Here is a 55,038-nt window from a genome sequence, read left to right on the forward strand (position 1 = left end):
ATGGACGACGAGCAGAACGTGTTGGCCACGGTGTGGCCCGAGGTAGTTGCCGAGCTGACCACCGGCTCACCGGACGGTGCCATTCCGCCGGTGACCAGAGCGCAGCAGGCCTGGCTGAAACTGGTCAAGCCGCTGACGGTGGCGCAGGGGTTCGCCCTGCTCTCGGTGCCTTCCTCGTTGGCCCAGGAGGCCATCGAACGCGATCTGCGCGAACCGATCCTGCGGTCGCTGGCCCGGCGCCTCGGCCCCCAGGTGGAAGGGCTCGGCGTGCGGATCGCCGCGCCCGCTACCCCGGCCACTGAGCGGCCCGGCAGCAATCCCAGGCATGCCAGGATGACGAGCACGCCCGAACGTTCCAGGGACAACGGACCCCGTGACAACGGACCCCGTGACAACGGACCCCGTGACAACGGACCCCGTGACAACGGACATCGTGACAACCGCACCCGAGATAGTGGCCCTCGCGACACCGGACGCGGCCAGGCCGGTTACCCAGGCGGCGAATATCAGGGGCGCGACGACTACCAGCAACCGCGTTATGCCCAGTCCAACGAGTACGACCAGGCTCCCAGCTACAACAGTGGATCCGGATACGCCGACAACGAGTACGCGCCGGAATACGGGTCCGCAGGCGAGTACGACCGGCAGGACTACGCGCGCGACGAGTACGCGGGCCACGACGAATACGCCCCCCAAACCGAGCTGCAGTCCGCCCCCAGGCACGAACCCACGCCTGCGCAGCGCCGCGAACAAGGCCTACCGCCGCGCCGCGAATCGATCCCGCCCGGCCAGGAGTCCTTGTTCACACCCGATCCAGGGCCCGCCGCTGTGCGCGGTCCGGTCCGCGCGCCCGTGCGCGAGGCGGCGGAATCCGACGCCCCCGATCTGGCAGCCGCGCACGAGTCGGTCCGTGAGTCCGAGAGCCCGCGCGCCGACCGCGACGACGAGCCGGTGGTCAACGCCCGCAATTCCTGGCCGACCTACTTCACCAAGTCGCAGGAGAGCTCGGCCCCGTCGAGTTCCTCGGCCAGCCTGAACGCGAAGTACACCTTCGAAACCTTCGTAATCGGCGCGTCCAACCGGTTCGCACACGCCGCCGCAGTCGCCATCGCGGAGGCCCCCGCCCGCGCGTACAACCCGCTATTCGTCTGGGGTGCTTCGGGTTTGGGCAAGACGCACCTACTACACGCGGCCGGCCACTACGCCCAGCGCCTGTTTCCCGGCATGCGGGTGAAGTACGTCTCGACCGAGGAATTCACCAACGACTTCATCAACAGCCTGCGTGACGACCGGAAGGTGGCGTTCAAACGCCGCTACCGCGAGACCGACATCCTGCTCGTCGACGACATCCAGTTCATCGAGGGCAAGGAAGGTATCCAGGAGGAGTTCTTCCACACCTTCAATACCCTGCACAACGCCAACAAGCAGATCGTCGTCTCCTCGGACCGCCCGCCCAAGCAGCTGGCCACGCTGGAGGAACGGCTGCGGACCCGGTTCGAGTGGGGCCTGATCACCGACGTGCAGCCGCCCGAGCTGGAGACCCGCATCGCCATCCTGCGCAAGAAGGCGCGGATGGACCGCCTCGACGTGCCGCACGACGTGATGGAACTGATCGCCACCCGGGTCGAACGCAATATTCGCGAGCTGGAGGGCGCGCTGATCCGGGTGACCGCGTTCGCGTCGCTGAACGGGCAGCCGCTGGATCTCCCCCTGGCCGAGGTGGTGCTGCGCGATCTGATGCCGGATACCGCGGCGCTGGAGATCAACGCGGCGACGATCATGGCCGTCACCGCCGAGTACTTCAACACCACGCTCGAGGAACTGACCGGCCCTGGCAAGGCGCGCCCGCTGGCGCAGGCGCGGCAGATCGCCATGTATCTGTGCCGTGAGCTGACCGATCTGTCCCTGCCGAAGATCGGTCAGGCGTTCGGCCGAGACCACACCACGGTCATGTACGCGGAGAAAAAGATCCGCAAGGAGATGACCGAACGGCGCCGGGTGTACGACCAGGTGCAAGAACTAACAGCCCGAATCAAGCAACGCTCGCGCTGAGTTTCGCTAACACCCCCGCACCGCCCCTGACCTGGGGCGGTGCTTTTTTGTGGCCTGTGGATTCCTCGAGGAATCCTTGTGGAGTCCTCGAGTAAACACCGAGTTGTGCACGGGATCGCTAACAGGTGTGGGGATGGACCGCGCGGCGTCCGCTAACAGGCCTTCATCCACAGCTTCCCCCGCAGATCTTGCGCACAGGCAGTGACCAGCACGGCAGTCGGTCAAGGGGTTGGGGAATCCTCGAGGAGTCCGTGTGGAGTCCTCGAGGATTCCTCGAGTTGTCCACGAATCGGTACACACGTGTGAACAACCGGGTGAATTCGGTGGAACAACTCGAGGAGCACTCGAGGATGAATGTGGGACAACTTCGGAACTCCACAGACGCCCCTCGTTCATCCTCGAGACACGCTCCGGTCATCCCCACGGCACCACGCCCGCCGACCAGCGGTTTCGGCCGCAGTACACAGATTCCACAGTGCCTACTACTACTTCAGTTCTTCTCCTAGAAGAACTCTCTTGAAAACAGGTTGTGTGGAAAGTCGGTCGAAGAGGGTCACGGCCCGAACCACTCCCGTCCCCAGGCAAGGAGACGAGCCGAACTCGGATCCGCGATCGGCGCTCAGCTCCCCGGACCGTCCGATCCCGTCCTCGCACGGATAGCTCGCCGACTCGAACTCGAACCCACCCGCGCCGACTGATCCACACCTGCGCGCACTCCCCGGAGGGTCGGGCTAGGCCACAGCTCCACTCGCGGGTACGGTTTGGTGTCGGTCGCCTGTGCCACACTTTTGATGGCGGCCGATCCAGCACCCTTCGCGAATCAACGTTGACGAGCCGACAGGCTTGGAGGACGAATGTCCGGCCACCGCACAACAGCTCACGGAACTGGGAGAGGACAGATCGGGCGATGGAGCTTGCAAGCATGAAGTTTCGGGTCGCCCGAGAGGACTTCGCGGAATCGGTTGCCTGGGTGGCACGTAGCCTCCCGTCCCGGCCTCCCGTGCCGGTACTCGGCGGTGTGCTGCTCGTGGCCGACGACAGCGGGCTGACCGTCTCCGGCTTCGACTACGAGGTCTCCGCGCAGATGCGCGTCGCCGCCGAGGTCGCCGGTCCCGGCGAGGTACTCGTCTCCGGCCGGCTGCTCGCCGACATCACCAAGGCGCTGTCGAACAAGCCGGTCGACGTGTCGGTCGACGGCACTCGCGTACTGATCAGCTGTGGCAGCGCGAAGTTCTCGCTGCCGACCATGCCGGTCGAGGACTATCCCCAGCTTCCCGAGGTGCCGCAGCAGTCCGGCGAACTGAGCGTCGACGTGTTCGCCAATGCGGTCGGCCAGGTCGCCGTCGCGGCGGGCCGGGACGACACGCTGCCGATGCTCACCGGCATTCGCGTCGAGATCGAGGGCTCGCATGTCGTGCTCGCGGCCACCGACCGGTTCCGGCTCGCGGTCCGTCACATCGAATGGTCGCCCGCCAACGCCGATATCGAGACCGCGGTGCTCATTCCGGCCAGGACGCTGTCCGAGGCCGCCAAGACGCTCGGTACGTCCGACGCCCCCGTGCAGCTGTCGCTGGGCACCGGTGCGGGCTCGGACGGCCTACTCGGCATCGTGAACGCGGGCAGGCGCACCACCACCCGGCTGCTCGACGCCGAATTCCCCAAGTTCCGTCAGCTGCTGCCGAAGGAACACACCTCCATCGCCACCCTCCAGGTGTCGGTGCTGACCGAGGCGATCAAGCGTGTCGCGCTGGTCGCCGAGCGCGGCGCCCAGGTGCGGCTGGAGTTCTCCACCGAGGGCCTGCTGCTGTCCGCGGGCGGTGACGACGCCGGTCGCGCCGAGGAATGGCTGGAGGCCGACTTCCGCGGTGAATCGCTGACCATCGCGTTCAACCCCGGCTACCTGATCGACGGCCTGTCCGCGCTGCACGCCGAGCGGGTCACCTTCGGGTTCACCACACCGAGTCGTCCCGCGGTGCTGCTGCCCGCCGTCGAGGACGAGCCGAAGGTGCTCGAGTCGGGTGCGTTCGCGGCGCTGGACAGCCCGTACACCTACCTGCTGATGCCGGTCCGGCTCCCGGGCTGAGCGCCTGTGCATGATCGCGATCCGAGTTCGGTCACTGCCTCGGGCACTGCGAAATCGATAGCGACGCTGCGCGATTCCGCTACGAGACGGTCGACGCGGGCGCAGTTCATCAACAGGTCTTCCACAGACTGTGGGTGGGCGGCAACGCCTTTGGTGCGCAGCGCGCAGGTCGGCATGGCGGAACTCGGGCAGGCAGAGGTCCGGTAGCGGATGTTCATCCGAACACTGTCACTGCGTGACTTCCGCTCCTGGGACCACGCGGAGCTCGAATTATCCCCAGGGCGAACCGTTTTCCTCGGCTCGAACGGCAACGGCAAGACGAACCTGCTCGAGGCGATCGGTTACCTGGCCACGCTCGGTTCCCATCGTGTCGCCGCCGATGCCCCGCTGATCAGGATGGGTGCCGACCGGGCGCGGATCGGTGCGTCCGTCGTCAACAGTGGGCGCGAACTACGCATCGACATCGAGCTGAACCAAGGCGCCGCCAACCGCGCGCAGATCAATCGGTCACCGGCCCGTCGGCCGCGGGAGATCCTCGGCATCCTGCAGACCGTGCTGTTCGCCCCAGAGGACCTGGCCCTGGTTCGCGGCGACCCGGGTGAGCGGCGCAGGTTCATGGACGAGTTGTGCACAGCCCGCCTGCCCAGGCTCGCCGCGGTCCGCAGCGATTACGACCGGGTGCTGCGCCAGCGCTCGGCATTGCTGAAATCCGCTGGGCGGCAAGCCCGATCGAAGACGGAGCTGGGCACCCTCGACGTATGGGACGGCCACCTGGCCACCCACGCCTCGGTGTTGCTGACGTACCGGCTGCGACTGGTACACGACCTGTATCCGTATCTGGCCCAGTCGTACGCCGCGATCGCCCCCGAATCACGGCCCGCCGCAATCGCTTACCGCAGCGCCCACTTGCCGCCCGAATTCCTCGACCCCGCAAGGGAACCCCAGCCGGACGACACCGAGGCGCTGGAGGCCATCATGCTGCGCGAACTCGCCGCAGCCCGGCCGAAGGAACTGGAACGCGGCGTATGCCTGGTCGGCCCGCACCGCGACGAGCTCGAGCTGAACCTCGGCGACGCGCCGGCCAAGGGTTTCGCCAGTCACGGCGAATCATGGTCCTTCGCACTGGCTCTGCGGCTCGGCGCGTTCGAGTTGTTGCGCGCCACCGGATCCGAGCCGGTCTTATTGCTCGACGATGTCTTCGCCGAACTCGACCGCCGCCGTCGCACCGCTCTTGCCGCGGTGGCAGCGGGCGCGGAACAGGTGTTGATCACCGCGGCCGTGCCGGAGGACGTCCCGGCCGAGCTCGCCGCGGTGCCGATGCGGGTGGAGACCACCGGCGGACCGGACGGTCGGACCTCACGGATCGCCGAGGCCGCCACACCATCACCGTGACAGTCGCATTCGTGCGCTGACCGGGTCCCGCTACGCCTTCTTATGCACAGAAGAGCATGCTTATCAACAGGTCCTGTGGAGAACTCGATCGTCGTCCGGCCCGCCCGAGGCGACTGTTTCGTCGGTGCCCTGTCGTAGAGTGACCCTCTGGCCGCGCGAGACGAGAGGAAGCCCGGGTGACCGATCAGCAGCCGCAGGGTGGCGAACCGGCAGGGCAGGAGCCGGAACTGCGCGGTATCGATTTGGCCAGGCGGGCGCTCGAGGAGGCCCGCGCGGCGGCTAAGGCCAGCGGCAAGTCGGTCGGCCAGGGCCGATCCTCACCACAGCGGAAGCTCCGGACCGGGGCGCGGCGGCGCAGCGGTTGGTCGGGTGCCGGTCCGGACCAACGTGATCCCCAACCCTTCGGAAAGCTGACCGGCTCGCTCGCCAAGAACCGCGGCTGGTCCACCAAGGTCGCCGAAGGAATGGTGTTCGGCCGCTGGGCCGGTGTCGTCGGCGAGGACATCGCCTCGCATGCCACCCCGTTGACCTTGAAGGACAATGTGTTGAGCATTGCCGCCGAATCCACCGCGTGGGCAACCCAATTGCGCATGTTGCAGAGCCAGATTCTGGCGAAGATCAATGCCGCGGTCGGCCCCGGAATCGTCACGTCGCTGAAGATCACCGGTCCCGCGGCACCCAGTTGGCGCAAGGGTGACCGTCACGTGAAGGGACGCGGGCCCCGTGATACCTACGGATAGCCGCAGCGGCGTTCCACGTGAAACGCTCCGCGATATCGCCCGACGCCACAAGCGATTTCGGTGGAACTGGGGCGGCCGACCGGCTCCGCCAGCACCGGCACAGCGTCTGGACCTCGACTGATGCCGTGCCTACGGCTGAGGACGGTCGACTTCCAACCAGAACGCGCCGCCAGCCGTGAGCTCATCTCCCGAAGCGAATGAGTAATCCGTCGGCTACCGCGACTGGCCCGGAAATACGGGCATTCCGCCCCTCCGTCGCACGCTTCTCCGACCGCCCCGAAGGGCACCGTCCGATTCCTCCCAGGGGCGAGCCAGAGGGCCGAAGGGCGGAACAGACTCGCGGCAATCCGATTTCTCGCATTCACGGAGCTGTCAGGGGTGTCGTAGGTGCACTGTAGGTTGGCTGTACCAGTAGGATGGTGACGTAACTAGCGGCGATCACCTTCGGCGCGTTCCGTACCGCCCGCGCGGCCCCGTATTTCTCGACATACAGACCAGGGGCCAACGCGTGCTGTGCAGTGCCCCGCCAGGAGGATCAGCAAGTAAGGAGAGCTACCGACCAGTGGCTGCCAACGACTCCAATGCATCGGGCTCGACCAACGCTACCTCGGGCAAGGCGGACTACGGCGCCTCGTCCATTACGGTCCTCGAGGGGCTCGAGGCGGTCCGTAAGCGTCCCGGCATGTACATCGGTTCCACCGGTGAGCGTGGTCTGCACCACCTGATCTGGGAGGTCGTCGACAACTCCGTCGACGAGGCGATGGCCGGGTACGCGTCCAAGGTCGAGGTCACTCTGCTCGCCGACGGCGGCGTCGAGGTGGTCGACGACGGCCGTGGCATCCCGGTGGCCATGCACGCGCAGGGCGTACCGACCATCGAGGTGGTCATGACGCAGCTGCACGCGGGCGGCAAGTTCGACTCCGACTCCTATGCGGTGTCCGGTGGTCTGCACGGCGTCGGTATCTCCGTGGTGAACGCGCTGTCCTCTCAGCTGGAGGCGGAGATCGACCGCGACGGCTACCACTGGAGCCAGACCTACAAGGACTCGATTCCGGGCAAGTTGATCAAGGGTGAGCCGTCGAAGCGGACCGGCACCACGATCCGGTTCTGGGCCGATCCGAACATCTTCGAGACCACCACCTACAACTTCGAGACCGTGGCTCGTCGGTTGCAGGAGATGGCGTTCCTGAACAAGGGCCTGACCATCACCTTGACCGATGAGCGGGTCACCGATGCCGAGGTCACCGATGATGTGGTCAGTGAGACCGCGGAGGCGCCCAAGCACGCCGAGGACGGCAATGCCGCTCCGGTCGAGCACAAGGTCAAGACCCGGACTTACCACTATCCCGGTGGTCTGGAGGATTTTGTGCGTCATATCAATCGGACCAAGCAGCCGATTCATAATTCGGTGGTCGGGTTCACCGGTAAGGGCACCGGGCATGAGCTCGAGGTGGCGATGCAGTGGAACTCGGGGTATTCGGAGTCGGTGCATACCTTCGCCAACACGATCAACACTCATGAGGGTGGCACGCATGAGGAGGGGTTCCGGGCGGCGTTGACCACGGTGGTCAACAAGTACGCCAAGGACAAGAAGCTGCTCAAGGAAAAAGACGGCAACCTCACCGGTGATGATATCCGGGAGGGTTTGGCCGCGATTGTGAGTGTGAAGGTTTCCGAGCCGCAGTTCGAGGGCCAGACCAAGACCAAGTTGGGTAATACCGAGGTCAAGTCGTTTGTGCAGAAGGCGTGTAACGAGCATCTGTCGCATTGGTTCGAGGCCAATCCCGCTGATGCCAAGACGATCGTGAACAAGGCGGTGTCCTCGGCGCAGGCGCGGGTGGCCGCGCGTAAGGCGCGGGAGTTGGTGCGGCGTAAGTCGGCGACGGATCTGGGTGGGTTGCCGGGTAAGTTGGCTGATTGCCGGTCCAAGGATCCGAGTCGGTCCGAGATCTATATCGTCGAGGGTGATTCGGCTGGTGGGTCGGCCAAGTCCGGGCGTGATTCGATGTATCAGGCGATCTTGCCGTTGCGGGGAAAGATCATCAATGTCGAGAAGGCCCGTATCGACCGGGTGTTGAAGAACAACGAGGTGCAGTCGATCATCACCGCGTTCGGTACCGGTATCCATGACGAGTTCGATATCGCGAAGTTGCGGTATCACAAGATCGTGTTGATGGCCGATGCCGATGTCGATGGTCAGCACATCGCGACGTTGTTGTTGACGTTGTTGTTCCGGTTCATGCGCCCGCTGGTCGAACAGGGTCATGTGTATCTGGCTCAGCCGCCGTTGTACAAGCTCAAGTGGCAGCGCAGTGATCCGGAGTTCGCCTACTCCGACCGTGAACGCGATGGTCTGCTCGAAGCCGGTCTGGCGGCGGGCAAGAAGATCAACAAAGACGACGGTGTCCAGCGCTACAAGGGCCTGGGTGAGATGAACGCCAAGGAACTGTGGGAGACCACCATGGACCCGTCCGCGCGTGTGCTCAAGCTGGTCACCTTGGACGATGCCGCCGCGGCCGACGAGTTGTTCAGCGTGCTGATGGGCGAGGACGTGGAAGCACGCCGCAGCTTCATCACCCGCAATGCCAAGGACGTTCGCTTCCTCGACGTATAAGCCGGTGCGCCAGTTCCCGGGCGTGAGCCCGAACCGCAACCGCACCGCCCGCTAAGGAGACTTCATGACCGACACGACGCTGCCTCCGTACGGAGGCGCCGGCGGCGACCGGATCGACCCGGTCGACATCCAGCAGGAAATGCAGAACAGCTACATCGATTACGCGATGAGCGTGATCGTCGGCCGCGCGCTGCCCGAGGTGCGCGACGGCCTCAAGCCGGTGCACCGGCGCGTGCTGTACGCGATGTACGACAACGGGTATCGGCCCGACCGCGGCTATGTGAAGTCCGCGCGCCCGGTCGCCGAGACCATGGGTAACTACCACCCGCACGGTGACGCGTCGATCTACGACACCCTCGTGCGCATGGCGCAGCCGTGGTCGCTGCGCTACCCGCTGGTCGACGGACAGGGCAACTTCGGTTCCCGCGGCAACGACGGCGCCGCCGCCATGCGGTACACCGAGTGCAGGCTCACCCCGCTCGCGATGGAGATGCTGCGCGAGATCGACCACGAGACCGTCGATTTCATCCCGAACTACGACGGTCGCTCGCAGGAGCCGACCGTGCTGCCGAGCCGGGTGCCCGCGCTGCTGATGAACGGCAGCAACGGCATCGCGGTCGGCATGGCGACGAACATTCCGCCGCACAATTTGCGTGAGCTGGCCGAGGCGATCTACTGGGCGCTGGACAATTTCGACGCCGACGAAGAGTCGACGTTGGCTGCCTGCATGGAACGGGTCAAAGGCCCGGACTTCCCGACCTATGGTCTGATCGTCGGCAGTCAGGGCATCCACGATGCCTACTCCACCGGCCGCGGGTCTGTCCGGATGCGCGGTGTTGTCGAGATCGAAGAAGACAACAAGGGCCGGACCACCCTGGTCATCACCGAGCTGCCGTACCAGGTCAACACCGACAACTTCATCAACTCGATCGCCGAGCAGGTGCGCGACGGCAAGATCGCGGGCATCTCCGACATCCACGACGAGTCCTCGGACCGCGCGGGCATGCGAATCGTCGTCACCGTCAAGCGGGACGCCGTCGCCAAGGTCGTGCTGAACAACCTCTACAAGCACACCCAGCTGCAGACCAGTTTCGGCTGCAACATGCTGTCGATCGTCGACGGCGTGCCGCGCACGCTGCGGCTCGACCAGATGATCCGGCTCTACGTCAAGCACCAGTTGGACGTCATCGTCCGGCGCACCAAGTACTTGCTGCGCAAGGCCGAGGAGCGGGCCCACATCCTGCGCGGCCTGGTCAAGGCGCTCGACGCGCTCGATGAGGTCATCGCGCTGATCCGGCGCTCGGCCAACACCGACACCGCGCGCACCGGCCTGATGCAGTTGCTCGACATCGACGAGATCCAGGCAACCGCCATCCTCGACATGCAGCTGCGCCGACTCTCGGCGTTGGAGCGGCAGAAGATCGTCGACGAGTTGGCGAAGATCGAACTCGAAATCGCCGATTTGAAGGACATTCTCGCCAAGCCGGAGCGCCAGCGCGCCATCGTGCGCGACGAACTGGCCGAGATCGTCGACAAGTACGGCGACGATCGGCGCACCAAGATCATCGCCGCTGACGGCGACGTGGCCGACGAGGACCTGATCGCCCGCGAGGACGTGGTCGTCACCATCACCGAGACCGGCTACGCCAAACGCACCAAGACCGACCTCTACCGCAGCCAGAAGCGCGGCGGCAAGGGCGTGCAGGGCGCGGGCCTCAAGCAGGACGACCTGGTCCGGCACTTCTTCATCTCGTCGACGCACGACTGGCTGCTGTTCTTCACCAACAAGGGCCGGGTCTACCGCGCCAAGGCGTACGAGCTGCCCGAGGCCAACCGCACCGCGCGCGGTCAGCACGTGGCGAACCTGCTCGCCTTCCAGCCGGACGAGAAGATCGCCCAGATCATCCAGATCAAAAACTACGAAGTCGCTCCCTATCTGGTGCTCGCCACCAAGAATGGCCTCGTGAAGAAGTCGAAGCTGTCGGACTTCGATTCCAACCGCACCGGCGGCATCGTCGCGGTGAACCTGCGCGACGAGGACGAACTGGTCGGCGCCGTGCTCTGCTCGTCCGACGACGACCTGCTGCTGGTGTCGGCGCTCGGCCAGTCGATCCGGTTCTCCGCGACCGACGAGGCGCTGCGTCCGATGGGCCGCGCCACCTCCGGTGTGCAAGGCATGCGGTTCAACGCCTCCGATGAACTCTTGTCGCTGAACGTTGTGCGACCGGATACATATCTGCTGGTGGCCACCGCCGGCGGTTACGCTAAGCGCACCGCGATCGAGGAGTACACGGCACAGGGTCGCGGTGGTAAAGGCGTATTGACCATCCAGTACGACCCCAAGCGTGGCACCCTTGTCGGTGCGCTCATCGTCGAAGACGAGGATGAGTTGTACGCGATCACATCCGGTGGTGGTGTCATCCGGACGGTGGCCAAGCAGGTTCGCAAGGCTGGACGACAGACCAAGGGCGTGCGATTGATGAACCTCGGCGAGGGCGATACGTTGCTTGCTATCGCGCGCAATGCCGACGAGCCCGATCCCGATCTGCTCGCAGGCGAAGACAGCGACACCGGTTCCTCTGAGTAGTAACCCAACAGCGGCGGCAACGAACGGATCTAAGGATTCCCATTGACCACTCCGAATCAGCCGAATGACGAGCGGCACCAGACGAACGGTGTGACCGAACGGATCGCACCGTCACCGATTCCGCCGCGGCCGATTCCGCGGCCGGCCTCGTCGGCCGAGAACGGTCAGCCGGGCGGCGGGCAGCCAGGTGCCGGTCAGCCGAACGGCGGCCAACAGGGTGGTGGCCAGTCCGCCGGTGGCCAGCAGGGCGGACAGCAGCACGGTGGCCAGCAACAGCACGGTGGCCAGCAACAGCACGGTGGCCAGCAACAGCACGGTGGCCAGCAACAGCACGGCGGTCAGCAACAGCACGGCGGTCAGCCGGGCGGTGGCCAGCAGCAGCACGGTGCGCAAACCGCGTCCGCCCAGCACGGGCAGCAACGCGAAATGCAAGACAAGCAAGGCGATTTCGCGGGCAGGCAGTCCGCACCGGAGCAGGCTCCCGGTCAAGGCGGGCCGGAGTCGGTCGACCAGACTGTCCGGATGAACAACTCTGAGCCCGGCGCACCCGAGTCGGGGGATCAGTCCGGCGGCAACGGCGGCGGCCAATCGCCGTTCCAGGACGGCTGGGCGCAACTGCCGCAGCGGGAGCCGCAGTCCAACCTGTACCGCCCCGGCCAGGCGCCGGTCACCGGACGCCCGAGCGGCTCCGGCGGCTCCGGCGGCCCGGGTGGTGGCGGCGGTGGCGGTCTCGGTGGTGGCGTGACCAACGCGCGCACCACCGTCGACCTCGCCGCCAAGGCGGCCCGCAAGGAAGCGGCGATGGTGAAGTCCGTCGGCATCGACGGACCCACCCGCAGCATCGCGCGTCCCGAGCTGATCAAGGACATGCCGGATCTGTCGGAGATCCGGCACCCGCTGCCGCCGTCCGCCGAACACACCGGTCCGCAGACACCGATCTCGCCCGCCGTGCCGGTCGCCGTCGCCGCGGCCGTCGCCACCGGCGAGCCGCTGCGGGCCACCGTGCAGATCCGCCGGATCGACCCGTGGTCGACCCTGAAGATCTCGCTGGTGATCAGCGTCGCCATGTTCTTCGTCTGGATGCTCGCGGTCGGCCTGCTCTACATCGTGCTCGAGGGCATGGGCGTGTGGGAACGGTTGAACAACACCTTCACCGACATGGTGTCCCAGGACAGCGGGTCGGTCGGGCTCATCGACGCCGGCACGGTCTTCGGCTACGCGGGCGTCATCGGCCTGATCAATGTGGTGCTGTTCACCGCGCTCGGCACCGTCGGCACGTTCATCTACAACCAGTGCTGTGATCTGGTCGGCGGCATCCAGGTGACACTCGCCGATCCCGACTAGAACTCTGGCCTCCAGACGGCCGGTACTCGCCCCTGCCCGGGGTTGTACCGGCCGTTTCGGTTTCCGGATGAAGCGGGGTACGCACGGCGGCGCGAGCCCGATGCGACGCCACTACCAGCCGTTTTGGTTGTCCGATGACCAGTCGGGTAGTCTCTACTCTCGGCTCAGGTGCTACCCGCACAAGGGCCGTACGGGCCTATAGCTCAGGCGGTTAGAGCGCTTCGCTGATAACGAAGAGGTCGGAGGTTCAAGTCCTCCTAGGCCCACTCCCGAACACGACAGTAGGGTGGGAACCATGAAGTTTTTAATCACGGCAGGCGCCGTGATCGCGGTTCTCATCGGCATCTCCAAGCTGCGCCAGCGCAACGACGCGGACCTGTGGCACGAGGTCACCACCCGCTGACACGGGGCCTTAGCTCAATTGGCAGAGCACTGCCTTTGCAAGGCAGGGGTTAGGGGTTCGATTCCCCTAGGCTCCACGGATGACCAGCGGAAACGCTGGTCATTTTCTTTTGGATTCCCCCCGGGTGACACGGAATCGACACGGATTCAGCTGGCGAGCCGGTCCAGAGCCGGCGTGAAGTCGGGGGCTTCGTGGGGCTTGTCGATGTAGTGCTTGCGTGCAACCACCCCGTCATCGGCGTGGCCGAGCTGGCTGGCGGCCTGCTCCGGTCCGTACTCCGCTGCGATGAGCGTTGCGACGGTCTTGCGGAAGGTCTTTCCTGTGATCCACGCGAACTGGGGCCGCGTGCCTGCCGCCAAGTCCGGCGGAAGTTGTGCGGGTCGCGTACACCGCCCTTGCGGTCCGAAACACCAAGTCGAGTTTGTTGGACGTGGCTTCCACCTGAAGGCGCAGGAGCGTACCCACTGCGGAGCGCAGGCAACTTCACCGCGCGGTATCCGGAGTCGCTCTTGGTCCACTCCTGGCGGTGCAGCCCTTTGTCCGTGTTGCGAACAACCGTTCCAGTGATGGTACGTCGGTCGACCGGTCGAAGGCGAGCCGACCATCAACGAGGAGGCCGACGGTGTGACGTTCGTTCCTCCGGAAGACCTGGATCAGTACGACATCCACCCAAGCATGCGCCAGCAGATCGGCGACTATCTGTCCGGCAATTACCCCTTCCTCGGCTGAGCCGACAACGCACTGTCGATCCGGCCGGCCATCGCGAGAATGCTCGGCTCAGCACGCCGGATGAACCGCCCCACAATCGAATCGGGTCCATAGCGGCCCTCGATCTCGCCAATCCGTTCGGTCGGAGTTGTTGGTGCTCCGTCGGGCGTGGTGGTCATATCGCAGAAGGTCAGCGCGTCCGTCAGGAGTTCGTCATCGAGGACGGGAAACTCAGACGCCAGCTCGTCACCCAGCCCTCGTTCCTCCGCCTCGAGTAGGGCGCACGTGTGATTGGCGACCAGGCGCACCACTCTTTCGTCGGCCTGGTGCTCATCGCGCAGGAAACGAGCGCCGTCGAGTGGATGGAAGCCGGTGACCGCAATCCGCGGTGCGTAACCAACGTCGTGCAGAACGGCGGATGCGACCAACAAGTCACGGTCGCAGCTGAGCCTTTCGGCAAGAGCAGCTGCCGCGCGCGCAACTCCCTGGGTGTGCGCCCATCGTCGGGGTAGTGGTATCTCCAACTCGCTCTGAGCGAGACGCCACGCCCAGGCCGGTCCGCGATCCAGCATTGCCCAAAGCTACCGGCTTCGGAGTGCGGTCAGGTGACGAAATCAGAGAAGTTTCCTGGCATTCAGCCACGCATCCCAGTCCGCTACGGCGGTGTTTGCGAGAACCAATGCGTCGTAAACGTTGCCGTGGTCTGCAGTTACCGTCCAGGTGTGCTGGGTGCGTCCGCCTTCGCTCACCTCGTGGGTAATGGTGCCGTCGCCATGAATCGTCGCCTTCGCAGGTGGGGCAAAGATGGTCACGCCCTGCGATGAAATCTCCGCGTGCCGACTGCCGGCGCTGCGCGGGGAGCCATTCAGGTGCAAATGCTTGGCCCCGTTGGCGATGTCGGCGCACGCGGCCAGTGCAACCGAGCGACTAACCGCCCTCTCCACGGCACTCCCGAGATGGCAGGTCGCCGTGTCGACCTTGACCCAGTCCTTCAGCTTGTAAGCCTCTTCGAAGAATGCGTAGAGCGTGTCGCGGGCGTCGTCCGAACCAGCATCTTCGAGTGGACTACATGCGATTACGAGGCGGCGGTGTGCCCGCAGCATGCGCTCGTACTGGTCGCGCCATCCCTCATTCAGCATGACGAGCTCCTCGGTGTACTCCGCTCGGAGGCGAAGGGAGGAAAGTTATCCGAGTGCGTCCAATCGGTCAATGCCCGACCGTGCAAGAGAACTCGTGAGCAGGAACAACACACCCAGGGGGCCTGCGCCCCTCCCTAGCCTTGTGCGCCATCGTTCTGTATAGCAGCAGCGCCGTTGTACGGGTTTCGGGGTCGTGGCAGCTCAACTGTTCACGATTGTCAGGAACACCGTCATTCCCAGTGCTACCAGCGCGAGCACTTGGAGCACGAGGCCGATTCCAACCCATCGGACTTTGAAATTGGTGGTTTCACGCATGGTTCGCACGGTGCGCGCGGCCAGGGCGGAGACATTGTTTCGGGCGTCCACCTCATCGTCTGTCCATCGGGATTCCGAGACCAAGGCGTCAAGAGTGTCCGATTTTGCTACCTCATACTGCCCATTCCAGCCCGCGATGACACCGCAAATTGCGGCCCCGACGAACAACAGCAGTGTCACGATGCCCGCCACTAAGCCTTCTGTGGGCAACCGAGTCGTCGCGGGGGTCTTGACCAGAGCGGCTACGCCTGCGAACAGGGTGAAGAGGGCGCTTGAGGTGGTAACCAATGCCTGTCCACGCGCATCGAAGGTCGCTCTGCGCTCACGCTCGGTCTTCAGCTCAGCGGCAATGAACGCTGCATACGTAGTGCCCTGATCAGCCACGGCGACGCCCCCGATCGTGTGCCCGCTTCCCTCGGATCTTCTCAACCTCAAGCCCCTTTTTGTCGGTAGGTGGCGGCTTCGGTTTCGGCTGTTTTGACTGAGGTTTCGGCGGATCCTTCTCGCTTGAGCCTTTCGGTTCATGATCGTTCGACATACTGATCTATCGCCCGTCGCATGCCTGGTGTTATAGCTATTTCGCATTAGATAAAAAGCCCGTGGAATCCGTACGTGGGGAGAACAACAGAGTGGTGCGGTGACCGGATGAGGGCAGGGGGAGGGGTCCCCCGCCTCGTAGGGGGTCGAGTCTGGGCCAATTGGCGACCATCTTGGCCCGTGTAGTCGCCTTGATTCAGCACGTGTACGGCCTGTTGGGGCACTTGACCCGTGACACGTTAACGACACGCTTTCAGTGCGAATCGGCCGGAATCAATGAGTCTCGACGGGTTACGGAATTCAGCCTGCGCCCAGCTAGTACGCAAGAACGGGAACCAACGAAAGAGCTCGCTGGTTCCCGTCCGCAAGGCAGGGGTTAGGGGTTCGATTCCCCTAGGCTCCACTCGATAGCCGGCGAGTGCTCGCGTAGAGCGCTCGCTGGGTCTTGTTTCGCGTGTTTTGTGGGGGCGTAGCCCCCACGCCCCGCCCGGCGGGGCTTCGCCCCCCGGACCCCCCACCTGCGGTTTGCGGTCCTGGGATGTCCGCTCCACCGTGGTTCGGTTGCTGCTCTCGGTGCCTGCCCGGTCCTTATGAACCCCACTCAGGTTCGCCTTCTGCGATGCTTGCGCCGGACGACGCCGAGGTGTGCGCTGCTTTGAAGCCGCAGTTGACGCATTGGCGGGCTGTTACCTGCAGATGCGCCGGATTTCGGTCGCCCCGGATCGCCCGCCCGAGGTGCCGGTTGTGTAGCTTGCCCCAATTCGTCTCGCGAGGTGCTGCTGGTCAGCGGGAGACTGCGGCGGCCTCTAGTCGGGCGAGGGTTTCGGGGTTGGGCCAGTGGCGGATCTCGTAGCGGCGGGGGGACATGTCGGGAATTGGGGTCAGGCCGGTGATTTCGGCTACTGCGGGGAAGGGGGTTTCGAAGAGGGTGATCATTTCGCCGTTTCGTTCGGTGCAGAAGACTACGGAATCTGCTTCGGGGAGGAGGTATTCGACGTCTTCGCCCCAGACTGTGGCGGTGTAGGGGCCGTTGTCGCTGCCGACGTAGAGGACCGAACCTACGAAGGCGGGGGCGAGGTCTTCGTGGTGGGGGTAGGTGTAGTCGTTTTCCATGGCGTCGTTGAGGGCTTGGGTTTGGGCGTCGTATTCGGTTACGGCTAAACCACATCGGGCTCGTTGGACGAAGGGGAGGTGGCGGTGTCTTGGGGACTGGTCGAGAGGGATCACCGTGCCGTGGTCGTCGACCGTGTAGCCCTGTGGGGAGATGGGGCGGACGGCTTCTCGGTAGTGCTTCTCGACGTGTTCGAAAAGTGGGGCGAGGTCGCCGGTGTCGGGGGTGATGATCAAGGTGTCGACGTCGGGCATGAAGGCGATCGAGCGGTGCTGTCCGTCGCCGGAACCGGCGAGCCAGCCGGGGACCAATGGCCACGAGGTGCAGTAGCCGTCGCCGTTGTCGCCGAAATGAAGCAGGCCCGCCTGCTTGATGCCGCTGGAACCCACCATGGCCCTGAGGTTTTCGCGAGCCGCGTCGAATACCTCGTCGGCGCTGATGCCCCAGCGGTCGAGCGTCGCGGCCGAGACGATCGAGCGAGAGTTGGGGCGGTCGATCGCGACCAACTCGTCGACGAAAGGGAACGCGGGGCGGGTGATCGGCCGCATGTCCTCGGACGGCGAGTCGAGTCCGAACGCGTTGGGACGCAGGATGGGTCGTAGGGCGGACCGCGCCTCGGGCCAGGCGTCCGGCTCGTCGTTGTCGCGGACGGTGGCGACGAAGCGGGCGATCCGGGCGTCGCGTTCGGCGGCGGGCAGGCCGGTGGTCTCCCGGAAAATATTGCCCAGGTACAGATTCCAACTGCCGACGACGATCTGGAACTCGTCCGGGTCGTACTGCGCGTCCTGCTCGCCGATGTCGTTCAGCTGTTGCAGGACCAGCGCCGCGAACTGGTCGGCATCGACCCCGATATTCTCCACCACGCGGCCACCGTAACCGGACAAACCGACAAACGCACGGGGAGCTGTCGGGGTCAGCGGCCGGAGAGCGGGCCGTGCCGATCCAGATGCAGGTAGGTATAGCCGGTCACGATCAGGCAGACGACGGTCGCGGTGATGAGCATGGCCCATCCGGCGACGAGCATGCTCAGCAATCCACCGAGCAAGGCGCCCAGCGCGAAACTCAGGTACAGCAGGAAGTATCCGAGCCAGTCCGCGTAGTCCCCGCCGCTGATATGGCGTTCGATGCCCTGCGCCAGCTTGACCAGGGTGCCGGTGACGTAACTCAGCGGCACCGACACCTCGCCGTTCTTCACGAACGAGGTGTTGAGCGCGCCGACCCCGAACGCGACGAACAGGATCGGCACGAAGTCGATGGTGGCGGTGTCCGGGTCTTGAAACCGCACGCCGTCGATGAGCGACGCCGCCGCCAGGCTCAGCGTGGTCAGCAGCGTCGGCCCATGCGGATGCCCGGACCAGTAGTGCCTGCGGCACCAGGACGCCACCACGACGCCAGAAACGAACGACGCGAGCAGCGCCGCCGCCGCGACCGCGGTGTCCTTCTGGCCGCTGAAATGCCCGAGGATGGCGCGCTCGGTATTGCCGGTCATGAACGTGACGAAGTAGCCAGCGGTGTGCATGAATGCCGCCGCCCCGATCAAGCCCGCCAATCCGGCCAGCACCCAGGACAGTCTGGCCTCATTGTCGAAAAGTGCCCTCTTGCGTGCGTCGTCTGGTTTCGGCACAGGTCAGGCTCCTTCCGAAGCGAATGTGACTCCTCAGTGTTACTGCTCGACGGCAGAACGCGCATGTGCAGCGCCGCAGGTTGCTAGCCGGTCACCACCCGCGTGCGAGCGGTCGACCCCGTCGCCATAGGCGCACGAAGTCGGTATCCCCGCGGTAACCGAGTAACTCTGAAGTGCCGTCTTCCGTGGTCAGCGGCGGTGACTCATGATGCTGTCAGTTACTAGAAGTAACCGAGAGAACCAGTCGAGGAAAGAGGCGACGGATCGTGAACGGGACCGAAAGTAGGAAGGCCGTTGTGACAGGCGGCACGTACGGCATGGGCTCGGCCACCTTCATCACCGTCGAGCCGGCGGTCGACGGAGGCCGGGGTCAGCGGCTCGGCCTTACCGAGGCAGGGGCGGTGGCATGACCAGCAAGGTCGCCTCGTTCGCTGACATCGAGGGTGAATTCAACACGTTCGTCGGGCGGATCAACTACGCCACCATGGTGACCGTGGATCAGCGGAATCGGCCGCGGACGAGGGTGCTGATCCCGGTCTGGGAGAACGTCGACGGCAGCCCGCTCGGCTGGCTGGCGACCTATAAGACGCCGATCAAGGCGGCGCATATCGCGGCCAATCCGCATGTCAACTTCTCCTACTGGGCGCCGGGTAACCATTCGGTGGCGGTGGACGCCACCGCCGAGTGGGTCGACGCGCCCGAGATCAGGCAGCGGGTTTGGCAGCTCTATGGGCAGACCAGCCCGCCCGGCGCGGGATACGACCTCGGCCAGTTCTGGCACTCGCCGCAGGACCCGAAACTGCAGATCCTGCGGCTGGATCCGTGGCGGATCCAGGTGATTCGCGGCACGGATCTACGCAGCCGGATCTGGCAGGCACCGGCCGGTGCGGAACGCGTCGCGGTGTGACGCGGCGCCGCGGCCACCCACCGCCGGTTACCGTGCACGAGTGGATTCAGTGCTCGATTTTCTGCTGACCGAACCCCTCGCCACGACGCCGCTGGACGATGTCGGCGCGGCCTGGACGCGGCATCGGGTGGCCGCGAACCGATTCGGTAAGCCGGTCGATGTCGCCATCGCCGGCGGATTCGGCGCCGACCGGCTCGGTTTCGCGTTCCTCTCCGGCTATCAGGAGGCGCTGCGGACGCTGATTCCCGACCTGCCGGGTGACGAGCTGGTGGCGTTGTGTGCGACCGAGGCGGGCGGCGCCCACCCGTCGGCGATCCGCACGACGCTCACCGAGGAGTTGGACCGGTACCGGCTCAACGGGACCAAATCCTTTGCCACGCTGGGCATGCTGGCGCAGCGGCTGGTGGTGATCGCCGGTGTCGGCTTGGCCGAGGATGGCCGGAACCGGTTGCGCGCCACCATGGTCGATGTGGGTGCGCCGGGGGTGCACGTGACGAATCTGCCGGCGACGCCGTTTGCCCCGGAGATCCCGCACGCCACGGTCACGCTGACAGATGTTGCGGCGCTGGTGTTGCCGGGCGACGGCTACCTGGACTACCTCAAGCCGTTCCGTACGATCGAGGACATTCACGTGCTCGCGGCCACGCTGGGCTGGCTGGTTCGGGTGGCACGGGCGTCGGCGTGGCCGCGGGCCGTGCTGGAGCGACTGCTGACCGTGCTCGCGGCGGTGCGCGGGCTGGATATCGACGCACCGAGCTCGCCCGGCGTGCACATCGCGCTCGGTGGCGCGTTCGAATATTTCGGCCGGTTGCTGACGGAGTCGGATTCCCTGTGGGAGTCCGTGGATTCGGTCACCAGGCAACGGTGGGAGCGCGATCGTCCGTTGCTCGCGGTCGCCGGACGGGTGCGGGATCAGCGGCTGGCTACGGCCTGGCGATCGGTGCTGACCGGTGATGATCAGGTCGCCTGACCTGGTCCAGAAATGGGGAGCGGGCCTCGGCGAAGGGGGGGAGTTAGCCGAGGCCCGCGTAAGGTCGGCCCGGGGGGGAGGGGCCGACTTGAATGATCCTACGCGATGATCCCCGATTGTGTGCGCGTGGGGAGTGCCACTTTTCGAAGATTTTTTGGGTCGGCTTACGTTTTGATAGTCCGAGGTCGTTTCGGGTAGGTGAAGCGCCCTTCCGCGCCACTGTTCGATGGTGGCCTGGTGTTTGCCAAAAGGGCTGTTGCGCTGGTTGATACCTGGCCTTTTGGCGAAGCGGAGCCGGGGTCGGAACGTGCTGCGGAAACATGCCGACCGGTCGCTGTGTGGCGAGGATCGCTGTCGGTTATGCGCTATTCGGGCTTCGGTGGCGCTGCATAAGCGTCGTGTGTCGCCTAGTCGGCATGTCGGTGCCGTCTCGATGTGTCGTACCCGGTACGAACATTTGTTCGCACCGGTCGGGAGCGGTAAGTTGCGTGGACCGAGCGCTCAAGTCGCTCGGCTGTTTTCACGGCAACGCGAATCGGGCCCGAGTACCGCATGGTGTCGAATCGGGTAGTGCGCTACGCACGACTCGGCGGGGTGGCGCGCGGGACTATTTACTTGGTCGCACCTCGATCCGGCACCCCCGAGCACCGCCTGGATCGGGGTGCGGCCGCTCTTCGAGGCCATCGCGACGGCGGGGCGTCCTCGCGCGAGTCCCGGAATGGTAGACGCCCGGAGATAGCGAACAAAACGGATGAAATTGTCAGTGGGTGGCGCAATACTGACTCGAGTATCGCCCAGTCACCCCGATCCATCGAATTCGGTCGACACCAGATCACTGGCGTCGCGCAAATACATCCCACGAAAACTGACGAACTCAGGAGAATCATGCCCGACGCAATAGTCGCCGAGGGTCTGGTCAAACGATACGGCGATGTAATCGCCCTCGACGGACTCGACCTTTCGGTCCCCGAGGGGACCGTCACCGCGCTACTCGGACCCAATGGCGCAGGTAAGACCACCACGGTTCGGGTGCTCAGCACCCTCCTGGTGCCGGATGCCGGACGGGCCACGGTCGCGGGTGTCGACGTGTTGCGTGATCCGCGGACGCTGCGCTCCCGCATCGGCGCGTCCGGCCAGTACGCCGCGGTGGACGAATACCTGACCGGCTTCGAGAATTTGGAAATGGTGGGGCGGCTGTATCACCTGGGTGTGCAGCGCAGCAAGGAGCGAGCCCGCGAACTGCTCGACCGGTTCCGGCTCAGCGATGCCGCCGACCGTCCGGTGAAAACGTATTCCGGCGGTATGCGCAGGCGTCTCGACCTGGCGGGCGCGTTGGTGGCCAACCCGCCCGTGCTGTTTCTCGACGAGCCGACCACCGGCTTGGATCCCCGGGCCAGGCTGGGTCTCTGGGACGTCATCGAGGAGTTGGTGGCGGGCGGCACCACGCTGCTGCTCACCACGCAGTACATGGATGAGGCCGATCGGCTGGCCGACGCGATCGCGGTGATCGACCACGGCAAGGTCATCGCCCGCGGCACCGCCGACGAGCTCAAGACCATGGTCGGCGGCGACCGGATCGAGCTGACCGTCGACCATGCGGACAATCTCGGTGCCGCGATGGAGGCGCTGAAAGGTCTGGCCGACGGCGAGATTCACGTCGAGCCGGGGTTGCGCCGAATCACCGTTCCGGTATCCGACGGCTCGCAGGCACTGGTCGTGGCGATCGGCAAGCTCGCCGAGCACGACGTGATACTGCACGATGTCGGCCTGCGCAGGCCCTCGCTCGACGACGTCTTCCTCACGCTCACCGGACACGAGGCCGAAGAATTGCTCAACGACAACGGGCGTGGCGCGGGCGATCCACTCGAAAAGGCCCAAGAAAAGAGCCGGTGATCAGGTCAGCGCCCGTTCTCGGCGCTGGCGCCCGCCACGGGAGTCGGTGCCGAACCGTTGCGTGAGTAGCCGATGCGCGGCGGCGCCGGGGCGGGCGCGGGCGGCTGTGGCCGCTTGCTGCGGACCAGCCAGGCCACGCCACCCGCCAACGCGACGGCCGTCCCGACAATGAGCCGGTTACGAGTACGTGCGGATACATGTAGGCGCCCCAAGGTCATTGGCCTATGCTGGCACAACCGCGCCTTTCCCGCAGTAGCTCCAGCTCAGCGCCTCGCCGAGCCGTCGAGATCGACTACCCGGGCCGGCGCGGTCCAGGACGCGACACGAGTGGCACCGACCGGTGCGCTGAGGTTCCGCGGCGGCGGGACCGTAGCATTGCGGCGTGACCTCACCGAATCAAACCGCTGTGGCGACGCTGCACACGAATCGCGGCGACATCAAGATTTCGCTCTTCGGTAACCACGCTCCCAAGACGGTCCGGAATTTCATCGGCCTGGCCGACGGTTCGGCGCCGTACACCACCGCCAACGCGAGCGGTGGCAGCAGCGGCCCGTTCTACGACGGCGCGGTGTTCCACCGGGTGATGGACGGATTCATGATTCAGGGCGGGGATCCGACCGGCACCGGGCGCGGCGGACCGGGATACGAGTTCGGCGACGAATTCCACCCGGAACTGCGCTTCGACCGCGGCTACCTGTTGGCGATGGCCAATGCAGGACCGGGCACCAACGGGTCGCAGTTCTTCATCACGGTCGGCCCGCAGCCACACCTCAACCGCAAGCACAGCATCTTCGGCGAGGTCGTCGACCCGGAGTCCCGGAAGGTCGTCGACGCCATCGCCAAGACGGCGACCGATCGCAACGACCGCCCGCTGGAACCCGTCGAAATCACCAAGATCACGATCGAATGAGATTATGACCGCTCAGCCGCCTGCGCCGACGTGCGTTCGCCATCCCCAACGTCCGACCGGCCTGGCGTGCACGCGCTGCGGGCGGCCATCCTGCCCGGAATGCCTGCGTCCCGCGGCGGTCGGCCAGCACTGTGTCGACTGCCTGCGGCAGGAGCAGCGCACCGTCGCACCGGTGCGCACCGTCGCGGGCGCACCCGCGGCACGGGCCTCGCTGCCGTACGTCTCCTATGCGCTGATCGCCGTCAACGTCGCCATCTTCGCGATCACCGCGGCGCAGACGAAGAGCCTGCTGGAGAACCGCACCTCGGAGCTGTTCATCGACTGGGTGCTGTATCCGCCCGCAGTCGCCGACGGCCAGTGGTGGCGGGTGATCGGCTCCGGCTTCCTGCACTACGGTCCGATCCATCTGCTGCTGAACATGTTCGCGCTGTATGTGATCGGCCGTGATGCCGAGCTGGTGCTCGGGCGGCTGCGTTATCTCGCGGTCTATCTGGTGTCGCTGCTCGGCGGTTCCGCCGCCGTCATGGTGTTCGCGCAGGACAGCGCGACCGCCGGTGCCTCGGGAGCGGTATATGGCCTGTTCGGCGCGATTACCGTGATCCTGATCCGGTTGCGGCAGAACCCGAATCAGATGCTGATCCTGATCGGCATCAACGTGTTCATCAGCTTCTCGTTGCCGGGTATCTCGCTGTGGGGACATCTCGGTGGCTTGGCCGCGGGCACGCTCGCGACGCTGGGCATCCTGTTCCTGCCGCAGTGGCTGGGCGCGAAATCGCAAGAGACCGCTCGCCTGATCGGCTGGGTCTCGGTGGCGGTCGTCGCGGTCCTGTCGCTCGTGGTGGTCGGCGCTACCGCAATGTCGCTGGCCTGATCCGCATTCGGCGCGGCTCCTCGTGGAACACGATGATGAGCCGGATGGTGGCTCAGCGCGTGGTCTCGCCCGACAGCCGGAGGACGCGGACCAGTTCGTCGTATACGTCGTCGGGGCGCGTCCCCAGGTCCCAGCGGCCGAAGATCAGCAGTCGTTCGGTGCCGTGGCAGTCGACATCGATCTCCAGCATCGGCGTCTTGCGGCCGAGGCGGCGATAGCTGACCACCCGGGCTCGGGTGATCTGGTCGCGGGTGTACTCGTCGACGCCGAGCAGGTTGCGTACCACCATCCGCGGGTCGGCACCGGGGATGACGGAGAGTCGCGGCCGTTGCCGGAAGCCGAGGCCCGCCAGCACCAACAGGCCGACCGCGGCCAGCCCGATGAGTAAGCGGCTGGCGCCGTCGTCGGCGAGGATCGTGGCGACCGCCAGGATGATTCCACCGCCGGTGACCGCCACGAGAGCGGGGGTCGGCGTGGTCCAGGCGAGACGGGGATCGGCCGCGCGGGGCTGGGGATCGGGTGCCTGGGGATCAGGAGAATCCGGTGTCACGCGTCACTTTCCCCAATCGGTCCTCGAGTTGTCCACAGGTTCATCCACAGGTGTGCATGAATGACACGTCTGTAATCCAGATGTGGTGTCCGCGTTACCCGCGGCAACCCAGATGTGGTGTCAACGCCACCGCATGGTCATGATCAGGCCGACCACCATAAGGCCGAATCCGATCAGGAAGTTCCACGCGTTCAGGTCGCTCATCCAGCTGATGTGGTCGGCGGCGAGGTAGTAAACGAGCAGCCACAGCAATCCGGCCAGCATGAAGCCCAGCATGATGGTGACGTACCAGACCGGCGACGGCCCGGCCTTCACCTTCACCGGCGTGCGGCTGGCAGGGTTGATCGTGTAGTCGGTCTTCTTCCGGACCTTCGACTTGGGCATGACGTCCTCGTATTCGGCGTTCAGGTCGGTACCGGCGGGGCAGGCGCGGTGTGGGTTTGGCCGAGCTCGCTCGCCGCAGTGGACGAGGCTCTGGCGCCCTCCGGTGTGTCTCTAGGCTATCCCAACTGGTAATGGATGCGACGCGGTGCCGTGCGGGGACGTAATCTCGGACCATGCGTGTTCTGGTCGTCGACAATTACGACAGCTTCGTGTTCAACCTGGTTCAGTATCTCGGCCAGTTGGGAACCGAGGCTGTGGTGTGGCGCAACGACGACCCCAACCTGGCCGACGTGGACGCCGTGGTGGCCGAATTCGACGGCATTCTGATCAGTCCGGGACCCGGCACCCCCGACCGCGCGGGCGCCAGCATCGACCTGGTGCGCGCCTGCACCCGCCATACTGTTCCGCTGCTCGGCGTGTGCCTCGGCCACCAAGCCATCGGCGAGGCCTTCGGCGCGACGGTGACCCGCGCGCCCGAGCTACTGCACGGCAAGACCAGCTCGGTGTTCCACCTCGGCGCCGGCGTGCTGGCCGGCCTGCCCGACCCGTTCACCGCGACGCGGTATCACTCGCTCACCGTCCTGGAAGACACCTTGCCAGAGGAGATCGAGGTACTCGGCCGCACCGAGACCGGGATCGTGATGGCTATGCGGCACCGCACCCTGCCGATCCACGGCGTGCAGTTCCATCCCGAATCGGTCCTGACCCAAGGCGGACATCGGATGCTGGCCAACTGGCTCGGTGTCTGCGGTGCGCGCCCGGCCGAGGGGCTCGTGCGGACGCTGGAGGCGGAGGTCGCCGCGCTGGTGCTGCAGTGAGCGAATGCGGGCGCGCGTGCGCAGAGAGCCGTGCGGCGGAGTGCGGTGAGCCGGCTCCAGGTCTTCGGTCCCGCGCGCTTCCCAGCGTCGGCGAGGCGCAGCTGTGACGCGTCCGCATGTGCTGCTGTCGGTCGCGATGAGCGTCGACGGATACATCGATGACGCGAGCCCCGAGCGGCTGCGGTTGTCGGATGCGGCGGATTTCGATCGGGTCGACCAGGTGCGCGCGGATTCCGACGCGATCCTGATCGGCGCGCAAACCCTGCGCCGGGACAATCCTCGGTTGCTCGTCGACAGCGCCGACCGCAGGGCGGCGCGGATCGCGGCGGGCAAACCGGAGTTCCCGCTGAAGGTCACCGTCACGGCGAGCGGTGACTTGGACCCGAGCCTGCGGTTCTGGCATCACGGCGGCGGCAAACTCGTCTACACCACCGACGGGGGCGCGGCCCGGCTCGCCGACGGCTTGTCCGGCCTCGCCGAAGTCGTCTCGCTCGGGGCCGAACTCGACTTCGGCGTCCTCCTCGACGACCTCGGCAGCCGCGGCATCGCCCGCCTCATGGTGGAGGGCGGTACCCGCATCCACACCGCCTTCCTCGCCGCCGACCTCGCGGACGAACTACACCTGGCCGTCACCCCCCTCCTGGTCGGCGACCCCGAAGCCCCCCGGTTCCTCGACGCCGCAACCTATCCCGGTGCTCCCCATCGCAGAATGCACCTGGCCGACGTTGCCCAGTACGGTGACGTCGCGGTTCTGCGCTACCGCCCGCGAGGCAATCGGCCTGGTGCGGAACACGCGGACCAGGACACGGTTTTCCTGCGCCGGGCGATCGAACTTGCCCGGATGTGCCCGCCGAGCGAGACGGCGTTCTCTGTCGGTGCGGTGATCGTGTCCGACGGCGTGGAGATCGCCACCGGCTACTCGCGGGAAACCGACGCGAAGGTGCATGCCGAGGAGTCCGCGCTGGACAAGCTGGACGCGGATGATCCACGACTGGCCAGGGCAACGATCTACAGCACGCTCGAACCGTGCTCGCAGCGCGGCACCGCGACGCGGCTGCCGTGCACCGACCGGATCCTGCGGGCCGGAATTCCCCGGGTCGTCCTGGCCTGGCGTGAACCCGCGACCTTCGTGGCCGATTGCGTAGGCGTGGAGAAGCTACGGCAGCACGGCGTCGAGGTGCGCGAGCTGACCGAGTTGGCGGCGGAAGCGATGTCGATGAACCGCCACTTGAAGCTGACCTAAGGCCGTCCGTAGACCGCCGTGACGAACTCGCCGAGCTGATTGTCGTCGAGGTGCCTGGCCAGGTCGGCCTCGCTGATCATGCCGACCAGACGCTTGTTGTCGATCACCGGCATCCGCTTGATCCGATGGCTTTCCATCTGGTCCAGCACGTCCTCGACATCGGCGTCGGCCGCGACCCAGCGCGGCGTCGACTCGCAGAGTTCGGCGGCCCGGGTTTTGGCCGGGGACAGACCCTGCGCAATGCATTTCACGACGATGTCGCGGTCGGTGATGATCCCGCACATGCGATCGTTGTCGTCGGCGATGACCAGCGATCCGACGCCGAGCTCGGCCATCACCCGAGCGGCCTTCCCGACGGTCTCGTCCTTGGCGATCCACTGGGCACCGGGTTTCATGATGTCCCTGGCAGTGGTCATTGGGCTTCCTCCTCGTTACTCAGCGCTGCTGATTCGGATGGAGCAAGCCCAATTCTGCCGCTGACCACACCGACCGGTCGGTGTTTTGGCGAATCAGGCTCAGGGCGGGCCGAGCACCCCGACACCGACGGACACCGTCCCGTTCTTCGGGATCGTCCCGCCCGCCGACGGCTGCTGAGTGAGGATCCGGCCGACGCTGCTCGTGTCGAACGTGCCCTGTGGTGACTGGCTGATCTGGCTCTGCCCGCCGGTCCAGCCCTCCGCGCGCAGCTTGTCCGCCGCCTGGGCGACCGTGAGGCCGATCAGCGAAGGCATCTTGATCTGGTCACCCGCCACCTGAACGGTGATCGTCGACCCCTTTTCCGCCGTGGTGCCGCCCGCGGGACTGGTCGACAGCACCTCACCCTTGGGCTTGGCGGACGGGACCTCCTGGATTGTGATCTTGAATCCGGCGCTGTCCACCAGATTCGGCCGGGCCACATCAATGTCCTGCCCGATCACGTTCGGCACCCGAACCGATTCCGGACCGGTGCCGATGGTGACCACGATGGCCTTGTCGACGTCCACCCGGGAGCCCGCGGACGGATCTACCGCGATGACCTTGTCCTTCTCCTGGACGCTGGAGGGTTTGTGCTGGACGTTCGGATCCATCTGCAGGTTGTTGTTCTTCAACGCCACCTCGGCCTCCTGCAGCGTCAGGCCGTCCAGCTTCGGCACCTGGACCTGCGCCGGGCCGGTGGACACCTGCATGGTGACGACGCTGCCCTTGTCCGCCCGGGAACCGCCGAGCGGCGCGGTGGAGATGACATTGCCGGTCGCCACCTTGCTGTCCGGCTTCTGCTGGATGGAGACGTTGAATCCGGCCTTTTGCAGTGCCTCCTGCGCCTGCTGCGCGGGGCGGCCCGAAAGATCGGGCACGGCAACCTGTTCCGGCTTGCTGCCCGGACCGATCAGCACCCAGAACAACGCGAGCAGCACGGCGACACCGGCGGCCGCGGCGATGGCCAGATAGAGGGTTCGGCGCGGGCCGGACGGCTCCGCGGGCGCCTGCTCGGCGGTGTCGTCGCTACGCTCGACGGTCCGGTAGCTGCGTGGCGCGGGTTCGTCGGTGCCGAAGACGGTGGTGCGATCCTCGTCGGTCATCACCATCGGGGCGATCGGCTTCTGCCCGCCGAGCACCCGGATGAGGTCGGCGCGCATCTCGGCCGCGCTCTGATAGCGGTTGGCCGGGTTCTTGCTCATCGCCTTGAGAATCACCGAGTCGAGCTCGCGCGGCACCCCCGGATGCACATGCGAAGGCAGCCGCGGATCTTCCCGGACATGCTGGTAGGCCACCGCGACCGGCGAGTCACCGGTGAAAGGCGGCTCACCGGTGAGGATTTCGAACAGCACACAGCCGACGGAGTACACGTCCGATCGGGCGTCCACCGTCTCGCCGCGCGCCTGCTCGGGCGAAAGATATTGCGCGGTACCGATTACCGCGGCCGTCTGCGTCATCGGGTTGGAGCTGTCGGCGAGCGCCCGGGCGATGCCGAAGTCCATCACCTTCACCGCGCCGGCCCGGTTGATCATGATGTTGGCCGGCTTCATGTCGCGGTGCACGATGCCGGCCTTGTGACTGAAATCCAGTGCGGCACAGACATCCGCGACCACTTCCATGGCCCGGCGCGGCGGCAGCGGACCCTGGCCACGCACGATGTCGCGCAGCGTATCGCCCTCGACGTACTCCATCACGATGTAGGGCAGCGGGCCGTCGTCGACCTTCGCCTCGCCGGTGTCGTACACCGCGACGATGGCCGGATGGTTCAGCGCGGCGGCGTTCTGTGCCTCGCGCTTGAACCGCAGGTAGAAGGTGGGGTCGCGGGCCAGGTCGGCCCGCAGCACCTTGATCGCCACGTCCCGGCTCAGCCGTAGATCGCGCGCCTTGTGTACTTCGGACATCCCGCCGAACCCGATGATCTCGCCCAGCTCGTAGCGGGAGGAGAGATTCTTCGGGGTCGTCATTGTTGTCCTTGCGAAGGAGTACTGGGGGTGGCCGAGGGACCTCGGGCACCGGGAATCTCCGGAAATGGTAAGTCCATAGTCGGCACTCGGGGCCGAGTGGTGGTCGGTGCGGTGAGCGTCGGCTTGGTGGTGCTCGGCGACGTAGTGGAGCTCGGCGGCGGCGTGGTCGTCGTCGGTTCCGGTGTCGTGGTCGGCGGCTCGGTGGTGGTCGGCGCGCTGCTGGTCGGTGGCGGCGGCGGCGGAAGCGGTTTGGGCGTCGTCGTGCTGGTCACCGGCGGCGGTGGCGGTTTCGGAGCAGGCGTGGAGGTGCTGGTCGCGGGCGGTGTCGAATTGGGGTTCGTGTCACCACCGAACAGCAGGTACAGCGTCGTGGCGACCAACAGCACCGCACCGGCGCCGAGTCCGGCCAGCCACTTCTGCGTCGAGGTGAACCGTTTGTCGTCACCGGGCGGCGTCTGATGACCGCCGGTGCCGGTATTCAGCATCGTCGCGGGAGCCTGTCCGGTGGCCTGTCCCGCGGCGCCGAGCGCCGCACCGGCGGGCGCGGAGTAGTGCACCGTCGCACCGTCGAATTCCGATGGCGTGGAAGGCAGCACGACGGTCGGTCCGGGCGGGAGCACCCGGGTGGCGCCGGTCAGCGGCACCGCGGCATTGGTACCGCTCGGCGGCGGTGGCCTGCGGCCCGCGCGCACCGCGGCCACGGCATCGGCGAACTCGCCGCCGCGCGAGTAGCGCCCCTTCGGGTCCTTGCCCATGGTGATCTCGATCAGCTCGCGCACGTTGGCGGGCAGATCGGCCGGCATCGGCGGCGGCGTCTCGCGGACGTGCTTCATCGCGACGGTGATCGCGCCGTCGCCGCTGAACGGCCGCTGCCCGGCGAGCGCCTCGTAGCCGACAACGCCGAGTGAGTAGACATCACTGGCCGCGGTGGCGTCCTCGCCGATCGCCTGCTCCGGCGCGATGTATTGAGCGGTGCCCATCACCATGCCGGTCTTGGTCACCGGTGAGGCGTCGACCGCCTTGGCGATGCCGAAGTCGGTGATCTTCACCTGACCGGTCGGCGTCACCATGATGTTGCCCGGCTTCACATCCCGGTGCACCACACCGGCCCGATGCGCCACGTCCAGCGCCCGGCCGGTCTGCTCGAGCATGTCGAGGCCCTGCCCGACGGACAGCCTGCCGAGCCGGTTCAGCACCGTGTTCAGCGGCTCGCCCTGGACCAGTTCCATGACCAGGTAGGCGGTTTCGCTGCCTTGCGGGTCGGTGGTCTCGCCGTAGTCGTAGATTCCGGCGATGCCGGGGTGATTCAACTGGGCGGTGGTCTTGGCCTCGGTGCGGAACCGATGCCGAAACGTCGGGTCTGCGGAGAACTCCGCCTTGAGCACCTTGACCGCCACCCGGCGATCGAGCCGGGTGTCCAGCGCCTCCCAGACCTGGCCCATGCCGCCGGTCGCGATCAGGCGCTGCAGCCGGTACCGGTCGGCGATCATCGCACCGTTGTTCAGCATCCCCGTACCTTCACTCGCACATCCATATCGTTCAGCCCCCTCGCAGACCGGCGTCCAAGACCGCACGTGCGACCGGCGCGGCCACCTTGCCACCCGTCGCGCCCAATGCCCGGTCGCCGCCGTTCTCCACGATCACCGCGATGGCGATCTTCGGATTCTGCGCGGGTGCGAAGGCGATGTACCAGGCGTGCGGTGGGGTGTTGCGTGGATCGCTGCCGTGTTCGGCGGTACCGGTCTTGGACGCGATCTGATAACGGGAGGACTTGCCGCCGGGGGTGTTGCCCTCCGACGCGATCATCAGATTCGTCAGCGACGACGCTACCTGGGCGTTGAACGCTTGGCCGAGCGAGACCGGCTTTGTCTTGGACAACTCACTGAGGTCGGGGCCCTGCAGTTGGTCGATCAGGTAGGGCTGCATCCGGACACCGCCGTTGGCGACGGTCGCCGCGATCACCGCGTTGTCCAGCGGGGTCAACGCCACGTCACGCTGACCGATGCTGCTCTGCGCCAGCGCGGCGTTGTCCGAGATCGGGCCGACGGTGCTCTCGGCCACCGGGATCGGGATGCTGCGGCGCTCGCCGATGCCGAAGCCCGCCGCCTGGTCCTTGAGCCGGGCGGCACCCACCTTGACGCCGAGTTCGGCGAACGCGGTGTTGCAGGACAGCCGGAACGCCTCGTACAGCGAGGCGGTCTGGCCCGAGCCGCAGTTGGTGCCGTTGTAGTTCTCCAGCGGGGTCGCGGTGCCGGGCAGAGTGATGTTCGGCGCCGCGGTGAACTGATCTTCCGGGGTCGCGATGTTGTTCGCCAGCGCGGCCGCGGTGACCACCACCTTGAACGTGGAGCCGGGCGGATAGGTCTGCGAGACAGCACGATTGAGCATCGGCTGGCGCGGGTCCGCGCTGAGCGCCTCCCAGGCCTGGGTGCCGCGCGCGCCGTCGTGCCCGGACAGCTGGTTCGGGTCGTAGCTCGGCGTGGACACCATGGTGAGAATCTTGCCGGTGCTCGGCTCGATCGCCACCACCGAGCCGGTGTAGCCCTTGCTGGTCAGCTCGTCGTAGGCGACCTGCTGCATGGCCGGGTCGATGGTGGTGAGCACGTTGCCGCCGCGCGGATCGCGACCGGACACCATGTCGACCAGTCGCGAACCGAACAGGTGGCTATCGGAGCCGTTGAGCACCGAATCCTCGGCCCGTTCCAGTCCGTTGCTGCCGTACTGCATCGAATAGAAGCCGGTGACGGGCGAGTAGGCCTCGGGTGTGTTCGGGTAGGTGCGCAGGTACTTGTAGCGGTCTTCGGTGGCCACCGAGTTGGCCAGCACGGTGCCGCCCGCGGAGATCTGGCCACGCTGGCGCGAGTACTCGTCGAGCAGCACCCGGGAGTTGCGCGGATCGGTGCGGTAGTCGTCCGCCTTGATCACCTGGACGTAGGTGGCGTTCATCAGCAGCGCGACGATCATCAGCATCACGGCGATCGCGACTCGGCGTAGGGGAGTGTTCATGTGGCGGGACCCGCTTCCGGTCGGCCCGCGTCCGGCTTGCGCAACAGTTCGGTGGTCGCGTCCGCGATCGGGGCCGCGGGCGCACTCTTGCGGACCGGCGCGGGTGCGCGCGCCGCGTCGGAAACCTTGATGAGCAACGCGAGCAATGCGTAGTTGGCCAGCAGTGACGAGCCGCCGTAGGACATGAACGGCGTGGTCAGGCCGGTCAGTGGAATCAGTTTGGTGACACCGCCGACGACGACGAACAACTGGATCGCGACGGTGAACGCCAGCCCGGCCGCCAGCAGCTTGCCGAAGCTGTCGCGCACGGCGAGCGCGGTGCGCAGGCCACGCACGATGAGCACCAGGAACAGCACCAGCACCGCGGTTAGTCCGATCAGGCCGAGTTCCTCACCGATCGTGGTGATGATGAAGTCGGTCTTGGCGAACGGCACCTGGTTGGGGCGTCCGCTGCCGAGCCCGGTACCGGCGAGACCACCGGTGGCGAGCCCGAACAGCGACTGCGAGATCTGGTATCCGGTGTTGTTGTAGTCGTCGAACGGGTGCAACCAGGTCTGGGTCCGGATCTTGACGTGGCCGAAAGTCTGATAGGCGAAGAAGAACCCGAGACTGAGCAGCGCGCCGCCGATGATCAGCCAGCCGACCCGTTCGGTGGCGATGTAGAGCATCACCAGCACCGTGCTGAAGATCAACAGCGAAGTGCCGAGGTCCTTTTCGAAGACCAGCACGCCGACACAGACGATCCAGACCACCACGATCGGGCCGAGGTCGCGGGCCCGGGGGAACTCCATGCCGAGCAGGTGCCGTCCGGCGGCGGTGAACAGATCACGCTTGGCCACCAGCACCGACGCGAAGAAGATGATCAGCAGGATCTTCGAGAATTCGGCGGGCTGGATGCTGAATCCGGTGATCTTGATCCAGTTCTTGGAGCCGTTGATCTCGGAGAATCGGCTGGGCAGCACCGCGGGCAGGGCCAGCGCGATCAGCCCGACCAGACCGAGCGTGTAGCCGTAGCGGGCCAGCGTGCGGTAGTCCCGCAACACGATCAGCAGCCCGATGAACACGATCATGCCCAGTGCGGTCCACAGGATCTGCTGGTTGGCGTCGGGGGAGGGTACCGGCCACGAGTTGTATGCCGCGGTCTGCTCATCGGCCAGGTCGAGCCGGTGGATCAGCACCAGCCCGAGTCCGTTGAGCAGCGCGACGATCGGTAGCAGCAGCGGATCGGCGAACGGCGCGAACCGGCGCACCGCGAGGTGCGCTATCCCGAACAACGCCAGAAAGGCCAAGCCGTACTTGGCGATATCCCAGGTGACCGACTGCTCCTGACTGGCCTCGACCAGAAACAACGAAGCCGTCGTGATCACCGCCGCACCGGCCAGCAACAACAGTTCGGCATTGCGTCGGGTGCTCGGCGGTGGCGCGGGAGCGAAGCCGCCGGGGGGACTGGGAAAAGCCCCTGCGGACGGCGGTGCGGGTGCGGACATCAGTCCGTCACCCGGCAGTTCTCCCCCGCGATCTGGGGGTTCGGCGACGCGGACGATGGCGGAATCGGTGCCTCCGACTTCGTCGGCGTCTTGATCTCGGTGCCCCTGGTGTCACCATTGCCCGGCGGCGGCGCGGGCTCGGAGGTCGGCGGAACGGCGGTGCTCGGTGCGGGCGGGCCGGACGGCGGGGGCTCGGTCGGCGGCGGCAGCACACCCGGCTGCGGCACCGACTGCTTCGGCGGGCACGGCGGGAGCAGTTCGCCCTGCGCGATGGACCGCATCTGGTCTTTGGCTCGATCCAACGAGCCGGGCGGCAGTCCCTTGCCGACCTGTTCGCGGCCGGTCTGCTTGAGATCGGTGACCTTCAGCAGTCGGCACGACGACGGCAACTCGGCGCCGGGATCGACCAGGGACAGCTCACCGGTCTTGGTGACACAGCCGACCAGGTTCACGTCGTGGATCGAGTAACCGAGCACCGACCCGGGTAACCCGCGCAGGATCACCACCGAGCCGTTGTCGGCGCCGACGTAATAGTTGCTGCGAATCATCTTGTAGCCGACCAGCAGTCCGACACCGACGGCGACCACCAGCGCGAACGCGAGCACGAGCCAGCGCAATTTGCGCGATTTGCTCTCCGGCTCCGGCTCGGGTGTCGCGGCGGCACGGCGCGGGGCGGCCCGCGGCGGGCGCATGGCCGCGGCACGTCCGGCCGCGGTGTTCGGTGGCGGCGTGTCCTCGTCCACACCGGACGCGGCACCCGCCACGATCGGATGGCTCTGGCCGTAGTCGAGATCGATGACGTCGGCGACGACAACCGTCACATTGTCCGGTCCGCCGCTGCGCAACGCGAGCTCGATGAGCCGGTCGGCGCATTCGTCGGTGCTGCCCTCGCGCAGGGTGTTCGCGATGGTCTCGTCGCTCACCACATCGGAGAGGCCGTCGGAGCACAGCAGGTAGCGGTCACCGGCGCGGGCCTCGCGCATGATCAGCGTCGGCTCGATCTCGTTGCCGGTGAGCGCGCGCATGATCAGCGAGCGCTGCGGGTGCGTGTGCGCTTGCTCGGGGGTGATCCGGCCCTCGTCCACCAGTGACTGGACGAAGGTGTCGTCCCTGGTGATCTGGGCGAGTTCGCCGCCGCGCAGCAGATAGGCGCGGGAATCACCGATGTGCACCAGGCCGAGCTTCTTGCCGGCGAACAGGATCGCGGTGAGCGTGGTGCCCATCCCGTCGAGTTCGGGCTCCTCCTCGACTTGATCGGCGATGGCGGCGTTGCCCTCTCGGGTTGCCGCGTCGAGCTTGCCGAGCAGATCGTCGCCGGGCTCGTCGTCGTCCAGATGGGCCAGCGCGGCGATCATCAACTGGGACGCCACCTCGCCCGCGGCATGGCCACCCATGCCGTCGGCCAGCGCGAGTAATCGCGCACCGGCATAGACGGAGTCTTCGTTGTTGCCACGGACGAGACCGCGGTCGCTACGTGCTGCGTAGCGGAGAACGAGTGTCACGATCGCAGCTCGATCACTGTTTTGCCGACACGGACAGGGGTGCCGAGCGGAACCCGCACGGCGGTGGTGACTTTCGCGCGATCGAGGTAGGTGCCGTTCGTCGAACCGAGATCTTCGACGTACCAATCATCGCCACGCGGGGACAGTCGCGCATGTCTGGTCGAGGCGTAATCATCGGTGAGCACCAGCGTGGAGTCGTCCGCACGCCCGATCAGCACCGGTTGGGTGCCTAGCGAGATGCGGGTGCCGGCGAGTGAACCTTGAGTCACCACAAGAAATTTGGCGCCCTTCTGGCCCCGGCTGAAGGAGGGCAGCACCGCGGAACCGCGTGCGGCCCTGGGCTGTATCCGTATGCCGGATGCCGCGTAGATGTCGCTGCGCAAGGTGCGCAGCACCGCCCACACGAACAACCACAACAGCAGCAGGAACCCCGCCCGGGTCAATTGCAGGATCAGTCCCTGCACGGCGTTCCACCTCCTGTTCGACCGTGTATGTCGGTGCCGTAGGTGCGGTTCGACCACCCCCACCAGCATGCTGGTCTTGCCGACCCCGGTTCCGGTGCCGTGCGTGTGTTGGCAGCATCATAGGGCCGTAGGTCGAATTCGATCACGATACGACCGACGAATCCCTGATGGCCATGTCGTGACCTGCATCGCGAGCTTACGGGATCAGACGATACGGATCAGGATCTCGGAGTGCCCGGCGCGGATCACATCCCCGTCGGCGAGCTGCCAGTCTTGCACGGGGGAACCGTTGACCAGCGTGCCGTTGGTGGAACCCAGATCCGAGAGCATCGCGGTCTGGCCGTCCCAGCGGACCTCGATGTGCCTGCGCGAGACACCGGTATCGGGCAGCCGGAAGTGCGCGTCCTGGCCGCGGCCGATGATGTTGCTACCCTCGCGCAGCTGGTACGTGCGGCCGCTGCCGTCATCGAGCTGCAGGGTCGCGGAGTAGCCCGAACCGGCCTGCGGGGCAGCGCCGTACGCGGGCGCGGCGGGGTAGCCGGGTTGTCCGGCATAGCCGGGCTGCTGCGAGTACGCCTGGCCGTAACCGGCCTGCTCCTCCTGGGCGTAGCCGCTCTGGTCGGGGTAGCTCGGGTCCGCGTAGGCCGGGTCGGCGTAGCCCTGCTGGCCGTAGCCGGGCTGGGCATAGCTCTGGCCTTGCTGGCCGTAGGCCGGGTCCGCGTAAGCCTGATCGCCGTAGCCTTGCTGGGCATAGCCCGGTTGGCCGTACCCGGGTTCCTGGTAACCCGGCTGGCCGTATGCCGCGGGTTCCTGATAGCCCGGCTGACCGTAGGCAGGCGGCTCCTGGTAACCCGGCTGACCGTAGGCGCGATCGGCGTACCCCGGCTGCTGACCGTACCCCGGCTCCTGATACCCCGGCTGTCCGTAGGCCTGGCCGCCCTGCTGGTAGTCGTAGCCGTTCTGGTAGTCGCCGTAACCCTGCTGACCGTCCGGCGCCTGATAGTCGGCGGCATAGGGCGCCGCGCCGCGACCGTAGTCCTCGCGGTACGCGCCGTTCTGCGCACCGCCGCGACCGGCAGGCGGTGGGGCGTACCCGCGGTTGCGTGGATCGGACTCCGCGGGCTCACGACTCGGGTCGTAGCCTGAGTTCTGCGTCATGGGGCCAGCTCCTGGTTGCGGGTTATCAGGTCGTTGTGGCGGGGGTTCGGGGCTGTGAGCTGGTGTAGCTCGGCGACCGACGTCCGGGTCGACCCGGCCGCTTGCCCTGAACTGTCCGGTGTGCAGCGTAGGGGATGCCTCGAACGCCACGTGTACTTCGCCGTAGGTCTGCCAGCCTTGCTCGCGGATGTAATCCTGCAGGTGTTTGGCGAACGCGCGGGTGGTGAGGTCGTGATCGGCGTCCAACTGCTGGTGATCGGAAGAGTTGATAGTGATCACATAGCTGTTGGGCGCCAACAGGTGTCCGCCACCGAGCTCTTGGACATGATCAGCGGCCTCCCGTTGCAGCGCCGCCTCCACCTCCTGGGGCACGACGTTGCCGCCGAACACCCTGGCGAACACATCACCGACGGCGCCCTGAAGACGACGCTCGAACCGTGAAACGATGCCCATCTCGGCCTCCCTTCGGTGAGCGTCTCTTCTTCTGATTCGTAACAACGACACGCGTATATGGCGTGTCGCGTATCGAGCACGTTCATTGCATGATATCCACGATCGTCCACACCTGTAACTCTTGGAAAGATCAGCGGGTTCCCACGCTTGTCCAGCCCCCGCGTCACGGCCCCACAAGGGCGATTTCGTGTCGGCGCGGAGTGCGTGATACTGTCTCCGAGTCGCTCGGGCGAGTGGCGGAATGGCAGACGCGCTGGCTTCAGGTGCCAGTGTCCTTCGGGACGTGGGGGTTCAAGTCCCCCTTCGCCCACAACATAATAGCAGGTCAGGGGCATAATCTTCGGATTGTGCCCCTTCTGCGTCAACATTGCGGTCAACATACAGGGAATCTGAGGGGATTCGGCCTGACAGGAAGACCGATCCATGGCACGCCCTCGCAAGACAACCCCCCGCGTCCGTGTCCGTAATGACGGCACGACCTACTCCCAGGTCTGTTACCGCATCGAACGAAGCGGCAAGATCGTTCAAACCTCTCAATCCTTCGACGACCACCGCGCCGCGATCCGGTGGGCGAAACTGCTCGACCGCGTCGGCCCGATCGAGGCCGAGCGTGTTCTCGCCGCCCAGCTCGCCGCCGATCCTGATGTCGTCACGCTGAAAGTCTGGCTTCACCGCTACGTCGATAGCCTCGGCAAGAGCGTGGAGGAGGAGACCAAGCGCAAGTACCGCCGGATGATCGACCGCGACATGATCCCGTTCTTCGGCGAGTTCCTGCCTGTCGACGCGCTGACGCCCGAGCTCGATGCCGCGTGGGTCGATTGGCTCGAAACCGAGTTCGGCAACAAGCCGAAAACCGTGCGCAATAAGCACGGGTTGCTCTGCGCGGCAATGGGTGCCGCCGCACGCAAGCGGCCGACGCCGCTCATTCCGTGGAATCCGTGCGCCGAAACCAAGCTGCCCAAATGCTCAGCCCGCGAGACGGACCACCTCGACGAGCTCGAGTATGAGCTCATCGAGCAGTTGCTCGAGCCGTTCTGGCACCCGTGGTGGGAGTTCGGCGTTATGAGCATGGCGCGGCCTGGCGAGCAGGGCGCGCTCAAGGTCGGCGACATCAACCGCGACACGGGCGCCGTCTCGATCGTGCGGGCGTGGAAGTGGGCCAACGGCCGAATGAAGCTCGGCGACCCGAAGACCGAGCGCGGTATTCGGACCACGTTTGTACCGCTGGAAACTGTCGGCCGGCTCGACCTCGACGACCGCCCGGCCGACGCCTGGCTGTTCCTCACTCCAACCGGTCTGCCGGTGACCTCGGTCCGATTCTGGCAACAAGGGTGGGCACCGGCCCTCGAGCGTCTCGACGCGCTTGTCAAGGGTGATCGGACGCCATTCACCGGCGCGGCCGGGTGGGGCGGGCTCTCGTTCGACGAGCTGCAAAAGCGATACGGCCGCATCGCCGCTCGCCTCAAGTCCAAGCGCCTCACCCCATACACGACGAGGCACACCGGCATCTCGTGGCGGTTGCAGGACGGCGAGCCGATCTGGGTTGTGTCGCGCGACGCCGGGCATTCGTCGATCACGATCACCGATCGGCGGTACGGGCACAACTCGACTGCGGCCTCGGCGGCGAGCGCGCAGGTTATCGCCGGTCGCCTGCCTCGTCTGCGTAGCAACGTGGTCAGCATCGTGCAGGCCCGGCGGCGGCGCCTCGTGCAGCTCGGCAAGCTCGGCGAAATCGAGCGCGTCGCAGGCGGGTTCGAGGCTGTCTGGATGGACGAGCGCGGGCTCGTGCAATCGGCCGTGTTCGACAGCTACGACCACGCGGTCGACCACGTCGCCCAGCATGAGGCGGGCGACGTGCTCGCCGCCGCCGCGTGACCGGCGATTTCATTTCATTACAGGTGCAATGAAATGAAATTCGCCGCAGGTCAATGTCGCTTTCCGACCGGCCCGGAATCGTTGTGCGGCAAGGTGATACCACCGCGCACCGGCCCGGGTCGGCCGCCTGCGTACTGCTCCGATCCCGCGCACAACCCGGTCACTGCGCACCGCGCCGCGAGGCGGTACGCCGCCGAGACTGAGACCGTGGTCGACGACGCCGAGCGCCTGGCCGCCGAGCTCGAACGGGCCCGCGCCATCATTGCGACGGCCGAGCGCGCCCGGCACGGAGCCGAGCGCGAGGCGCACGCGGCCCGGCGCGAGCGAGACGCGGCGCTCGCTCTACGCGACCTCGCCGTCGAGGAGGTTGCCGAGGTGAAAGACGCAGCGGCCGAAACGGTCTCGCGTATGCGCCGCGAGTTCGACCGCGAGGTCGCTGCGGTCGCGGCCGTAGCCGACGCCGAGATTGCTAGCGCACATGCTGCGCACACATCGAGCGGCTGTCATCCACAGTTGACGGCCTAACCGCAAGACACGAAAACCTCGGGCGCGCAAGGTATTGCGCGCCCGAGGTTTTTAGTATCCATCGCTTTTAAACGGTAACAATTCCGACATAATGCAAATCGGTCATACCGGTTCGCATGTTCCTGGTTACGCTGGCGCTACCCATCGGTCCCAAGATCGGGTAGGGGCATCCGGCAATAAATGCACGGCACCTCGTACCCGGTAGTATCGAACTGGTGTTCGAGCGAGCGCGTCGGGGGGCTCGCGACCGGTGGCGGGCAACGTGCGAGCGAGGGTGTGTCAATGGGGAGTGAGAACCGCGACGAGGTCAGCGCGTCAACAACGGTGGCGAGCCTGATTAGGGCCGCCAACCGTCAAGGAGTGAGAGCGAGTCAGTTACTCCGCGGCGCCAGCGCCCCTCTGAGCGGCGTCGACGAAGTCGCCAGCATCGACGCCGAGACCGCGAGCAACCGCAAGAACCTGCTTGACTGACATCTCCCGTTCCTGCGTCTCGAGCCGAGAAATGGTATTCACGCTCAACCCGGCTCGTTTCGCGAGTTCGGCCTGCGTGATGTTTGCCCGCGCCCGTTCGGCGCGCAGATGTGCGGCGAGAGCCCGGTTCTCGGGATCGTCGTACTTAGGGCGGCCCTCTTCGTGGTCACCATCTTTGCTCATTGGGTGATTGTCACCCCCAATTGGGTGGATAGGCAACTCCTTCGACCTCTTTGGGGTTGTTCAACCTTGCCCGCAGTGCGTTAGCTAACGCACCTCCGATCGGCGTTGACCGTCACCCAATTGGGTGTATTGTCATCCAATATGGATAGCGACAATGCAGGGCGGATAGCGGCAACGCTCCGTGTCGCCCGCGCTCGTCGGGGGATCACACAGGAGCAACTAGCCAAGGCGGCCGGACTCGCCCCGCAAACCGTGAGTCGGTTCGAGTCCGGCCAGCGTGAGCCGCGCGTAAGTCAGCTAATGCGCATCGCCGCCGCGCTCGACACCACACCGTCAAAACTGCTCGCCGGGGTGGAGGTCGCCGCATGATTCCAGACCTCGAGTTCGAGACGTTCTCGCTCGGGCAGGTGTGCGAGATGACCGGCGCCCCGTCCGTCGATTGGCTGAGCCGCCGCATCACGAGCGGCGAGACCCCCGCCGTACTGGCCGGGCAGCACTGGCGCATGACCCGTGCGGATATGGCCGTGCTCGTCGAGCAGATGCGCGAGGCCGGGCAGCGCAAGCTCGCCGACCTCGCCGCACGCCGACCCGCCGCCGCATCGAGCACACACACCGAAACCACTCCCGCCGACGCCGGACTGAGCCCGCGCGCCGCCGCACGGATGAAACGCCGCAAGAACGACGCGGCCTGACTTCCCCGCGGTGGCGAGCCGACGCCGCCGCGAGGACGCGGGACCGGCCGACGGACCGCCGGGCGACCCCCCTCACGCCCGAACTCGGTCGGTCCCGCAACCCACTAACCACGCCAACAGACAGGAGACCCCGAGATGAGCTGGGTCGAGGTCTACGAACAGGCCGCCGAGCGTGCGCAGCAGCGCCGCCTCGACGGCGCGCTCGGCGACCCCCCTCCCGGCATCGACCCCGAGACATGGCACCGGTTGTGCGAGGCGATCGACGCCTCGGGCTGGGTGTCCGGCCGGATGCTCGCGCCCCGCGCCATCCGAGAAATCGCACACGCGGCCGTCGTCGTGCTGTGCCCGCCCCCGTCCGACACAAGGACGCCCCGACCGAATGCGACTCGGTCGGGGCTGGTGATTCCCGTTCCAGAGAACCAAGGAGATGCTACCGATGCAGTGGCTCGTTCCTAACGTCGACCGCACGTTCGGTCGTCGACCCAAGCACGCGCTCGGCGTGACGGCGTTCGTCACCGTCGCGGCTATTGCCGCCATGCTCGCCGCCGAGCGGGCCGCCCGTGCCGCCCGCCGCAACGCCTCGCCGGTGGCGTGGCAGAACCCGGCCGAGGCCGTCCGTAACGCCGTCGTCGTGTGCAACGGCGCGATTGTTCCGACCGCCCCGCCGGCGCCCGCCGATCCGGCGCCGACGCTCCCGCTCCCGCGCGCCGAACTGTTCGCCGCGCCCGAGGTCGACGGCGGTCGGCCCGTGCACGAGCTCGATTTCGCCACTCGTGACGCGGGGGGCTGGCGATGACGACCAGCAACGAGGCCGCGCAGGTCTCCCACGTGTACGCCGTCACCCGCTCGCGTCTCGCCGAGCTCGTCGAGGCCAGCGCCAGCGACGGCGAGACCGATTCGGCGTTCGTCGCGCTGGCGCTCAGCCTGCACGGTGCGAACCCCGACAACCTCGCTCAACTGCTCGCCGCCGCGGTGCTGCGCATCGCCGCCGCCGAGCGCAACCACGCCGCCCAGTGCGACGAAATCGCCCGCCTGAACGCCGAGCTCGGCATCGCCACCGCACACAACGAGATGGGGAAAGCATCGTGACTACACCTGTTGGCCGGACCCACAGCGGCGAGAGCTGGGAAGTGGTCGAGCACGCCCGCAAGCTCGCCGGGCGCCAGCTCGACGGGCTGATCAGCGGCGCACTGATCTGCCCGTGCCCGAACGCCCCGGACTCGGTCAAGCATTACGACACGGTGCAGGTTGTCGCGGGCTCGCTGTTCCCCGCCCCGGTGCTCGCCGCGCTGCTCGCCGAGGCCGTGACCCGCCTCGCCGGAATCAAGGCGGGCGGGCAGTGACCCCGCTCGCGCACGTCGTGCAGGTCGCCATCGTCGGCGGCGCGATCGTCGGCGTCCTCGTCCTGTTCGGCGGCACGGCGGCCGTCGACTACTTCAATGCCAAGGCCCGCGCCGCGGCGGCCGTCGTCGTCGACCAGGGCGACGGCATCGACCCCGAGTTCGAGGAATACCTCGACATCCTCGACGACGAGGTCGACCTGCCCGAGCCGGACGACTCCGGCGCCGAGTGGGACCGGGCCCGCGACCGCGACCTCGATTACCGGTGGGGGGCGGCGTGACCGAGACAGCGTTCCCCACCTGGCGCGACCGGGCGGCCTGCCGCGACCACGACCCCGAGCTGTGGTTTCCGCTCCCATCACAGACCGCGACGACCGCGCGGGCGATCTGCGTCGACTGCCCGGTGCGCCGGGCGTGCGGCGCCGAGGCCCTGACGACCGGCGAGAACTTCGGCATTCGCGCCGGGTTCTCGATGAGCAACGAGCGGGCTGCGCTGCGCGTGTTCCTCGATGTCGTGAGCGGTCTGTGCGACACGTGCGGGCGCGAGATGCACGTCAAGATCAACCTCCGCACGTGCGCCGAGTGCCGTCGAGTCGCCCGCGGCGAGGCGGGCGACCACGAGGCCGTCCGCGCTCACATCGAGCACTTGCGCGAGGTCGCCCGGATGACGATCCGCGACATTGCCAACAGGGCCGGTGTCGCCCGGGCGACCGTGCGCGACATCGGGACCGGCGCCCGGACCGCGATCACGTCCGACACCGCGACGCGCATCCTCGCCGTCGAACCGGCGGGGGTGAGGGTGTGACGCTGGCGCTGATCGAGCCTCGCCCGCTGGCGTTGATCGAGCCGGGCCTGTACCCGGACGTGCCGGACGAGGAATACCACGCCGACCGCGACAGCCTGTCGAGCTCGGGGGCGCGCACGATCCTGTTCGATTCGCCGTCGGAGTTCCGCAAGCAACCGCGAATCGAAAAGAGCGACTTCGATTTCGGGCACGCCGCACACCTGTACGTGCTCGGCAAGGGCGCCGAGCTCGTCGTCATCGACGCGCCCGACTGGCGCTCGAAAGACGCCCGCCAAGCTCGCGACGAGATTCGGGCGGCCGGGCGAGTTCCGATCCTCAAGGCCGAGGACGAGCAGGCGCGAGAGATGGCGCGCGTCGCGCTCGAGCACGACCTCGCAGGCGCCTACCTCGCCGAGGGCGACCCCGAGCTGTCGGGATGGTGGATCGACGAGCAGACCGGGGCGCGGTTGCGGTTGCGCCTCGACTGGCTCACCCGGTTGCCCGACGGCCGGTGGATCGTCGTCGACTACAAGACATCGAAATCGTCCGGTCGACGAGCGTTCGCCAAAGCCGCTGGTGAGTACGGCTATTTCATGCAACAGCCGTTCTACGTCGACGGCCTGCGCGCGCTCGGTATCGAGGTCGCCGATTTCGTGTTCATCACGCAGCGCAAGACGCCGCCCTATCGGATCACCGTTGCCCGCGTCGACGCCGCCGACATCGAACTCGGTCGCCGGTGCAACCGCCGAGCTATCGAGATTTTCGCCGACTGCATGGCGGCCGACGAGTGGCCGGACGACAGCCACGAAATCCCCACCGTCTGTATCCCTGCATGGACCCGCTACCGAGCTGAGGAGTTACTCGCATGACCCATCCCGACCGTTACCAGCCGACCGAAGCCGTTGCCCGGCAGTCGATCACCTCGCAGGCGACCATCGTCGAGCAGTCGCGCGCCGTCGCCGAGGTACAGGCCGCCGTGCTCGTCGCGCAGCAGCGCCCGCGCAACCGTGCCGCGGCCGTGCAGGAGATGCGCGACGCGACCGCGCAGATGAGCGTCGCGAGCCGCGCGTATTTCCGCTACAACCGCGGCGACGGCACCGTGACCGGCGTCTCGATCCACCTCGCCCGCGAGCTCGCTCGGTGCTGGGGCAACGTCGATTACGGCCTGAAGGAACTTCGCCGCGACGACACCAAGGGCGAATCCGAGATGCTCGCGCACGCATGGGATATGCAGACCAACGCCCGCGCATCGACGACGTTCATCGTCCCGCACATCCGCGACACCAAGAAGGGCCCGCGCCAGCTCACCGAAACCCGCGACATCTACGAGAACAACGCCAACAACGGCGCGCGCCGGTTGCGCGAGATGATCCTCGCCGTTCTGCCCGCGTGGTTCGTGCAAGAGGCGCAGGCGAACTGCGACGCGACCCTCGAGAACGGCGGCGGCAAGCCGCTGGCGGGCCGCATCGCCGATGCCCTGCGCCTGTTCGAGGAAATCGGCGTGAGCGCGCAGCAGCTCGAGGCCAAGCTCGGCCGGTCCTCGAGCATGTGGAACGGCCACGATGTCGGGCAGCTCGGCGTTATCTACTCGTCGATCAAGCGCGGCGAGACCAACACCGCCGACGAGTTCGACGCGACCGCTCCCGAGGCCGAGTCGGGGGTGTCCGCGGCCGAAATCGCCAGCACGGGCCGGAAGAAGCGCGCGCCCCGCCGCCCCGCGGCCGAGGCGAAGACGGACGAGAAGACGACGAGCGAGGCACCCGAGAACACCTCGGAACCGGCCACGCCGCCCGAGGTCGGGCCCGCGACAGACGACCAGGTCGAGCGCCTCGGAAAGCTGCTCGACGAGGTCGGCCTCGTCGAGGACGAGGCCGGGCGCTGGGAATTCCTTTCGCACCACGCGGGCCGCGAAATCACCGTGCTGCACCACCTCACAGCGGCCGACGCGGACCGGATTACCGCGCTGTTGGTCGACAGCATCTCGGGCCCGCCCGCCGACGAGACCGCCGGCGGTGCCCAGTGAGCGCGACCGAATCGCACCGCGACGCAGCGGCTCGTCACGCGAACAAGGCGGATAAGTCGGCCTACGCCGACGCGGCGGCCGAGGAGCGGGCCGCCGGACACCTGCGCGCGCTGCTCGCCATCGAGGAGCGCCTCGGCGAAATCGTCGGGTTGATGCGCCCCCGAGCGGTCGACCTCGGCCCGTTCGGCGTGGTGCACAACCCGAACGGCCTCACGGCCGAGGAGGTCACCGAGGCATTCGACCGCGCCGCGGCATTCGCGACGGCCCGACAGAAAGGCGGCCTGTGATGCACGAGAGCATCATCGTCGGCACCGGCGATTTCCGGCAGGCGCTCGGCTCGGTCCGGGTGCACGCCAGCGACGACAAGGAATCGCCCGCGGTGCACCGGGTGCGCCTGCAATTCGGGCGCCAGCACCTCACGATTTCCGCGACGGACCGATACACGGCCGCGATGGCGATCGTGTCCCTATGGGGCGACCGGCCGCCCGGCGGGTACCGCGTGATCGGCGTCGAGCTGCTGCCCGACGACGCGGCGAAAATCCTGTCGATATTCAAGGGCGGCAAGGAACCGATCGGGTCGGGCATCTCGCCCGAGAACCTGCTGCGTCTCGAGGTGCTCGACGAGCACCTACGCATTACCGACTGTTCGGGCATGATCGACGGCCGCGCGCTACAGCTCCCGCGGCTATCGACCGAAGACTCGGCGCTCGCGGCCATCGCGCAGCGCATCGAGGAGGCGCACCAATCGCCGCACCGCACCATCGACGACATGGCGGTGTCGGGCGACACCATCGCCAGATTCCGCGAGGCGTCACGCGCGTACGGTGCGCCGCTGCTCATCGAGGGACGCGGCACCCGCTCGCCGGTGCTGCTCGTCCGGTGCGGCGAATCATTCCTCGGCGTCATGGCCTCGCGCGAGCTCACCGCCGACAAGCGCGAGCGCGTCGACGAGTTCGTCGAGGGATGGGCGAACCGCCTGCCCGGCATCGTGTTCGAGGCCCGCACCATCGACGCCGCGCAGAACGGCGCCGAGGCATGAGCGCGCCGGAGGCGATGCCGTGGGCGCAGGCCGAGCCGATCGTTCGCGACGCGGTCCGGTACACGGCGGTCGTGCTGCTCGTCGGCCGCGACCCGGACAACCCCGACGAGGTGTTCGTCGACGAGATCCGCAACCCGGCGCGCGAGCTCGACGACGCGCTGCTCGTCCGGGCGCTACGCGACCTCATCGACCGGGTCGAGGGACGGGCAGACAGGGCGGGGCAGTGAGGGCGGCGCCGGTCGCTCTATCCGAACTGGACGCCCGCCATTCGTGGACGTTCTTCCTATCGACCGTGTGGAGGCGCGTGGTGGATTCAGTAGCGGGCGCTACGCGCCAGATGGTTCCGGTCGACCGGTTCGAGTGGGAGCGCATCGCGCGCCGCGTCCAAATGCACAGCACGACAAAGTATCTCGCGCTCATGATGGCGACCTACGCCGACGCCGACGGGTCGCGTATCCGGCCCGGCGTCGAGCGCCTGGCGCTCGTCATGTGCGTGAGTGAGAAGACGGTCAAGCGCGCGTTCGCCGACCTGCGCGCGCTTGGCCTCATAGAGCGCACCAAGCAGGGCAACCGGCACCGCGGCCTCGCCGACGAGTACCGGCTCACCGTGCCGTCGACACTGCTCGACGAGGCGCTGCTCGACCCGGACGAGACGGCGGTATCTGGGGGTCACTCATGACCCGCAGAGCCGCCGGGCTCGGCCCGGTTCTACGGGTCACCAGTGACCCCCGGACATGTGAAACGGGCTCGTGTCTACGGGTCGCCCGTGACCCCCGGAGTTATCCACAGGGCGCAAGTCTGGGGGTCACTAGTGACCCCTATACGGGTGCCTCGCCGGAAAGTCTGGGGGTCATTTGGTCCAAGTCTGGGGGTCATATGGGCCATGTCTGGGGGTCACCGGTGACCCCCCACCAACCCATACCAACCACAACCAGAAATACCCGCGTGGCTGATTCACGTACGCAACTCACGACCGCGCGAGCGGGGGTGTGGAATTCATGACCCTCGATCGCACCGGAGAGCACCGCGAGCCCGAGGACACCTCGGCGCCCTGGCACGACCCGCGTTGCCGCCGCGGCTGGCTCGGTGAGGACGACGACGCCCGCCCGATCCCGTGCCCCGTGTGCAAGCCGTGGACCCGCGGCGAACGCCATGACATCAACCAGACAACCCCGAGCCTGCGCGCACAGCAGGCCATCGCAGCAGCAGAGCGCAAGGAGAACCAACGGTGAACGTCCGCACATTCGAGTTCCAGCGAGACGCCGACGTGACCGGCGTATCCGGCACCGGCGTAGTCGCCGACGGCGTCACGTTCGACGATGGCGTGACCGTCGTTCGCTGGCGCGGCGAACGCCGGTCAACGGTCGTATGGCCGTCGGTCGAGGACGCTATCGCCGTGCACGGACACGACGGCGCGACCCGCCTCGTGTACACCGGGCTCTCGGCCATCGCGGTAATGGTCGAGAACTTCGCCCAGAACATGCAGGCCGCCGCCGATCACCGGAACGCCATCGCCCGCGGGATCAGCATCGCCAGCGACGCCGAACTCATCGACGAGGTCACCGGCGACGCCGAGCTCGACGAGCACGCGATCGAGTCGGCCGCCATCGTGCGCGCCGAGTTCGACGCCGAGGACGAGGCCCGGTCGTGATTGACGTTCTGATCTTGCCCGGTACCGGCTACGGCCGCACCGGCGACGGCATCTCGCAGGCGTTCGCCGACTCGCTCGACCCGGCCCGGTTCGAGCCGAGGATCGTGTCGTACCCGGCCGAGTACGGCAACCCGCGCCCGTACATCGAATCGCGACGCCTCGGCCGCCGGGCGCTGCTCGACGCGATCCGGGTTCGGCGCTCGTTTGTGCTCGCTGGATACTCGCAAGGCGCCGGAATCGCGGGCGACCTCGCCCGCGACATCGTCGAGCACATGCCCGGCGCGCTCGCCGACCACCTCGTCGGCTGCGCGCTCATCGCCGACCCGCTGCGCCCGGCCGGTGCTGGGATTCCGCACCGCCCGCCGGCGCCCGGCTACGGCATCGCCGGACAGCGAGACGTACCCACCGTGCCGACATGGTGGGCCGCGGCCGACGGCGACCCGATCACGGCACTACCGCCGGGCAACCCGCTGCGTTCGGTGGCCGACCTGTCCGAGTGGTGGTCGCTCGCGGGCCCGGTCGAGGTGGTGCGCTGGGGCGAGGACATCGTCGAGAAATGCCGCACGGCCACGCTGCAACGGTGGTGGTCGCCTGCGAACTGGCGCACGTGGGGCGGCGCGATGGCGTTCGCCCGCGGCTATCTGTGGGACGGCCGCCACACGACGGACTACCTCGTACACGGGCACGTGCAGGCGCTCGCCGACGTGGTGAACCGGGCCGTGTCATGAGCGACGAGCCGGGCCTGTTCAGCCTGCCCGACGGCTACAGCGCCGCCGAGGCCGACCTCACGCACACCGAGCGTCGGCACCGCCTCATCGAGCGGCGCATCGCCGCTCGGATTCACCCGCTCGGATACGTCGCGCTGCACGAGCAGGCGGCAACCGGCCGGGACGGCGACGGCCTGCGCTGTGGCTCGTGCCGGTGGCGCGCAGTCCTCGACCATCACAACCGGGCCTATCCGAAATGCTTGTGCGGCAACGGCGTTCGCGTGACTCACAGCGAAGCATCCGACATTCGCGCCTGGTGGCCTGCCTGCCGCGACTACGAGACCACGAACGAGGAGGCCCGCCCGTGCTTGACGTGACCCCCTGCCAGCTCGGCCCGATCGGTCCCGGCGCCATGCTCGCCGGACACCCCCGGGTGCGCGCCGATTGCGCGTGCGGAACCACTCTCAGCGGATGGGACGCCGCCCAGGTGCGCGACCTGTACGCCCGGCACCTCGCGATCCCGCGGCCACCGGCCGAGGTGCTCGCCAAGGACGCCCCGACGCTCGCTGACGTACGCCGGTGGCCGGATTTCTTCATCTCGGGCCCGGGCCGCCGGGTCGCCTCGGCGACCGAGTGCCCGCACGCCTACTACCTGACCGACTCGTGCCCGGGGTGCGATGCCGACGCCGAGGCCGCCGAGCGCGCGGCCGAGGCCGATCGCGCCCCGGCCGACATGGTCACGGTGCCGTTCGAGGTGGTGCTGCGCGTGTACCTCGACGGGTTCGGCACTGGCGCCGCGAGCGCGCTCGCCAAGGTCCGGCCCGACGCCCCGCACGCCATCGTCGACGACGCCGCGCAGGCGCTCGTTAACGTGCTCGGAAACGACCCGCTCGCCGTCGAGCAACTCCGCGACCACATTCGCCGGCGCCTGCGTGGCGAGGCCGACAACGCCATAACCGAGGTACCGGTATGGACGCCGAGGAACGACCGGTGACGGCCGTTACCGGCGGCTACGCCGTCGTAGGCGAGCGCCTGTTCGTGCCCGGCGCACCGGTACCGCAGGGCAGCAAGTCATACAAAGGCCACCGGCGCGGGCGCGCCGTCCTCGTCGAGTCCGCGGCCGGTCTGCCCGACTGGCGGGCCCGCATCGCATGGGCCGGGCACGAGCACGGCTGGCGCCCGGCGCCTGGGCCGTTCGCCGTCGACCTCGAGTTCGTCCTGCCGCGCCCTAAGAGCACGCCGAAATCGCGGACGCCCCCGGCGATCAAGAAGCCCGACGGCGACAAGCTGCTGCGCGCTGTATACGACGCGCTGACGGGCGTTGCGTGGCTCGACGACGCGCAGGTCGTCGACGAGCACCACCGCAAGCGGGTAGCCGAGCTCGACGAGGTGCCCGGCGTGTACATCGCCATCACGCGATTGGAGGTCTGACCATGACCGATGCCGAGTTGTGGGTGCTCCCGGCATGGACAAACCCGTTCATGTCCGCGGCCACCGAGCCGACGCTCGGGCCGTGGGCGAGCCCGGGCCGGGTGAGCCTCGCGCCCGAGCTCTCGCACTGGGACCGCCTCACGTGGGGCGCGGCCGTGTACGCCGTGCGCAACCCCGGTCGGCCGATCTACGCCCTCACCGTGCGAGACCGCCTGTTCTGCTACCTCGCCGCGCAATCCGCTGCGTTCTGGTCGCTGCCCGACGACCCGCTCGACTCGACCGAGTGGATTCGCCGCGAGCGGTTCCGGTCGATTCCGCCCATCGACGACCCGGCGCTACAGCTACGGCGGGGGCGCTCATGACCGGCACGCCGTGCGCCGTCTGCACACGCCTCGTCGGCGACCGTCTCGCGCTGTGTGGGGAGTGCGGCCGGGCGCTCGTCGAGGCCCTGCTCGCCGTGCCGAGCCTGCTCGCCGACCTCGAGACCGCGCGCAGCGGACAAGCCCGCGTCACCGACGGCCGCGCCGGTGGCCGCTCGGCCGAGGCGCCGCTACCGATCAAGGACACGAGCAGCGAGCAGCGCGGGCGAGGCCTGCGCCTACTCGGCGAACGTGACGCGCTGGCACTCGCGACCGCGCTACACGGATGGGCCCGCGTGCTCGCTGACCACCTCGGCACCGAGGTACCGATCGAATCGCGCTCGCTCGCCGTCATGGCCGCCAACGCCCGCCACACCGGCGGCTCGGCCGAGGCCCCGCTCGTCGTGCACGAGTACCGCCTGCGCAAGGGCGAGCGCGTCCGGGTGTCCCGGGTCGCCCTGCGCACCGCGGCGCACCTCATCACGCCCGTACAGGTCGACGAGCGGCTCGCCGTGTGGATGGCCTCGCACCCGCGCGAGCTACGCCAGCTCGACGCCGCCGACCAAGCTCACGCCGACATCGTCGGCGCGACCGCGAACCTACGCCGAGCGATCGACCGGCCCGCCGACCTCCGGTACCTCGGCCGGTGCCCGACCGTCCTCGACGACCGCCTCAAGTGCTCGGCGAACCTGTGGGCGGGCGATTCGGCATGGGTCCGGTGCCCGCGGTGCCAGATGCAGCACGAGGTCGCCCATATCGAGGCCGCCGCCACCGAGGCCGCCCGCGAGATGCTGTGCACGATGCCCGAGCTACTGCACGCTTGCGCGGCCGTCGGCGCGCCGATCGCGCGCCGCACCGGCTACCGATGGGCCGCCGAGGGCCGTCTCACGCGCCGCGCGTGGCTCATCCGCTCGCGCGCCGGTGTCCGCATCACGGACCGGCACGAGGACGGCGCGGTACCCGTGTACCGCGTCGGCGACGCTCTCGATCTGGCGCGCCGCAGTGCCGACGCGGAAGAATCGCCCGTATGACGATCGAGGAGCATCACGAGGCACTTGTCGCCGAACTTGCCGAAGTTCTCGACATCGAGGCAGGGCTCGCCGAGATCATTGGTACACCACCGGAAGGCCACCGCGCCGACCGTGAATAGGCCGCTCACGCTGGCGAGGACGCGCCACCTCGGCACCGCAAGATCGAAAAGCCCGTGACCTGCTGCTATCGTGGGTGGCACCTCGAAACCGGTACTGACGAACCGACCCCGAAAACGGTCGACAGTGCCGGTTTTCGCATGTCATGGGCCATTTTCGGCCACATCGCACCCTCACCGCTCACCCGAGGAGTTCGCCATGTCGACCCTGTCCGCCGCCGCCTCGCTCGTCCCGTGGGAACTGCTTGCCCGCATCGCCCTGGCAGTCGTCCGCGAGCTCGCCTGATGAGCGCGCTCGACGTGCTCGACCTGCTGTTCGGGTGCCTGCGCACCACCGCGCCGCGCACCCTCGAACAGCCGCTCTACGTTGTGCCGTACGGTTCCTGGCCGGTCTAATGCCCGCCTGGCTCGACGCCGTGCTGCTGTTCGTCGCTCGGTGGGTTGCCGACCGTGCCGGACTAGGTAGGCGTCGATCATGACCCGCAAGCGCACCACGACACAGAAGGGCCTCGGGTGGGCCCACCAGCAGCGCCGCCGGGCCTTGCTCGAGACGCTGCGCGACGGCGAGACGTGTTGGTGGTGCGGCCTACCCATGTACCGCGTGCAGGCTCTCGCGGCCGATCACACGCACGCTCGAGCCCACGGGGGCAAGGTCGCCGACCGCCTGCTGCACGACACGTGCAACAAGGAACGCGGCGACGGATCGCGCGATCACCTAAGGCCAGCGCTCACCCGATCTCACGGCGGCCACGCCGCAAACGCCCTCGACTGGGGCTGACGAGGGCACCCCCTCCTAATCATCGGACCCCCGGGGCCTGACTCGTCCGCGGCAGTCAGGCTTTTTCTCTCTCCCCGCGGTGCTCGGGAGGGGATGTTGCAAACGAGTTGGCCGCGCCCGGGACTAGTCGGAATCCAAGAACCGCGGATCGCGTTCCGCCCGGCCGCCGCAGTGGACTACAGCGGCGCCGCCGAGGTGTTCAGCCTCGCCGAAGACGCAGGGCGGCGGCTCCCGCCCTGGCAGGCCGGGGCGATCACAGACGGCACCGCGCGCCGGGCCGATGGGAAATGGGCCGCGTTCGAGGTCTGTCTGCTCGCGAGCAGACAGAACGGGAAGAACGGCGTACTTGAGCTCGTCCTGCTGTGGTGGATGGTGACCGAGCCCGGCGTCCAAATCCTGTACACGGCACACCAGTTCAAAACCGCGCTAAAGACCATGCGCAAGGTGATGGCGCTCATCAACAAGTCTGACCAGCTACGACGCCAGCTCATGCCGGGACAACCGCGCACGAGCAACGGGCAAGAGTCGATCACGCTCTCGAACGGCTCAACGATCTACTTCGCCACCCGCACCGACCAGGGCGGCCGAGGCGACAGCGTCGACCGGCTCGTGATCGACGAGGCGATGATCTGCTCGCCCGAGGCGCTCGCCGCGCTCATGCCGCTCATCACGACCGCGGCCAACGGGCAGGTCTGGTACCTCGGCAGCGCGGCCGACGCCGACAGCCAACCCAAATGCGGCGTGTGGGCGATGCTGCGCGAGCGCGCACTCAAACGGACCGGCAAGCGCCTGCTCTGGCTTGAGTGGTCGGCGCCCGAGCTCCCGGCCACCGCGACGGCCGTCGAGCGCGCAGCGTGGCGGATGGACCGGCGCAACTGGGCCGCCGCGAACCCGAGCGTCGGATACCTGTTCGACGAGGAGTACATCGAGGACGAGGTCGCCTCGTTCGCCGCGCGACTCGAGAAATGGGAAGTCGAGCGCCTGTCGGTCGGCCGGTGGCCTAAGCCGCCCGAGGAGCGCGAGCGCGCGATCCCGGCCGGGACGTGGGAGGACATGACCGAACTCGGCGCGCGGGTGCACGGTCCGATCGCGCTCGCGCTGGACATGACAGGCGACCTCACCACGGCCGCGCTCGGTGCGGCGACTCGCACCGTCGACGACAAGATTCGGCTCGAGCTTGGTTACCACGGGTCAGCGCAGGGCATCGTCGACCGGGTCGTCGACCTCGTCGCTCGGTGGGACCCGTGCGCGGTCGTCATCAACGGCAGTAGCCCGGCGAAGGCCCTCGCCGGCCAACTGTTGGCACGGGGTATCGAGGTCGAGTTCACCTCGGCCGGACAGGCGGCCGACGCCGCGGTCGGCCTCGTGCAGGACGCGCTCGACGGCGCCCTGTCGCACGGCGGCGACCCGCGGCTCACGGACGCACTCGGCAGCGTGCAGAAACGCGAGCTCGGCGGCGGCCGGTTCGGGTGGGACTACACCGCGGGCGACGTGACCCGCGTACAGGTGATTTCGCTCGCGAGGTGGGCGCTACTCGAGTTCGGCCTCGCCCCGGTCACACCGCCGCAGACACCGACGCAGGACGACGACCGCGACGTGCACGTCGAGCAGGACGAGCTCATGGCGATGGGGTTCTAGGAGGTGGGCACCATGGCAAAGAGCAAGACGACACCAACGGCCGAAATCGGTTACGCCACAGAGGGTTACGACGGCACGGGCACCGGATTTTGGCAGAGTGCCGAGGAGACGCCCGAGCTCATCTGGCCGCAGTGCACCCGCGTGTATCGGCGCATGGCGCGGCAGGACGCACAGGTTACGTCGGTCATGCGGGCAGTGACGTTGCCCGTGCGGCGTACGAACTGGCGCGTCGACCCGAACGGCGCGCGGCCCGAGGTGGTCGCCCACATCGCGAACGACCTCGGCCTGCCGATCGTGGGACAGAAGCCGGTGAACGGGCGGCGGCGCGGCCGGTTCTCGTGGGGGGAGCACCTCGCCGCCGCGCTGCTGTGCCTGCGCTACGGGCACAGCTATTTCGAGCAGGTGTATAACGTCGGCGACGACGGCCTGTACCACCTGCGCAAGCTCGGGCAGCGCCTCGCCGAGACCATCTCGGATATCGAGGTGGCACCCGACGGCGGCCTCGTCTCGATCGAGCAATACGGCTGGGGCGCTGGCGGTTCGGTGCGTATCCCGGTCGAGCGCCTCGTCGCCTATGTCGTCGACCGCGAGGGCGGCGACTGGACGGGGCAGAGCCTGTTACGGCCCGCGTACAAGCACTGGCTCATCCGTGACCGCCTGCTGCGCGTGCAGGCGCAGACCATCGAGCGCAACGGCATGGGCGTGCCGGT

General features: G+C 67.2%; 62 protein-coding genes and 3 tRNA genes (1 of these 65 only partly in view). 46 read left to right on the plus strand and 19 right to left on the minus strand.

Annotated features, from left to right (window positions below):
• The 6 genes from dnaA to gyrA all read left to right on the plus strand — a co-directional run bounded on the left by dnaA (window position 1) and on the right by gyrA (window position 11,468).
• The gene (gene dnaA / locus ACFK0J_RS00005; protein ID WP_378735278.1) at window positions 1-2,052 is read left to right on the plus strand and encodes a chromosomal replication initiator protein DnaA; all 2,052 of its coding nucleotides are present in this window, start codon (window positions 1-3) and stop codon (window positions 2,050-2,052) included.
• A 907-nt stretch (window positions 2,053-2,959) separates the two neighbouring features.
• Window positions 2,960-4,135 carry a DNA polymerase III subunit beta gene (gene dnaN / locus ACFK0J_RS00010; RefSeq protein WP_378735280.1) on the plus strand — a complete coding sequence of 392 codons (1,176 nt, stop codon included), beginning with the start codon at window positions 2,960-2,962 and terminating at the stop codon, window positions 4,133-4,135.
• 210 nt (window positions 4,136-4,345) lie between these two features.
• Window positions 4,346-5,527 carry a DNA replication/repair protein RecF gene (gene recF / locus ACFK0J_RS00015; RefSeq protein ID WP_378735282.1) on the plus strand — a complete coding sequence of 394 codons (1,182 nt, stop codon included), beginning with the start codon at window positions 4,346-4,348 and terminating at the stop codon, window positions 5,525-5,527.
• A gap of 176 nt (window positions 5,528-5,703) precedes the next feature.
• A complete protein-coding gene (locus ACFK0J_RS00020; RefSeq protein WP_378735284.1) occupies window positions 5,704-6,267 on the plus strand; it encodes a DUF721 family protein in 564 nt (187 codons plus the stop codon).
• Between the two features lie 562 nt (window positions 6,268-6,829).
• Window positions 6,830-8,881: a DNA topoisomerase (ATP-hydrolyzing) subunit B gene (gyrB, locus tag ACFK0J_RS00025; RefSeq protein ID WP_378735286.1), complete on the plus strand. Its 2,052-nt coding sequence runs from the start codon at window positions 6,830-6,832 to the stop codon at window positions 8,879-8,881.
• Window positions 8,882-8,945: 64 nt separating this feature from the next.
• Entirely contained in the window at window positions 8,946-11,468 is a 2,523-nt protein-coding gene (gene gyrA / locus ACFK0J_RS00030; protein WP_378735288.1) for a DNA gyrase subunit A, read from the plus strand.
• 111 nt (window positions 11,469-11,579) lie between these two features.
• Here the strand turns inward: gyrA and ACFK0J_RS00035 are convergent, their stop codons facing one another.
• Complete coding sequence (locus ACFK0J_RS00035; RefSeq protein WP_378735290.1) at window positions 11,580-11,888, minus strand: hypothetical protein; 309 nt, start codon at window positions 11,886-11,888, stop codon at window positions 11,580-11,582.
• Between the two features lie 6 nt (window positions 11,889-11,894).
• Between ACFK0J_RS00035 and ACFK0J_RS00040 the strand changes: the two genes are divergently transcribed.
• The 4 genes from ACFK0J_RS00040 (at window position 11,895) to ACFK0J_RS00055 (ending at window position 13,291) form a co-directional block, all read left to right on the plus strand.
• Entirely contained in the window at window positions 11,895-12,812 is a 918-nt protein-coding gene (locus ACFK0J_RS00040; protein WP_378735292.1) for a DUF3566 domain-containing protein, read from the plus strand.
• 192 nt (window positions 12,813-13,004) lie between these two features.
• A tRNA-Ile gene (locus ACFK0J_RS00045) sits at window positions 13,005-13,078 on the plus strand.
• Between the two features lie 29 nt (window positions 13,079-13,107).
• On the plus strand, window positions 13,108-13,215 hold the full coding sequence (locus ACFK0J_RS00050) for a DLW-39 family protein (protein WP_218472505.1): 108 nt from the start codon (window positions 13,108-13,110) through the stop codon (window positions 13,213-13,215).
• A gap of 3 nt (window positions 13,216-13,218) precedes the next feature.
• A tRNA-Ala gene (locus tag ACFK0J_RS00055) sits at window positions 13,219-13,291 on the plus strand.
• Window positions 13,292-13,361: 70 nt separating this feature from the next.
• Here ACFK0J_RS00055 and ACFK0J_RS00060 read toward each other — a convergent pair.
• From ACFK0J_RS00060 to ACFK0J_RS00085, 6 genes are all read right to left on the minus strand, one after another.
• Window positions 13,362-13,574, minus strand: coding sequence for a hypothetical protein (locus ACFK0J_RS00060; protein WP_378735294.1), 213 nt, complete (start codon window positions 13,572-13,574; stop codon window positions 13,362-13,364).
• A gap of 351 nt (window positions 13,575-13,925) precedes the next feature.
• Window positions 13,926-14,495 carry an HD domain-containing protein gene (locus ACFK0J_RS00065; RefSeq protein WP_378735296.1) on the minus strand — a complete coding sequence of 190 codons (570 nt, stop codon included), beginning with the start codon at window positions 14,493-14,495 and terminating at the stop codon, window positions 13,926-13,928.
• Between the two features lie 42 nt (window positions 14,496-14,537).
• Complete coding sequence (locus ACFK0J_RS00070; protein WP_378735298.1) at window positions 14,538-15,062, minus strand: hypothetical protein; 525 nt, start codon at window positions 15,060-15,062, stop codon at window positions 14,538-14,540.
• Between the two features lie 201 nt (window positions 15,063-15,263).
• Window positions 15,264-15,761, minus strand: a complete 498-nt coding sequence (locus ACFK0J_RS00075; protein WP_378735300.1) for a hypothetical protein — start codon at window positions 15,759-15,761, stop codon at window positions 15,264-15,266.
• A gap of 936 nt (window positions 15,762-16,697) precedes the next feature.
• Window positions 16,698-17,888, minus strand: a complete 1,191-nt coding sequence (locus tag ACFK0J_RS00080; protein WP_378735302.1) for a hypothetical protein — start codon at window positions 17,886-17,888, stop codon at window positions 16,698-16,700.
• Window positions 17,889-17,938: 50 nt separating this feature from the next.
• Window positions 17,939-18,649: a YoaK family protein gene (locus ACFK0J_RS00085; RefSeq protein WP_378735304.1), complete on the minus strand. Its 711-nt coding sequence runs from the start codon at window positions 18,647-18,649 to the stop codon at window positions 17,939-17,941.
• A gap of 406 nt (window positions 18,650-19,055) precedes the next feature.
• Here ACFK0J_RS00085 and ACFK0J_RS00090 point away from each other — a divergent pair, with 406 nt between their 5' ends.
• The 3 genes from ACFK0J_RS00090 (at window position 19,056) to ACFK0J_RS00100 (ending at window position 22,419) form a co-directional block, all read left to right on the plus strand.
• Entirely contained in the window at window positions 19,056-19,556 is a 501-nt protein-coding gene (locus tag ACFK0J_RS00090; RefSeq protein ID WP_378735306.1) for a pyridoxamine 5'-phosphate oxidase family protein, read from the plus strand.
• A gap of 40 nt (window positions 19,557-19,596) precedes the next feature.
• Window positions 19,597-20,526, plus strand: a complete 930-nt coding sequence (locus tag ACFK0J_RS00095) for an acyl-CoA dehydrogenase (protein WP_378735308.1) — start codon at window positions 19,597-19,599, stop codon at window positions 20,524-20,526.
• 885 nt (window positions 20,527-21,411) lie between these two features.
• A complete protein-coding gene (locus tag ACFK0J_RS00100; protein ID WP_378735310.1) occupies window positions 21,412-22,419 on the plus strand; it encodes an ATP-binding cassette domain-containing protein in 1,008 nt (335 codons plus the stop codon).
• A gap of 5 nt (window positions 22,420-22,424) precedes the next feature.
• On the opposite strand, the gene ACFK0J_RS00105 is transcribed toward ACFK0J_RS00100, so the two are convergent.
• A complete protein-coding gene (locus tag ACFK0J_RS00105) occupies window positions 22,425-22,637 on the minus strand; it encodes a hypothetical protein (protein WP_378735312.1) in 213 nt (70 codons plus the stop codon).
• A gap of 164 nt (window positions 22,638-22,801) precedes the next feature.
• Between ACFK0J_RS00105 and ACFK0J_RS00110 the strand changes: the two genes are divergently transcribed.
• Both ACFK0J_RS00110 and ACFK0J_RS00115 read left to right on the plus strand, forming a co-directional pair.
• The gene (locus tag ACFK0J_RS00110) at window positions 22,802-23,329 is read left to right on the plus strand and encodes a peptidylprolyl isomerase (protein ID WP_218472511.1); all 528 of its coding nucleotides are present in this window, start codon (window positions 22,802-22,804) and stop codon (window positions 23,327-23,329) included.
• A 4-nt stretch (window positions 23,330-23,333) separates the two neighbouring features.
• Window positions 23,334-24,200 (plus strand): rhomboid family intramembrane serine protease, encoded by an 867-nt coding sequence (locus ACFK0J_RS00115; protein WP_378735314.1) that lies wholly within the window; start codon window positions 23,334-23,336, stop codon window positions 24,198-24,200.
• Between the two features lie 52 nt (window positions 24,201-24,252).
• Here ACFK0J_RS00115 and ACFK0J_RS00120 read toward each other — a convergent pair whose 3' ends face one another.
• Together ACFK0J_RS00120 and crgA are read right to left on the minus strand one after the other, a co-directional pair.
• Window positions 24,253-24,750, minus strand: a complete 498-nt coding sequence (locus tag ACFK0J_RS00120) for a PH domain-containing protein (protein WP_378735316.1) — start codon at window positions 24,748-24,750, stop codon at window positions 24,253-24,255.
• A gap of 120 nt (window positions 24,751-24,870) precedes the next feature.
• Entirely contained in the window at window positions 24,871-25,134 is a 264-nt protein-coding gene (gene crgA, locus ACFK0J_RS00125; protein ID WP_378735318.1) for a cell division protein CrgA, read from the minus strand.
• A gap of 173 nt (window positions 25,135-25,307) precedes the next feature.
• On the opposite strand from crgA, the gene ACFK0J_RS00130 reads away from it, so the two are divergent.
• Window positions 25,308-25,952 carry an aminodeoxychorismate/anthranilate synthase component II gene (locus tag ACFK0J_RS00130; RefSeq protein WP_378735320.1) on the plus strand — a complete coding sequence of 215 codons (645 nt, stop codon included), beginning with the start codon at window positions 25,308-25,310 and terminating at the stop codon, window positions 25,950-25,952.
• A 103-nt stretch (window positions 25,953-26,055) separates the two neighbouring features.
• Window positions 26,056-27,195, plus strand: coding sequence for a dihydrofolate reductase family protein (locus tag ACFK0J_RS00135; protein WP_378735321.1), 1,140 nt, complete (start codon window positions 26,056-26,058; stop codon window positions 27,193-27,195).
• On the opposite strand, the gene ACFK0J_RS00140 is transcribed toward ACFK0J_RS00135, so the two are convergent.
• The 8 genes from ACFK0J_RS00140 to ACFK0J_RS00175 all read right to left on the minus strand — a co-directional run bounded on the left by ACFK0J_RS00140 (window position 27,192) and on the right by ACFK0J_RS00175 (window position 37,685).
• Entirely contained in the window at window positions 27,192-27,611 is a 420-nt protein-coding gene (locus ACFK0J_RS00140) for a CBS domain-containing protein (protein WP_378735324.1), read from the minus strand. The genes ACFK0J_RS00135 and ACFK0J_RS00140 overlap by 4 nt on opposite strands.
• A gap of 99 nt (window positions 27,612-27,710) precedes the next feature.
• Window positions 27,711-29,615, minus strand: coding sequence for a Stk1 family PASTA domain-containing Ser/Thr kinase (gene pknB / locus ACFK0J_RS00145; RefSeq protein ID WP_378735326.1), 1,905 nt, complete (start codon window positions 29,613-29,615; stop codon window positions 27,711-27,713).
• Window positions 29,612-31,123 (minus strand): protein kinase, encoded by a 1,512-nt coding sequence (locus ACFK0J_RS00150; protein ID WP_378735328.1) that lies wholly within the window; start codon window positions 31,121-31,123, stop codon window positions 29,612-29,614. Before ACFK0J_RS00150 ends, pknB begins: the two co-directional genes overlap by 4 nt.
• Before the next feature lie 31 nt (window positions 31,124-31,154).
• Entirely contained in the window at window positions 31,155-32,621 is a 1,467-nt protein-coding gene (locus ACFK0J_RS00155; RefSeq protein WP_378735330.1) for a peptidoglycan D,D-transpeptidase FtsI family protein, read from the minus strand.
• Window positions 32,618-34,108 (minus strand): FtsW/RodA/SpoVE family cell cycle protein, encoded by a 1,491-nt coding sequence (locus tag ACFK0J_RS00160; RefSeq protein WP_378735332.1) that lies wholly within the window; start codon window positions 34,106-34,108, stop codon window positions 32,618-32,620. The genes ACFK0J_RS00155 and ACFK0J_RS00160 overlap by 4 nt, the downstream gene beginning before the upstream one ends.
• Window positions 34,108-35,610, minus strand: coding sequence for a PP2C family protein-serine/threonine phosphatase (locus tag ACFK0J_RS00165; RefSeq protein WP_378735334.1), 1,503 nt, complete (start codon window positions 35,608-35,610; stop codon window positions 34,108-34,110). Before ACFK0J_RS00165 ends, ACFK0J_RS00160 begins: the two co-directional genes overlap by 1 nt.
• Complete coding sequence (locus ACFK0J_RS00170) at window positions 35,607-36,074, minus strand: FHA domain-containing protein (protein WP_014980860.1); 468 nt, start codon at window positions 36,072-36,074, stop codon at window positions 35,607-35,609. Before ACFK0J_RS00170 ends, ACFK0J_RS00165 begins: the two co-directional genes overlap by 4 nt.
• A 204-nt stretch (window positions 36,075-36,278) precedes the next feature.
• On the minus strand, window positions 36,279-37,685 hold the full coding sequence (locus ACFK0J_RS00175; protein WP_378735336.1) for an FhaA domain-containing protein: 1,407 nt from the start codon (window positions 37,683-37,685) through the stop codon (window positions 36,279-36,281).
• A gap of 227 nt (window positions 37,686-37,912) precedes the next feature.
• Between ACFK0J_RS00175 and ACFK0J_RS00180 the strand changes: the two genes are divergently transcribed.
• The 3 genes from ACFK0J_RS00180 (at window position 37,913) to ACFK0J_RS00190 (ending at window position 40,085) form a co-directional block, all read left to right on the plus strand.
• Window positions 37,913-37,995 (plus strand) — tRNA-Leu (locus tag ACFK0J_RS00180).
• A gap of 113 nt (window positions 37,996-38,108) precedes the next feature.
• A complete protein-coding gene (locus tag ACFK0J_RS00185; RefSeq protein WP_378735338.1) occupies window positions 38,109-39,560 on the plus strand; it encodes a tyrosine-type recombinase/integrase in 1,452 nt (483 codons plus the stop codon).
• A 207-nt stretch (window positions 39,561-39,767) separates the two neighbouring features.
• On the plus strand, window positions 39,768-40,085 hold the full coding sequence (locus tag ACFK0J_RS00190) for a hypothetical protein (protein WP_378735339.1): 318 nt from the start codon (window positions 39,768-39,770) through the stop codon (window positions 40,083-40,085).
• Window positions 40,086-40,460: 375 nt separating this feature from the next.
• On the opposite strand, the gene ACFK0J_RS00195 is transcribed toward ACFK0J_RS00190, so the two are convergent.
• Window positions 40,461-40,739: a helix-turn-helix domain-containing protein gene (locus ACFK0J_RS00195; protein WP_378735341.1), complete on the minus strand. Its 279-nt coding sequence runs from the start codon at window positions 40,737-40,739 to the stop codon at window positions 40,461-40,463.
• Window positions 40,740-40,880: 141 nt separating this feature from the next.
• Here ACFK0J_RS00195 and ACFK0J_RS00200 point away from each other — a divergent pair, with 141 nt between their 5' ends.
• The 26 genes from ACFK0J_RS00200 to ACFK0J_RS00325 form a co-directional block, all read left to right on the plus strand.
• Window positions 40,881-41,108: a helix-turn-helix domain-containing protein gene (locus ACFK0J_RS00200; RefSeq protein ID WP_378735343.1), complete on the plus strand. Its 228-nt coding sequence runs from the start codon at window positions 40,881-40,883 to the stop codon at window positions 41,106-41,108.
• Complete coding sequence (locus ACFK0J_RS00205; protein WP_378735345.1) at window positions 41,105-41,431, plus strand: hypothetical protein; 327 nt, start codon at window positions 41,105-41,107, stop codon at window positions 41,429-41,431. Before ACFK0J_RS00200 ends, ACFK0J_RS00205 begins: the two co-directional genes overlap by 4 nt.
• Window positions 41,432-41,566: 135 nt before the next feature.
• Window positions 41,567-41,887: a hypothetical protein gene (locus ACFK0J_RS00210; RefSeq protein ID WP_378735347.1), complete on the plus strand. Its 321-nt coding sequence runs from the start codon at window positions 41,567-41,569 to the stop codon at window positions 41,885-41,887.
• On the plus strand, window positions 41,868-42,227 hold the full coding sequence (locus ACFK0J_RS00215) for a hypothetical protein (protein ID WP_378735349.1): 360 nt from the start codon (window positions 41,868-41,870) through the stop codon (window positions 42,225-42,227). Before ACFK0J_RS00210 ends, ACFK0J_RS00215 begins: the two co-directional genes overlap by 20 nt.
• A complete protein-coding gene (locus ACFK0J_RS00220) occupies window positions 42,224-42,520 on the plus strand; it encodes a hypothetical protein (protein ID WP_378735351.1) in 297 nt (98 codons plus the stop codon). Before ACFK0J_RS00215 ends, ACFK0J_RS00220 begins: the two co-directional genes overlap by 4 nt.
• Window positions 42,517-42,774 (plus strand): hypothetical protein, encoded by a 258-nt coding sequence (locus ACFK0J_RS00225; RefSeq protein WP_378735353.1) that lies wholly within the window; start codon window positions 42,517-42,519, stop codon window positions 42,772-42,774. The genes ACFK0J_RS00220 and ACFK0J_RS00225 overlap by 4 nt, the downstream gene beginning before the upstream one ends.
• Window positions 42,771-43,052, plus strand: coding sequence for a hypothetical protein (locus ACFK0J_RS00230; protein WP_378735354.1), 282 nt, complete (start codon window positions 42,771-42,773; stop codon window positions 43,050-43,052). The genes ACFK0J_RS00225 and ACFK0J_RS00230 overlap by 4 nt, the downstream gene beginning before the upstream one ends.
• A complete protein-coding gene (locus ACFK0J_RS00235) occupies window positions 43,049-43,576 on the plus strand; it encodes a WhiB family transcriptional regulator (RefSeq protein ID WP_378735356.1) in 528 nt (175 codons plus the stop codon). Before ACFK0J_RS00230 ends, ACFK0J_RS00235 begins: the two co-directional genes overlap by 4 nt.
• On the plus strand, window positions 43,573-44,424 hold the full coding sequence (locus ACFK0J_RS00240) for a PD-(D/E)XK nuclease-like domain-containing protein (protein WP_378735358.1): 852 nt from the start codon (window positions 43,573-43,575) through the stop codon (window positions 44,422-44,424). The genes ACFK0J_RS00235 and ACFK0J_RS00240 overlap by 4 nt, the downstream gene beginning before the upstream one ends.
• Entirely contained in the window at window positions 44,421-45,578 is a 1,158-nt protein-coding gene (locus tag ACFK0J_RS00245) for a hypothetical protein (protein ID WP_378735360.1), read from the plus strand. Before ACFK0J_RS00240 ends, ACFK0J_RS00245 begins: the two co-directional genes overlap by 4 nt.
• Window positions 45,575-45,865 (plus strand): hypothetical protein, encoded by a 291-nt coding sequence (locus tag ACFK0J_RS00250; protein ID WP_378735362.1) that lies wholly within the window; start codon window positions 45,575-45,577, stop codon window positions 45,863-45,865. The genes ACFK0J_RS00245 and ACFK0J_RS00250 overlap by 4 nt, the downstream gene beginning before the upstream one ends.
• A complete protein-coding gene (locus tag ACFK0J_RS00255; RefSeq protein ID WP_378735364.1) occupies window positions 45,865-46,617 on the plus strand; it encodes a hypothetical protein in 753 nt (250 codons plus the stop codon). Before ACFK0J_RS00250 ends, ACFK0J_RS00255 begins: the two co-directional genes overlap by 1 nt.
• A complete protein-coding gene (locus ACFK0J_RS00260) occupies window positions 46,614-46,844 on the plus strand; it encodes a hypothetical protein (protein WP_378735366.1) in 231 nt (76 codons plus the stop codon). Before ACFK0J_RS00255 ends, ACFK0J_RS00260 begins: the two co-directional genes overlap by 4 nt.
• Before the next feature lie 77 nt (window positions 46,845-46,921).
• Window positions 46,922-47,296: a helix-turn-helix domain-containing protein gene (locus ACFK0J_RS00265; RefSeq protein ID WP_378735368.1), complete on the plus strand. Its 375-nt coding sequence runs from the start codon at window positions 46,922-46,924 to the stop codon at window positions 47,294-47,296.
• A 319-nt stretch (window positions 47,297-47,615) separates the two neighbouring features.
• Window positions 47,616-47,849, plus strand: a complete 234-nt coding sequence (locus ACFK0J_RS00270) for a hypothetical protein (RefSeq protein WP_378735370.1) — start codon at window positions 47,616-47,618, stop codon at window positions 47,847-47,849.
• Window positions 47,846-48,268, plus strand: coding sequence for a hypothetical protein (locus ACFK0J_RS00275; protein WP_378735372.1), 423 nt, complete (start codon window positions 47,846-47,848; stop codon window positions 48,266-48,268). The genes ACFK0J_RS00270 and ACFK0J_RS00275 overlap by 4 nt, the downstream gene beginning before the upstream one ends.
• Entirely contained in the window at window positions 48,265-48,996 is a 732-nt protein-coding gene (locus ACFK0J_RS00280; protein ID WP_378735374.1) for a hypothetical protein, read from the plus strand. Before ACFK0J_RS00275 ends, ACFK0J_RS00280 begins: the two co-directional genes overlap by 4 nt.
• Window positions 48,993-49,352 (plus strand): hypothetical protein, encoded by a 360-nt coding sequence (locus ACFK0J_RS00285; protein WP_378735376.1) that lies wholly within the window; start codon window positions 48,993-48,995, stop codon window positions 49,350-49,352. Before ACFK0J_RS00280 ends, ACFK0J_RS00285 begins: the two co-directional genes overlap by 4 nt.
• Window positions 49,340-49,969 carry a hypothetical protein gene (locus ACFK0J_RS00290; RefSeq protein ID WP_378735377.1) on the plus strand — a complete coding sequence of 210 codons (630 nt, stop codon included), beginning with the start codon at window positions 49,340-49,342 and terminating at the stop codon, window positions 49,967-49,969. The genes ACFK0J_RS00285 and ACFK0J_RS00290 overlap by 13 nt, the downstream gene beginning before the upstream one ends.
• Window positions 49,966-50,406: a RusA family crossover junction endodeoxyribonuclease gene (locus ACFK0J_RS00295; RefSeq protein ID WP_378735379.1), complete on the plus strand. Its 441-nt coding sequence runs from the start codon at window positions 49,966-49,968 to the stop codon at window positions 50,404-50,406. The genes ACFK0J_RS00290 and ACFK0J_RS00295 overlap by 4 nt, the downstream gene beginning before the upstream one ends.
• 2 nt (window positions 50,407-50,408) lie before the next feature.
• A complete protein-coding gene (locus ACFK0J_RS00300; RefSeq protein WP_378735382.1) occupies window positions 50,409-50,768 on the plus strand; it encodes a hypothetical protein in 360 nt (119 codons plus the stop codon).
• The gene (locus ACFK0J_RS00305; RefSeq protein WP_378735384.1) at window positions 50,765-51,796 is read left to right on the plus strand and encodes a hypothetical protein; all 1,032 of its coding nucleotides are present in this window, start codon (window positions 50,765-50,767) and stop codon (window positions 51,794-51,796) included. The genes ACFK0J_RS00300 and ACFK0J_RS00305 overlap by 4 nt, the downstream gene beginning before the upstream one ends.
• Window positions 51,793-51,915: a hypothetical protein gene (locus ACFK0J_RS00310; protein WP_378735387.1), complete on the plus strand. Its 123-nt coding sequence runs from the start codon at window positions 51,793-51,795 to the stop codon at window positions 51,913-51,915. Before ACFK0J_RS00305 ends, ACFK0J_RS00310 begins: the two co-directional genes overlap by 4 nt.
• Window positions 51,916-52,387: 472 nt before the next feature.
• Complete coding sequence (locus ACFK0J_RS00315) at window positions 52,388-52,690, plus strand: endonuclease domain-containing protein (RefSeq protein WP_378735388.1); 303 nt, start codon at window positions 52,388-52,390, stop codon at window positions 52,688-52,690.
• Window positions 52,691-52,783: 93 nt separating this feature from the next.
• The gene (locus ACFK0J_RS00320; protein WP_378735390.1) at window positions 52,784-54,328 is read left to right on the plus strand and encodes a hypothetical protein; all 1,545 of its coding nucleotides are present in this window, start codon (window positions 52,784-52,786) and stop codon (window positions 54,326-54,328) included.
• Between the two features lie 153 nt (window positions 54,329-54,481).
• Window positions 54,482-55,038, plus strand: the beginning of a protein-coding gene (locus tag ACFK0J_RS00325; RefSeq protein WP_378735392.1) for a hypothetical protein. Its footprint extends 637 nt past the window's final position; only the first 557 of its 1,194 coding nucleotides appear in the window; it begins with the start codon at window positions 54,482-54,484; the stop codon falls past the right edge of the window.

This window comes from Nocardia brasiliensis, assembly GCF_042691675.1.
Lineage (GTDB): Bacteria > Actinomycetota > Actinomycetes > Mycobacteriales > Mycobacteriaceae > Nocardia > Nocardia brasiliensis_D.

What these genes read in the sequence shown, in the direction of transcription:
- dnaA (WP_378735278.1), top strand. Translation starts at nt 1, where the DNA reads ATGGACGACGAGCAGAACGTGTTGGCCACGGTGTGGCCCGAGGTAGTT.
- dnaN (WP_378735280.1), top strand. Translation starts at nt 2,960, where the DNA reads ATGGAGCTTGCAAGCATGAAGTTTCGGGTCGCCCGAGAGGACTTCGCG.
- recF (WP_378735282.1), top strand. Translation starts at nt 4,346, where the DNA reads ATGTTCATCCGAACACTGTCACTGCGTGACTTCCGCTCCTGGGACCAC.
- gyrA (WP_378735288.1), top strand. Translation starts at nt 8,946, where the DNA reads ATGACCGACACGACGCTGCCTCCGTACGGAGGCGCCGGCGGCGACCGG.
- ACFK0J_RS00040 (WP_378735292.1), top strand. Translation starts at nt 11,895, where the DNA reads ATGCAAGACAAGCAAGGCGATTTCGCGGGCAGGCAGTCCGCACCGGAG.
- ACFK0J_RS00050 (WP_218472505.1), top strand. Translation starts at nt 13,108, where the DNA reads ATGAAGTTTTTAATCACGGCAGGCGCCGTGATCGCGGTTCTCATCGGC.
- ACFK0J_RS00065 (WP_378735296.1), bottom strand. Translation starts at nt 14,495, where the DNA reads ATGCTGGATCGCGGACCGGCCTGGGCGTGGCGTCTCGCTCAGAGCGAG.
- ACFK0J_RS00070 (WP_378735298.1), bottom strand. Translation starts at nt 15,062, where the DNA reads ATGCTGAATGAGGGATGGCGCGACCAGTACGAGCGCATGCTGCGGGCA.
- ACFK0J_RS00090 (WP_378735306.1), top strand. Translation starts at nt 19,056, where the DNA reads ATGACCAGCAAGGTCGCCTCGTTCGCTGACATCGAGGGTGAATTCAAC.
- ACFK0J_RS00100 (WP_378735310.1), top strand. Translation starts at nt 21,412, where the DNA reads ATGCCCGACGCAATAGTCGCCGAGGGTCTGGTCAAACGATACGGCGAT.
- ACFK0J_RS00105 (WP_378735312.1), bottom strand. Translation starts at nt 22,637, where the DNA reads ATGACCTTGGGGCGCCTACATGTATCCGCACGTACTCGTAACCGGCTC.
- ACFK0J_RS00115 (WP_378735314.1), top strand. Translation starts at nt 23,334, where the DNA reads ATGACCGCTCAGCCGCCTGCGCCGACGTGCGTTCGCCATCCCCAACGT.
- crgA (WP_378735318.1), bottom strand. Translation starts at nt 25,134, where the DNA reads ATGCCCAAGTCGAAGGTCCGGAAGAAGACCGACTACACGATCAACCCT.
- ACFK0J_RS00130 (WP_378735320.1), top strand. Translation starts at nt 25,308, where the DNA reads ATGCGTGTTCTGGTCGTCGACAATTACGACAGCTTCGTGTTCAACCTG.
- ACFK0J_RS00140 (WP_378735324.1), bottom strand. Translation starts at nt 27,611, where the DNA reads ATGACCACTGCCAGGGACATCATGAAACCCGGTGCCCAGTGGATCGCC.
- pknB (WP_378735326.1), bottom strand. Translation starts at nt 29,615, where the DNA reads ATGACGACCCCGAAGAATCTCTCCTCCCGCTACGAGCTGGGCGAGATC.
- ACFK0J_RS00150 (WP_378735328.1), bottom strand. Translation starts at nt 31,123, where the DNA reads ATGCTGAACAACGGTGCGATGATCGCCGACCGGTACCGGCTGCAGCGC.
- ACFK0J_RS00155 (WP_378735330.1), bottom strand. Translation starts at nt 32,621, where the DNA reads ATGAACACTCCCCTACGCCGAGTCGCGATCGCCGTGATGCTGATGATC.
- ACFK0J_RS00160 (WP_378735332.1), bottom strand. Translation starts at nt 34,108, where the DNA reads ATGTCCGCACCCGCACCGCCGTCCGCAGGGGCTTTTCCCAGTCCCCCC.
- ACFK0J_RS00175 (WP_378735336.1), bottom strand. Translation starts at nt 37,685, where the DNA reads ATGGGCATCGTTTCACGGTTCGAGCGTCGTCTTCAGGGCGCCGTCGGT.
- ACFK0J_RS00185 (WP_378735338.1), top strand. Translation starts at nt 38,109, where the DNA reads ATGGCACGCCCTCGCAAGACAACCCCCCGCGTCCGTGTCCGTAATGAC.
- ACFK0J_RS00195 (WP_378735341.1), bottom strand. Translation starts at nt 40,739, where the DNA reads ATGAGCAAAGATGGTGACCACGAAGAGGGCCGCCCTAAGTACGACGAT.
- ACFK0J_RS00200 (WP_378735343.1), top strand. Translation starts at nt 40,881, where the DNA reads ATGGATAGCGACAATGCAGGGCGGATAGCGGCAACGCTCCGTGTCGCC.
- ACFK0J_RS00205 (WP_378735345.1), top strand. Translation starts at nt 41,105, where the DNA reads ATGATTCCAGACCTCGAGTTCGAGACGTTCTCGCTCGGGCAGGTGTGC.
- ACFK0J_RS00210 (WP_378735347.1), top strand. Translation starts at nt 41,567, where the DNA reads ATGAGCTGGGTCGAGGTCTACGAACAGGCCGCCGAGCGTGCGCAGCAG.
- ACFK0J_RS00215 (WP_378735349.1), top strand. Translation starts at nt 41,868, where the DNA reads ATGCAGTGGCTCGTTCCTAACGTCGACCGCACGTTCGGTCGTCGACCC.
- ACFK0J_RS00220 (WP_378735351.1), top strand. Translation starts at nt 42,224, where the DNA reads ATGACGACCAGCAACGAGGCCGCGCAGGTCTCCCACGTGTACGCCGTC.
- ACFK0J_RS00245 (WP_378735360.1), top strand. Translation starts at nt 44,421, where the DNA reads ATGACCCATCCCGACCGTTACCAGCCGACCGAAGCCGTTGCCCGGCAG.
- ACFK0J_RS00255 (WP_378735364.1), top strand. Translation starts at nt 45,865, where the DNA reads ATGCACGAGAGCATCATCGTCGGCACCGGCGATTTCCGGCAGGCGCTC.
- ACFK0J_RS00260 (WP_378735366.1), top strand. Translation starts at nt 46,614, where the DNA reads ATGAGCGCGCCGGAGGCGATGCCGTGGGCGCAGGCCGAGCCGATCGTT.
- ACFK0J_RS00270 (WP_378735370.1), top strand. Translation starts at nt 47,616, where the DNA reads ATGACCCTCGATCGCACCGGAGAGCACCGCGAGCCCGAGGACACCTCG.
- ACFK0J_RS00285 (WP_378735376.1), top strand. Translation starts at nt 48,993, where the DNA reads ATGAGCGACGAGCCGGGCCTGTTCAGCCTGCCCGACGGCTACAGCGCC.
- ACFK0J_RS00300 (WP_378735382.1), top strand. Translation starts at nt 50,409, where the DNA reads ATGACCGATGCCGAGTTGTGGGTGCTCCCGGCATGGACAAACCCGTTC.
- ACFK0J_RS00305 (WP_378735384.1), top strand. Translation starts at nt 50,765, where the DNA reads ATGACCGGCACGCCGTGCGCCGTCTGCACACGCCTCGTCGGCGACCGT.
- ACFK0J_RS00310 (WP_378735387.1), top strand. Translation starts at nt 51,793, where the DNA reads ATGACGATCGAGGAGCATCACGAGGCACTTGTCGCCGAACTTGCCGAA.
- ACFK0J_RS00315 (WP_378735388.1), top strand. Translation starts at nt 52,388, where the DNA reads ATGACCCGCAAGCGCACCACGACACAGAAGGGCCTCGGGTGGGCCCAC.
- ACFK0J_RS00320 (WP_378735390.1), top strand. Translation starts at nt 52,784, where the DNA reads ATGTTGCAAACGAGTTGGCCGCGCCCGGGACTAGTCGGAATCCAAGAA.